The organism is Deinococcus carri, from assembly GCF_039545055.1.
GTDB classification, from domain to species: Bacteria; Deinococcota; Deinococci; order Deinococcales; family Deinococcaceae; genus Deinococcus; species Deinococcus carri.
On sequence record NZ_BAABRP010000001.1, the window covers coordinates 765,249 to 820,492 of the forward strand.

Genomic DNA, 55,244 nt, shown 5'->3' on the forward strand with positions numbered 1-55,244 from the left:
GCACGGTGTCTGTCCGGACATCCTGAAGTTTGTTCCACCCCTTGACGAGCTGAACATTCTCGAGGGTGATCTGAAAGGGAGACCAACCGCCATCCAAATCACAACTGTAGGTGCCGTTCAGGGTGCCGGGGCGGTCCGCATAGATCAGCAGGCCTGACTCTACGAACGCAGTTCCCTCGCTGAACTTGAGGCTGTCTCTGCGGGCGGGAATGATGATCCGGCTGTCGCCCTTTCCGGTTATCCCCAGCATGTCTATGATGAGAGTGCGTATCCTGGGATCAGAAGAGGTGACTGTGGTGGTGCAGCCTTCCCGATTGTAGTCTCGCGCATTGCCGGGATAGCTGTTGTTCAGGCCCACGAGTTCGCGTTCGCTGGCAAGTCTCAGGTCAAGCTGGCCCGCGCTGCTAATGCTGGCGGTCGCGGCCACATAGCTGTTGGGATCTACGGAGGACAGGAACTGCTGCCGAACCTGGGCAGAACCTGCCCCGCCCGTCCAGGCGGAAACGGTGCTGGTCGTGCGGTCATACTCGAAGACCGGTGCGGCCAGTGGGGTTTTCTCGGTCGAGGCATCGTCCTGCGCCACGGCCAGGACAACGTCCAGATTGTAGGGCTTGCTGGTAAAGCCAAAAGTTCTGATGCCTGCGCCTAGTTGCAGGATGGTGCTCTCGCCGGGGGCAAGCGTGCCGATATGCACCCAGCCAGCAGAGCCGACCTGGGCGGTCAGGCCTGTAGGAACAGAGGTCTGAAATCCTGGGGCCTGGAGGTTCTGCCGGTAGAGGGTCGCTGTATCGTCATCCACGACGGTGGGGCTGGTATAGGTCTGCGTGTCCAGCTTGCGTACCTGCCCCAGTTGGACGTAGGGTGCCTGCTCGCTGGCGTCACTGCCGTCGTAATACCGCAGATTCTTGAACGGCGTCGTCCCCACCGTTGGTGTGGATGTGGTTGGCGTGGCAGGATCGCTGTCCTCATCCGTATTCGTTGGCAGGAACGTCAGGTTACGCACTGGCTCGCTGCCGACATTCGTGATCCTGAACGTCGAATGTATATAGAAGGTGTTGGCATGGGCTGAATCGTCAAGGGTACTGACGGCGAGGCGCTCAAACTTCAGCGCCGGTTCCGGTCCCGTCAATGTCTGTGCACCAACGCGGGTTCCCGTTCCTGTCCCGCCCTGCAAATTCAATTCATAGAGGCCGAGCGTGGTTGGAGGAAGGGGGGTGACCGGTGCCGGGTGTTGAACGATAGGGCTATTGCCACAGGCGGTGATGAGCAGAGCACTCAGGAGGAGGCCACAGGGAAGACGTGAGAGCACGAAAACACTTTAGTACACCGTCCAGCAGGCCGAGAGGGAAGTCGGGAAGCCAAGAATCCCGGTTGCCGACTCGCCCCAGGGTGTGTGGCTGACTCTGCCTGATTGTATGTAGAGGTGGTTTCAGCTTCCGACAGGCGGTGTTGGCCTTCTTCCACCCCCTCACCCGTGCTATCCTGTAATCCCGGAGGCCGAGCGCCCCGGCTTTTCTTTTTGGCCCTATCAGCAGGGGTCAGGCGCTCGTGTTCAAGCATGAAATACATCTTCGTGACGGGCGGCGTGGTCAGCAGCCTCGGCAAGGGCGTGGCGAGTGCCAGCCTGGGGGCGCTGCTGCGGGCGCGCGGTTATAAGGTCACAGCAGTCAAGATCGACCCCTACATCAACATCGACGCGGGCACCATGCGGCCCTACGAACACGGCGAAGTTTTCGTGACCGCCTCGGGGGCGGAAACCGACCTCGACATCGGGAACTACGAACGCTTCCTCGACCTCGACATTCCGCCGGGCAGCAACATCACCACCGGGCAGGTATACCTGGAGGTCATCCGCAAGGAGCGGGCCGGGGATTATCTCTCGCAGACGGTGCAGGTCATCCCGCACGTCACCGACGAGATCAAGCGCCGGATTCGCGCGGCGGGCGAGAATGCCGGGGCGGAAATCGTGCTGATCGAGGTGGGCGGCACGGTGGGCGACATCGAATCGCTGCCCTTCCTGGAGGCGATCCGGCAGTTCAAGTTCGACGAGGGCGACGAGAACGTGCTGTACCTGCACCTCACGCTGGTGCCTTACCTGGGCACGAGCAACGAGTTCAAGACCAAGCCCACCCAGCACTCGGTCGCGGAACTCAGAAGCGTGGGCATCAGCCCCGACATCGTGATGGTCCGCTCCAAGGAGAAGCTGCCCCCCGACATCACCCGCAAGATCGCGCTGTTTACCAGTGTGCGCGAGAACCGCGTCTTCTCCTCCTACGATGTGGGGCACGTCTACGAGCTGCCGCTCGCGCTGGAGGAACAGGGCCTGGGTAAGGCGGTGGAGGACCTGCTGGGGCTGGAGCGCACGCACCCCAACCTCGGCGTGTGGCAGAACGCGGTACGCACCATCAAGCAGCCGAAAAACGAGGTCACCATCGCGCTCGCGGGCAAGTACACCGAGATGCCCGACGCCTACCTCAGCCTGCTCGAATCGCTGACGCATGCCGGCATCGCCAACGACGCCCGCGTGAACATCAAGTGGGTCAACGCCGAGGAGCTGACGGAAGGCGACCTGGAAGCGCAACTCGGGGACGCGGACGGCATCCTGGTGCCGGGCGGCTTCGGCATTCGCGGCATCGAGGGCAAGGTGCGCGCCGCCGAGTACGCCCGCACGCATGACGTGCCCTACCTAGGCATCTGCCTGGGGATGCAGATCGCCGTCATCGAGTACGCCCGGAACAAGGCGGGCCTCGCGGGGGCCAACTCCGCCGAGTTCGACCCCTACGCGCCGCACAAGGTAATCGACCTGATGCCCGAGCAACTGGAGGTCGAGGGGATGGGCGGCACCATGCGCCTGGGTGACTGGCCGATGGACCTGCGTGCTGGCACGAAGATTGCCGAGCTGTACGGCGTCCCGCAGGGCGGCACCGTCCGCGAGCGCCACCGCCACCGCTTCGAGGTGAACCCCGCCTATACCGGGCAGCTTCAGGACGCGGGTCTGGTCATCAGCGGCGTGACGCCCGGCGTGGAGGGTCGCGGCGCGGGTCTGGTCGAGAGCATCGAGATTCCCGGCCACCCCTTCTTCGTGGCGCTTCAGGCCCACCCCGAGTTCAAGAGCCGCCCGATGCGGCCCAGCCCGCCTTTTGCGGGGTTCGTGGCGGCGGCGCTTCAGGGCGGCCAGCGGCCAGCTTCCAGCGACCAGCCGGAGAGGGCGGAAGCGTAAGCCACAGCATGGGAGGGAGCCTCAGCTTTGGCTGGGGCTTTCTTCTTGCTGGCCGCTGACCGCTGGAAGCTGGATGCCCAGCCCCGCCAGCGCCGCGTCCACCTGCCGCTCCAGCCCCGCCAGGTCGCCGCTGTTGTCCAGCACGAAGGTCGCCCGCTTCCGCTTCTCCTCGGCGGGCATCTGCCGCACATCCCGCGCCAGCACCTCCTGCGCCGTGAGGCCGCTGCGGGCGGTCACGCGGGCCAGGCGCAGGTCCAGCGGTGCGTCCACGACCAGCACGGCGTCCATCTGCGCGTCGAGGCCGCCCTCGAACAGCAGGGGCACGTCCTGCACGATCCAGCGCTCGCCGCGCGTGGCGGCCGCCTGCTCCAGTGCCAGCATCCTGGCCCGCACGCGCGGGTGGGTGATGGCGTTCAGCCTTGCCAGCCGCGCGGGGTCCGCGAATGCCGCCTCAGCCAGCGCCGCGCGGTCGAGCACGCCGCCCCGCACCACCCCCGGAAAGGCCGCCTCGATCTCGGCCAGCGCCGCCGGGTCCTGCGTCACGGCGCGGGCCTCGGCGTCGGCGTCCAGGACGGTCAGGCCGCGCTCTCGCAGCAGGGCGGCCACCGTGCTTTTGCCCGCGCCGATGCTGCCGGTCAGGCCCAGGCGGCGGGGTGGGGGGGGGGCTGGGGGGGCAGACATCCTCCCCAGTCTAGAGGCCGCGCCGGGGGTTGGGGGCCGGGGTCAGACGGGCGTCAAGCGCGTCCCCTAGCCTGTTTTGCGGTGGTGGGGGAAGCGGCCCTGCTCTCACAGGGACTTCACCCCGCTTCCGGACGTGTTCTCTATCCTGTTCGCATGACCCGCCCTGCGCCGGAATCCGGCTTGCACCCCCTGTGGCGCGGTGTTAGCCTCACCCCGGAGGTTTCTGAGTGAAACGACGTACCCTCGGCCTGCTCCTCGCGGCAGCCACCCTGTCCGGCGCAGCCGCGCAGACGCAGCCGGCGGCTCCGGCCACCGCTCAGCCCGCGCCCGCGGCTCCCGGAGCGGCACCCGCCCCGGCGACCCCGGCCCGGACCACGCCTCCCGCCGCCAACTACGTGCTGGTCGGCAACTACTACTACGAGCAGGGCAAGTTCGATCAGGCCTACGCGGCCTTCCGCGCCGCTGCCGAGATTGACCCCGCCAATGCCGACGCCCTGCTGGGCCTGGGCCGCTCGCAGATGCGGCTGCGGCTCTTTGCGCCTGCCATCGAAACACTGCGCCGCCTGACCACGCTCAGCCCCCGCAACATCAGCGGCTATCTGGCGCTGTCGCAGGCGTACCAGCAGCAGTTCATCGGGGCCGCCGACCGCGCGAGTGTGGCGGGCAACCTCGCCGCGGCGCTGCGGACCCTCACCGATGCCGAGACGGTCGCGCAGAACCAGGGCGGCGACAAGAACCTCAACCTCAGCAAGGTCTGGAACGAGCGGGGCTATGTCTACAAGCTTCAGGGTGACCGGGCCAGGGCTGTCGACGCCTTCAAGCAGGCCAGCACCCTTAATCCCGACAACGGCGTGATCCTCTCCAACCTGGGCGAGATGTACTACCTGACTGGCAACCTGATGGCCGCGCTGGGCAGCCTCCAGCAGGCGGTAATTGCCGATCCGCGTGACGCCTACAGCCGCGCCTACTATGCCAAGCTCCTGGCCCTGAGCGGGAACACGGTCGCCGCCAAGCCCGAGGCCGCCCAGGCCGCGCGGCTAGCCCCCAGTAATGCCTACGCGGTGGGGCAGTACGGCGTGGTGAGCTACCTCAGCAAGGACAGCTCGACCGCCCGCTCGCAGCTCGACCAGGCCGTGAAGCTCGACCCGCTGCGTTACCCGGAGTTCTACTACTACCTGGGCCGCCTGGACCTCGACGGCGGCGACCTGCGCAGCGCCCGCGAGAACCTGACGCGCGCCGCCGCGCTGGGCAGCACGGTGGCCGAATTCATCTACTACCTGGGCCTCAGCTACGAGCGCGGGGCCGGTGCCGTCGCGCCCGACCGCATCAAGGCCCGCGAGAACTACGAGCGCGCCCTGAAGCTCGACCCCAACTTCACCCTGGCCCGCGAGGGCCTCGCCCGCCTGCGCTGAGCGGTTTTCCGCCCCCCGGCCCCTTCCGCCTCCCGGAGGGGGCTTTTTGCGCGGTGCCGGGCCTGCACACTGTTCTGAACGTTCCCTAAAGCCCCTTTTGCCGCTGCAGCCTCATCAGGCGCAGGTAAGATGAGTGCCAATGCCGCCCCCCGTCACCCTGGCGGGTGGACCACGGCCACGAAAGGAGCACCACCATGGCTTACCAACTGCCGCCGCTGCCCTACGCCTACGACGCCCTCGAACCCTACATCGACGCGCGGACGATGGAGATTCACCACACCAAGCACCACCAGACCTACATCGATAACGCGAACAAGGCGCTGGAAGGCACCGAGTTCGCGGACCTGCCGGTGGAAGTGCTGATCCAGCGTCTCGACCAGGTGCCCGCCGACAAGAAGAACGTGCTGCGCAACAACGCGGGCGGCCACGCCAACCACAGCCTCTTCTGGACCGTGATGGGTGGCGGCCAGGGTCAGGGCAATCAGCCCAGCGGCGAACTCGCGCAGGCCATCGACCAGGCCTTCGGTTCCTTCGACGCCTTCAAGGAGAAGTTCGAGGACGCCGCCAAGACCCGCTTCGGCTCCGGCTGGGCGTGGCTGGTCGTGCGGCCCGGTGGTGAGCTGGCCGTCGTGAGCACCGCCAACCAGGACAACCCCCTGATGGGCGAGGCGATCTCGGGCGCGAGCGGCACGCCGATCCTGGGCGTGGACGTGTGGGAGCACGCCTACTACCTCAACTACCAGAACAAGCGCCCCGACTACCTCAAGGCCTTCTGGAACGTCGTGAACTGGGACGAGGTTGCCCGCCGTTACCAGGAAGCGAAGTCGCAGGCGTAAGCCGCAGAGGAAAGCCCCCAGGCCGTGTGGCGCTGGGGGCTTTGGCTTTGGGCTATGAGCCGTGAGCTATGAACCTGCCGCTGAGGCTTGAGCCATCTTTTTCATAGCTCATCGCTCGGCGCTCATGGTCCCTTTGGCCGTCCTCGCTGCCCGCGCCCGCAGCACCGGCGGCAGAATCAGCGCCAGTACCACGATCAGCAGGATGCCCGCCGTGAGGGGTTGCCGGGCGAAGATGCTGAAGTCGCCGTTGCTCTGCTGGAGGGCGGTGCGGAACTGGCTCTCGGCGGTCGGCCCCAGAATCACGCCGATGATGGCGGGCGTGACCGGGAAGTCGAAGCGGCGCATGCCGTATCCCAGCACCCCGAACAGCGCCAGCAGGAACAGGTCGAACACACTGTTGTTCAGGCTGTACACGCCGACGGTCGAGAACACCAGAATCCCGGCGTACAGGAAGGGGCGCGGAATCAGCAGCAGCCTGGCCCAAATCGGGGCGAGCGGCAGGTTCAGCGCCAGCAGCATCACGTTGCCGATGTAGAGAGAAGCGATCAGGCCCCACACCAGGTCGCCGTTGGTCACGAACAGCAGCGGCCCCGGTTGCAGGCCGTACTGCTGGAAGGCGGCGAGCAGAATCGCGGCGGTCGCGCTGGTGGGCAGGCCCAGCGTCAGCAGCGGCACCAGCACGCCCGCGGCGCTGGCGTTGTTGGCCGCCTCCGGCCCGGCCACGCCCTCGATGGCCCCCTTGCCGAACTCCTCGGGGTGCCGGGTGAGCCGCTTTTCCAGCGTGTAGCTCAGGAAGGTCGGGATTTCCGCGCCGCCCGCCGGAATCGCGCCGAAGGGAAAGCCCAGAACGGTCCCGCGCAGCCAGGGCTTCCAGCTGCGCCGCCAGTCCTCGCGGTTCATGCTGGCCCCCCCCTCCAGCTTGATCACGCTGCCCTTGTCCCTCCGCAGGCGGCTGGCGACATACAGCGTCTCCCCGATGGCAAAGAGGCCGATGACCACCGTGATGAAGTCGATGCCGTCGAGCAGTTCGGGGCGGCCCAGCGTGAAGCGGGCCTGGCCGCTCTGGAGGTCGGTGCCGACCAGGCCGATGGCGAGGCCCAGGAACAGGCTGACCAGCCCCCGCAGCGGGCTGCCGCCGAAGGTCGCACTGATGGTCACGAAGGCCAGCATGATCAGGGCGAACTTGGCCGAGGGCGGAATCTGCACCGCGACTTCCGCGATGACGGGCGCGGCAAAGGTCAGCAGCGCCGTGCCGATGGTCCCCGCCACAAAGGACCCGATGGCAGCGGTGGCGAGCGCGGCGGCGGCGCGGCCCCGGCGGGCCATCTTGTTACCCTCCAGCGCGGTGATGATGGAACTCGACTCGCCGGGCGTGTTCAGCAGGATCGAGGTGGTGCTGCCCCCGAACATCCCACCGTAGTAGATACCCGCGAACATGATGAAGGCGCTGACGGGCGGCAGTTTGGCCGTCACCGGCAGCAGCAGCGCCACCGTCAGCGCCGGGCCGATGCCGGGCAGCACGCCCACCAGTGTGCCCAGCGTCACGCCGACCAGCGCCCACAGCAGGTTCAGAGGGGTGAGGGCCGTTTCAAAGCCCGCGAAGAGGGAATGCAGGGCGTCCATCTACAGCACCCCTTTCAGGACACCGGGCGGCAGACTCAGCCCCAGCCCATGCGTGAAGACGAGGTACGTGACCAGCGCCACGGCCAGCGAAACGAACACCATCAGCCCCCAGCGCCTCTCCCCGAAGGCGAGGGCCACACTGAAGTACATGATGGCGGTGCCCAGCACGAAGCCCAGCGTGGGCAGCAGCACTGCGCCCAGCAGAAAGCCGCCCAGGATGATGCCGGCGGCCCCCAGGTTCACGGGCGCGTCGGGGTCGGTGTCCTCCTCGGCGGCGGGTTCGGCCCGGCCGCCGCGCAGGACATTCACGGTGAGCAGCGCACCCAGGATGGTCATGCCGACGCTGACAATCAGGGGAAAGACACGCGGGCCGACCACCGCGTTGATGCCGAAGGGAATCTTGAGGCTGCCCGCGAGCAGCGCCAGCCCCAGCAGCGTGACCCCCAGCGCGACCAGCAGATCCGGCACGCTGATGCCGCGCCGGGCCGCTATGGGCGGGGGAGAGGGAATGTCTGACATGAAACCTCCTCACGGACAGGGTGCTTTCAGAGGGCCTGGCCTCCAGGGAGACGGGCCTTCAGAAAGGCGTCAGGAACACAGGAAAAAGGGGCGGGGCGGACGATCTTCTGCCCGCCCCGCCGCGCCGCGATCACTTCACCAGGCCGATGTCCTTGAGGATGTTCCGGGTGCGGTTGGCTTCCAGCTTCAGGTACACGTCGAACTTGCTGCCGCTGAGGTACAGGTCGGTCCAGTTGCGGGTCGCCAGCAGGTCCTTCCACTCCTTGCTGGCGTGCATCTTGTCGAGGGCGGCGACCAGTGCGGCCTTTTCGCTGGCGCTGATGCCGGGAGGGGCCACGATGCCGCGCCAGTTGGCGAGGTCTACGTTGAGGCCCTGCTCCTTGAAGGTGGGCACCGCAATCCCGGCCTGCCGCTTGGGCGCGCTGATACCGATGGCGCGCAGCTTGCCGGCCTTGATCTGCGCCTCGAACTCGCCGTACCCGGCCACGCCCGCCGCGACCTGGTTGCCCAGCACCGCCGCCAGCGTCTCGCCGCCGCCGCTGAAGGGCACGTAGTTCATCTTCCTGGGGTCCACGCCCGCTTCCTTGGCGAGCAGGCCGACCAGCATGTGGTCGGTGCCGCCCGCGCTGCCGCCCGCAAAGGCGACCGCGCCGGGGTTGGCCTTCCAGGCCGCCGCCAGGTCCTTCATGTTCTTGTAGGGGCTGGCGGCGGGCACCACGACGACCTCGTACTCGCCGGTCAGGCGGGCGATGGGCGTGACGCGGCTGAGGTCCACCTTGCTGTTGTTGGTCTGGATGGCCCCGACCATCACCAGGCCCATCGTCATCAGCAGGTTGCCGTCGCCCTTGGCGTTGTAGAGTTGCGCCAGGCCGATGGTGCCGCCCGCGCCGGGCACGTTGAACACCTGCACCGGCTTGACGATGTTCTCGTTTTGCAGCACGGTCTGGATCGCGCGGCTGGTCTGGTCCCAGCCGCCGCCGGGGCTGGCGGGAGCCATGATCCGCAGGTTACCGAGGCCCTGCGCGGCGGCAAGGGGCGTGAAGAGACTGAGCAGGGCCAGCGACAGCACTTTTTTCATGATTCCTCCGGGGCGGGCCGGGACACGGCCACGCGGCGTCTGACTGTGAGAGCAGATTCACCTTACTCCCCCACGACGTGGCACGCAAGGCATTTTTCCCGTGCTGCACGCACTTTTCTGTGAGCGTTATTTACAATCCTGAACGCAATGCACGCAAGTCGGACAGGTCCACGGGCTGTGCCTAGAATGGAAAGCCACCCATGTTGCCCCTCGCCCGTCCAGGATCGGGACGCCCCAGGTTGCGCAGAACAGGCTTGCAGGGCCGCCTCGTGCGCCTGCACCTGCTGGTCCTGTGTGCGATGACGGTGGTCCTGGCCGCCGTGCAGACCGTGTCCCTCTACGGGGAGGCCCGCGAGCGTCTGGGCGAGCGGGCCATCACCACCAGCCGCCTGGTGGCGCGGCTCCCCGTGGTGGTGCAGGGGGCGGCGGCGGGCGTGCAGAACCCGGCGCTGAATGCCCAGGTCAATGCCCTGCGTGACGAGGCCGAGGCGGACTTCATCGTGGTCGGCAACCGCCGGGGCATCCGGCTGGCCCACCCGGTGCCGGCTCGCCTGGGGCAGCCGATGGAGGGCGGCGACAACGTGGGGCCGCTGGCGGGCCGCGAGGTCGTGAGCGTGGCGCGCGGCAGCCTGGGCGTGAGCGTGCGCGGCAAGGTGCCCATCTGGCAGGGGGGCAAGGTGGTGGGCGTGGTCAGCACCGGCTACCTGATGCCGCAGGCCTGGCATCTGGTCATCACGGCGCTGCTGACCCTGGCCCCCTGGTTCCTGCTGGCGCTGGCGCTGGGAACACTGGGGGCGGTGTGGGCGGCACGGCGACTGCGCGCCGAGATTCTGAACCTCGAACCCGAGCAGATCACGGCGCTGGTGGGGCAGCACCGGGCGGTTCTCGCGGCGCTGCGCGAGGGGGTGATCGCCGTGGACGCGGGCGGCGTGGTGACGCTGGCAAGCGACCGCGCCGCCGAGATGCTGCCCCCCGTGGCCCTCCCGGCCCCGCTGGCCGCCGTCTGGCCCGAACTCGCCGCGCATCTGGCGGCCACCGGCCCCCTGCGGCAGCAGAACGTGGAACTCACCCTGCACGGCCAGCCGGTACTGGTCAACGTGGAGCCGCTGGAGGGCGGGTTCGTCGCCAGTTTCCGCGACCGGGCCGAGGCGCTGGCCCTGGCCGACGAACTCACCCACGCCCGCGGCTTCGTGGACGTGCTGCGCGCGCAGACCCACGAGTACCAGAACCGCCTGCACGTCCTTTCCGGGCTGCTGCAACTTGGCCGCCCCGAGGAGGCGCTGCGCGTGCTGGACGCCGAGATCGAGCAGGGCGCGCAGTTTCGCCAACTTCTGCGTGACGTGCAGGTGCCCCGGCTGGTGGCCCTGCTGGCGGGCAAGCGCGAGCGCGCGCAGGAACTGGGCATCGACTTTCAGGTCGCGCCGGAAAGCAGCCTCTCGCCCGCCTGGGAGCGGCACGCCGACACGCTGGTCACGGCGGTGGGCAACCTCACCGAGAACGCCTTCGAGGCGCTGGGGGGGCGGCCCGGCCGCGTCACCATCCTGATCGGGGAGGACCCCGAGGGCGCGCAGATCGAGGTCGAGGACAGTGGCCCCGGCGTGCCGCCGGAGGTGGCGGCCCGGCTCTTCACGCGGGGCGCGAGCAGCAAGGGCGAGGGGCGCGGCTACGGCCTGGCGGGTGTAGGCGACCGGGTGCGGGCGCTGGGCGGCGCGGTGCGCTATGTCCGGCGGGGGAGCCACACGGTCTTTCAGGTCAACCTGCCCCCACCGGTGGCCGCCGCCCCCCTGGAGAGCGCATGACCCGCGTGCGCGTGCTGCTGGTCGAGGACGATCTGCGGGTCGCCCGCGTGAACCGCGACCTGCTGGAGCGCGACCCCGACGTGCATGTGGTGGGGAGCGCGGCCACGCTCGCGCAGGCGGATGCCCTGGCGCAGGCGCTCGCGCCCGACCTGATCCTGCTCGACGTGTACCTGCCCGACGGGAGCGGGCTGGGTCTGCTGCGCCACTGGCGCGCCCAGGGCCGCACGACCGACGTGGCCCTGATCACCGCCGCCGACGACGAGGCCTCGGTGAGGACAGCCCTCGCGCAGGGGGCCTTCGACTACCTGATCAAGCCCTTCACGGGGGCCAGGCTCGCGGAGGTGATCGCCCGGCACCGCGCGCGCCGCACGCCCCGCGGCACCCTCGACCAGTCGCACCTCGACCGGCTGCTGGGGGTGGGCGGCGCTTCCCCCGAACCGCTCCCGCGCGGCATCGACCCCCATACCCTGGAACGGGTCGCGCAGGTGCTGGAGGGCACCGGGGACGCCCTGAGCGCCGAGGAGGTCGGCGACCGGACGCACCTGTCGCGGGTGACGGCCTGGCGCTACCTCGAACATCTGGTGCGGGTGGGCCGCGCCACCCTCGACCACCAGTACGGCCTGACCGGGCGGCCCGCCAAGCTGTACCGGGCACGCGCCGGGGAGGCTCCCGCGGGCGAGCGGCACGAGCCGGAGGACTGAGGCACAGGGCTACCGCAAAGTCCGATTTTGGGCCTGCTCGCCCCGATGAACCCCTCAGTCAGCTCCGTTGACAGCTCCCCTCAAGGGGAGCCAGGGACTCTATTTGCCCCACAGGACGCCAAATCTTTTGCCTCCCTTTAAGGGGAGGTAGCCCGAAGGGCCGGAGGGGTTGAGGGTTAAGGGGGGCTGTGCGCACTCGGCGACTTTGCGGTGGCCCTGACTGAGGCCAAGGGGCCTTCACCCCGCCTCACCTCCGCGCCCTACACTGTCTCCCCGATGCGTGTTCCGGTTCTGTCCGCCCTGCTGGCCGTTTCGCTGCTGGGGGCCTGCGCGCCCCGCGTCACGGTGCCCACGCATACGCCCGCGCTCGACTTCGGCGGGCCGGTGCCGGACGTGGTGATTTTCGCGGTGTCGGGCCGCTGCGGGACAGGCTGCGTCGCCCCACGCGACAACTGGGATTACCTCACCGCACGCGGAACGGTGGACCGAGTGGCGGACGTCATCGCGGCCGCCGGGTACCGCGTGGAGACGGCGGGATATGCGTCCAGCGCCAGCGAAGAGTTCGCGTCGCGCCTGACGCCCCTGGGTCAACGCGGGTACGTGGCACTGCTGGCCGACTATGGCCGCCTCCAGACTGCCTGGGAGGGCCAGCCGCGGCCCCGCGTGGTGCTGCTGGGGCACTCGCAGGGGGTGGCCTGGCTGCACCACCTCGCCCGCATCTTCCCCGAGCAGCCGGTCGCCCTGCAAATTGACCTCGACGGCATCTGCGCCGCCTGGCAGAGCGACCACGGGTCCGCCATCCGTGCCCTGAAGGCAGACCCGGCCCGGCCCTCGCCCGCCGAGGCCTGCAACCTCTTCCGGGTGGCGGGCCAGTCGCTGCGCGGCAAGGACCTCGTGTGGCCCAACGTCGCCCGCAATCTGGAGGTGCAGAGCAAACGCCTCCCGGCCCTGGTCAGCGACAGCGGCGGCTTTCTGTTCAACTATCTCTTCGAGGTCACGCCCAACCGCCGCACCGACGGCAGCCAGGCGGGCCTGGAGCGGTACGTGTCCACCCGCGAGGACCACGGGGCCGTGTCGTACCCGAACAGCGACGCCCTGCGCTGGGTGGTGGACCGGACCGCTCACATCGTGCAGGACTGGCAACGCGAGGACGCCGCCCGGCCCCGCCTGAACGAAGAGCGGCGCTAGCTTCCGGCCCTAGCTTTCGCCGGGCAGCGACGCTAGCCAGTCTTCCGCCGCCTGTGCGCCCTCCAGCCGCGCGCCGCGCTCCGGGGGGAACCACGCGAGCAGGGCCAGCAGGTCGCCCCCGTGATGCTCTTCCAGCGGGCCGAACACCACCTTGTGGTCGCCGTCGGCCAGGTGCAGCAGGCCCGCGGGGGTGGCCCGGACCCGTTCGCCCACGGGCCGCGGTTCTCCCAGCCACACGGCGTCCACCTCCGCGCCGTCTGCCGGATTCAGGATGCCGGGCAGGCACCCGTAGTTCACCGGGGCGGGCCAGGGTTCGGTGCGGTAGGGCACGACCTCGCCGCCGCGCCAGACAAAGCGCTCCAGCGTGCCGCGCGTCCACTCCACCACCCCTTCGCGTGGGCCTTCCCGCGGCGGCCGCTCTGCCAGCCTGGTCACGGCTGCACCTCGTACAGTTCGACCTGCCGCAGCACCGTGCCCCCGAACGAGAGAACCGCCCGGTACGCTCCCTTCTCCGGCGCGGTCAGCCGGAAGGTCGCGTCCCGCTGCGCCGCATCGAGGTACACGCTGTCGCGGCCCAGTTCGCGCGACCCGCCAAACCACGCCACGCTCAGATAGCCCGGCTCGAAGCGCCCCTCCACCCGCGCCCGCAGCACCAGCCCCTCGCCCTCGCGCGTCAGGGTGGCCGCCGTCACGCGGGCGGGGAGCGTCACCTCCACCTGCTGCGGCACCAGGGGAAAGTAGGCATAGCGGCAGGCTGTCAGCGCGGGCGCGAGCAGGCACGCCAGCAGCAGCAGGCGGATGGGGGAGGAGGCGCGGGGCATGGGGGCATTGTAGGGAGGAGCCATGAGCTATGAAAAAGATGGCGTCCGGGTGCCCTTTCACAGCTCATAGCTCAAAGCTCACCGCCTCCTACACCCCCGTCGCCACCAGCGCCCCCAGCAGCGCCAGCGGGGCCGTCTCCGCGCGCAGGATGCGGGGGCCGAGGGTCACGGCGACGGCTCCTCTGGCCGTCAGGGCGGCCACTTCCGCCTCCGCGAGGCCGCCCTCGGGGCCGGTCAGCACGGTCACGGGCGCGTCCCAGTTCAGGTGGTCGGTGAGGCGGGCCACGCTGCCGGGTTGCGCGACGAAGAGGGTGCCTTCCCAGGCGAACTCGGCCAGGGGCAGCGGCGGCAGCACCTCCGGCGTAACCGCGCGGCGCGACTGCTTGCTGGCCTCCTCGGCCACGCGGCGCAATCGCTGGAGCTTCTGCGCCCCGATTTCGCGGGCGTCGGCGTGGCGGGTGACGAGCAGCTGGACACGCGCCGCGCCCAGTTCGGTGGCCGCGCGCACCACGTCGGCCAGCTTGTCACCCTTGAGCAGCGCCACCGCCAGCGTGACCGGCTGGGGCGTCTCGGCGGCCCCGGCCAGACGTTCGCCCAGCGTCAGCACCGCCCGGCCCTCCTCCAGCAGCGTGAGGGTGGCCCCCGCCTCGGCCCCCTGGCCGTCGAACACGCGCACCGCGTCGCCGGGATTCAGGCGCAGCACGTGCAGGTGGCGGGTTTCGCGCGGGCCGAGGAGCATCTCGGGGGCCAGGGCCTCCACCCGGACGCGGTGGGGGGCCATCAGGACGACCTCACGCGAGCGGCGCGCGGGCCGTCACCAGCGCCCACTCGCCGTCCAGCGTTTCCCGCACGTCACCGAAGCCCTCGCGTTCCAGTGCCGCGCGTACCAGCGGCAGCTTGACGGTCAGGATGCCGGTCAGAACCAGCGGCCCGCCGGGCACCAGTTCCGCGAGGTACTCGCCCGCCAGCAGGTCGTGCAGCTCGGCGTAGAGGTTCGCCACGACCACGTCGTAGGCGTCCACGCCCTCCTCCGGAAAGGTGGCGGCCTCCTCGCCCAGCGTGCCCTCCGCGAAGCGCACGCGCCCCGGTGGCACCCCGTTCTCCCCGGCATTCTCCCGCGCAATCGGAATGGTGATCGGGTCGATGTCCACCCCGTAGGCGAAGCGTGCTCCCAGCAGCGCGGCGGCAATCGCCAGCACGCCGCTGCCGGTGCCCACGTCCAGCACACGCGCGCCCCTGCCATCCGGCCCCAGCGCCACGAGGTTCAGCCCCGAGAGGGCCTCCACCGCCAGGCGGGTGGTCGCGTGGTGGCCCGTGCCGAAGGCCATGCCCGGCTCAATCACCAGCGGCAGTTGCCCGGCCTCCACCTCCTCCCGCAGCCAGGGCGGCACGATGGTCACGCGGCCCGCGCGCACCGGGCGCAGCGTGCGTTTGAACTCCGCCAGCCAGTCCTGGTCGGCCTCCTCGCGCCACTCGCCGTCGGAGATGGGAACGGGCAGGTCGCTCCGGGCGTCGAAGTAGGCGCGGATGACGCCCGCACGTTCCTCCAGCCCCGTCGCGCCCGCCTCCCACAGCAGGTCGAGGTCGGCTTCACGGGTGTCGAGCGTGCCGGGCAGGTGGTACACGAGCATGGGGGAGAGTGTAGGGCGTATGGCCTGCCCCGGCCAGGGCTGCTTTGCCCGGGGCGGCGCTCCATTCGGCCTGGAGGCTGGCGAAGCTTTCTGGGCACCGCCCTAACCCCCCACCCCTAACGCCTCCCCCCTCCCCCCTATACTTCCCCCCATGAGACTCGCCATCGTCGGCGTCGGGAAACTCGGCCTTGCCCTGCTGGAGGGCGTCACCTCGCGCGGCGTGATGCCCGCGGGCGAGATTGGCCTCTTTGACGCGAATGCGGCCCGCGCGGCGGACCTGGCCGCCCGCACCGGGGCACGCCCGCTGGCCGCGGCGGACCTGCGCTACGCCGAGCGCATTCTGGTGAGCGTGCAGCCGCGCGTCTTTCCCGAAATCAGCGACTGGCTCGCGCAGGAAAACGCCGGGTACATCAGCACGATGGCCGGGGTCAGCACCGCGAGCCTGACCCGCCGACTGGGCACCAAGCGCGTCGTGCGGGCGATGCCCAACCTCGCCGCCACCATCGGCCTGAGCCAGACCGCCATCACCGCCCCCCGCGAGGCCGAGGCCGCGGGCGACCTGGAGTTTGCCCGGCAGCTCTTCGGCGCGGTGGGGGACGTGTACGACCTCCCCGAACACCTCTTCAACGCCTTTACCGGCATGAGCGCTTCCGGCCCCGCCTACGCCGCCGTGTTTGCCGAGGCGCTCGCGGACGGCGGCGTCCGCATGGGCCTGCCGCGCGCCCTCGCGCACGAACTGGCGGCCAAGCTCCTCGTTGCCAGCGGCGAACTCCTCCAGGGGCGCGCGCACCCCGGCCTGCTGAAAGACGAGGTCGCCAGCCCCGGCGGCACCACCATCGCCGGGCTGGAGGTGCTGGAGGCGGCGGGCGTACGCGGCGCGCTGATGCGGGCGGTCGTGGAGGCCACCCGGCGCGGGAGCGAACTGGGTAAGGATCAGGAGTAGGGGAGGCAGATGACAGAAGGCTATGCCCCTTATCCTGGCCCATGCGAAAGGTTCTTCCCCTGCTGGCTGCACTGCTGACCGCTTCCGCTCTGGCGGGGGGTGGCGGGCCACACCTCTCGCCGCTGGGCGTGCCGTACAGCGATACGGTCACGCTGCATTGCCGGAGCGGGCGTAGCGTCCTGTTCTTCGCGCCGAACACGCAGTCCGTCCGGCTGATGTACCGGGGGAAGGTGAGCGGCTGGATGGGCTACCTGTCTCTGCCTGCCACGTCAGGCCGCTACTCGAATGTCGGTCTGCTCGGGATGGGCGAGTTCGCTACGCCCCGTCTGGGCGCTGGCCTGGAGTGGCGCGACCTGCCGCCGACGGGCGCAGCGTTGCATCAGGGTGAACTGTACCGAGTCACGCAGCACCCCAACGGACAGCGAATCTACACGCTGCTCGAACGCTGCTCGGGCTGAGACGGTCCGGGCTGCTACATTCCGGGGCGTGCCCGGTCCCGAAGTTCTGCTGTACGGCCTCCCCCTCGCCTTTCTCGCCGGCTTCATCGACGCGGTGGCGGGGGGCGGCGGCACCATCACGCTGCCGACCCTGATTTTTATGGGGCTGCCCGCCGCGCAGGTAGTGGCGACGAACAAACTGCTCGCCATCTTCGGCTCGGCGAGTTCGACTTGGCAGTACTGGCGCAAGGGGCACGTGGAGCGGAGCCTGGTGCTGCGCTTGATTCCGCTGGCACTGCTGGGGAGCGCGCTGGGGGCCTACCTCGTTCATTTCGTGAACCCGGATGCCTTCCGCACGCTGGTCGGCGTGGTGATTCTGGGCGTGGGGGTGCTGGTGCTGGTCAACAAACGCTTCGGCCTGGAGGACCGCTATCCCGGCCTGACCCCCCGCACGCTGGCGCTGACCCTGCCCGGCGCACTGATCATCGGGATGTACGACGGCTTTCTCGGCCCCGGCACCGGCACCTTTCTGATGTTCCTGTTCGCGCTGGTCGGCTTCAATCTGGTGCGGTCCAGCGGCAACGCTCGGACCATCAACTTCGCCACTAACCTGGGGGCCTTCCTGTTCTTCCTGATCGGCGGGCAGATGGTCTGGTGGATCGGGTTGCCGATGGGCGTCGCCAATGCCCTCGGCGCGACCCTGGGTGCCCGGATGGCGATGCTGCGCGGCAGCGGCTTCGTGAAGGTGATGTACGGGGTGATCGTGGTGCTGGTGGCGGCGCGGTTGCTGATGCAGTAGGCGGTGCGCGGGACGCCGTACGCGGTTTTCCTGCGTCCCGCGCACCGCGTCCCGCTTCCCCCCTCCCAACCGTGCCTCCCTCCCCCTGCCCCCCGACCGGATGCGCCACAATCCGCTCATGACCTCAGCACAGACGGGCGGACAAATGCAGCAGGCCATCTTCGCGGGCGGGTGCTTCTGGTGTACCGAGGCCGTGATGAAGGACGTGCGCGGCGTGACGAAGGTGGAGAGCGGGTACATCGGCGGGCACGTGCCGAACCCCGATTACCGCAGCGTGTGCGGCGGCAATACCGGGCACGCCGAGGCCGTGCGCGTGACCTTCGACCCCACGCAGGTGAGCTACAAGGACCTGCTGGGCCTGTTCTTCGCCACCCACGACCCGACCACCCTCAACCGCCAGGGGGCCGACGTGGGCACGCAGTACCGCAGCGCCGTCTTCCCGCTGAATGCGGAGCAGGAGCGCGAGACGCGCGAGGTGATGGCCGACCTGGCTGCGCAGAACATCTTCGACCGGCCCCTCGTCACCACGATTGAACCCGCCACCGAGTTCTACGTGGCCGAGGACTACCACCAGGACTACTACGCCAACAACCCGCGCCAGCCCTACTGCATGGCCGTGATCGCCCCCAAGGTCGCCAAGTTCCGCAAGGCGTACAGCGACCGGCTGCGGGTGTGAGGAAGGCGGGACGCAGGAACAACCGCGCACCGCGTCCTGCGTCCTAACCCTGCGCCAGCAGTTCCTCGATGTTGCGCCGCAGCCGCACCGCCAGCGGGTAGGTCAGGTAGCGTTCCAGCGTCTCGCGTTCCGGCGTGGCCTGGTACCACAGGTCGAAGAGTTCGGCGATGGTGGGGGCACCGGCGGGGACAGCCTCGCGCGTGACCTCGTCGCCCCGACCCACCTCGCCGCCCTCCAGCACGCGGGTGTAGAAGCCGGGGCGGCGGGCACGGGCAAACCGTTTGACAAAGCCCGCGTCCTCCATCCGGGCACCGAGGGTGCCGCAGGGGATGCGCGGGGCCGTGACCTCCAGCAGCACGCTGCCCACCCGGAAGCGTTCGCCCACCTGCACGCCCGCCGACTCCAGCCCGCCCACCAGCAGGTTCTCCCCGAAGGTGCCGGGTTCCAGGGCCGCGCCCAGGCTCTCCGTCCAGTGGTCGTAGTCCTCGCGGGTGTAGATGTACACGGCCTGATCGGGGCCGCCGTGGTGTTTGCGGTTCAGCACCCGGTCGCCTTCCAGGCCCTGCGCCGTGACGCGGACATGCCCCGGCACCGGGTGCTTGCGGATGCCGGTCACGACGCTGCGGTTGCCGACCTGGATGGCGGTGGGCTGGCCCACGTTGACACTGATCACCTTCATGGGGGCAGGCTACCAGTCCTGGCCCCGCGCTGAGACTCGCTTGAACCGTGCCCCCGTTGGCCCGCGGGGGAGCCTGGCGCGGCATACTCTGGCAGAATGCGCGTGCCCCCTCGCCACCGCCTGACCGCCTGGGTGCTGACCCTGCTGGCGCTGCTGGCGGGACCCTGGCCGGACGCGCGGGCGCGGGGACCGGCCTTTGCGGCGGGGCTGGAGGTGGTCAGCGGCAGCCTGCCCCCGGTGAACCGGGCCGCGCTGGACGGCCTGGGGCTGAACACCTGCCCACCGCCCCAGGCCCCGCTGGACCGCCTGCTGTATGACCGCACGCGGGGACAGGGCGCGGCGCTGAGCTGCGGCAACCGGGTGGAGGGCCTGCTGCATTTCCCGAACGCCGACCCCGCCTACAGCACCCAGCCGCAGACCCCCCACGGCGGCTTCGACGAGCTGGAAGCCCAGCTCCGCCAGACCCGCCGTGAACTCCTGATCGCCAACATGATCTGGGACGACGGCCCGGGCGCACCGGGTGCCCAGGTCGCCCGCGCCATCGCGGCCCTGCGGCGGGACGTGGCCGAACACCCGGAGCGCCATCCGGGGGGCATGACCGTGCGGGTGATGCTGGGCAACTCGGTGCGCCTGGACGCCCTGCTCGACCCCACCGCGAGTGCCTACAGCGCCGCGCGGCATCTGTTGGAGGCGGGCGTGCCCCTGACGGGCGACACGGTGCCCGGCTGGCGGCTGGAACTCGCCAACTACGCCTACCTGGTGCCGCACAGCCACGTGAAGCTGGTGGTGCAGGACGGCGAGACGGTGCTGGCAGGCGGCTTCAACATCAGCTTTTTCCACGTGCCCGCGGGCGCGCCGGGCGGGCAGGGCCTGGACCTCACCGACCTGGGGCTGCGGGTGCGCGGACCGGTGGCGCGCCACGCGGTCGCCACCTTTCACGATGCCTGGGCGCTCAGCCGCCTGCTGACCTGCCAGAAAACGCCGACCCCCCTCACCCTGCGCCGCGACTGCACCTTCAGCCAGCCCGCCGCGCCGTCGCCCCTGGCCTGGGCCGCCCCCGCCCCCGCCACCGGTGAGGCCCGCGTCTACCCCCTCTACCGCCGCAACGGCTACACCGACGCGGACGACGCGGTCACGGCCCTGTTCGGCGCGGCGCGGGGCCGCATCGACGTGATGCAGTCGCAGGTGAGCGGCACGCTGGGCTGCACCGGCGACCTGTTCGCGGAAGAGGGCTGCCCCCCGGCCCTGCAACTCCCGGTGTGGCGGGCGGCCGTGCGTGCTGTCCGCGACCGGGGCGTCACGCTGCGGCTGCTGCTCGACTACGACCCGCTGCTCCAGGCCGAGACGCTCGCCCTGCTGCGTGGCCTGCACGCCGAACTCGCCCCGCTGGGCCTGGCCGACCACGTGCAGGCCCGCTGGTACGGCACCGCGGGCGGCCTGCACACCAAGGCGGCCCTGGTCGACGGCCAGATGCTGCTGGTCGGCAGCCAGAACCTGCACTACTCCTCCTTCGGGCGGCTGGGCCTGAGCGACTACAACCTCGCCACGAGTGACGCGGGGGCTGTGGACGAATACCGGCGCATGTTCGCCTTCGAGTGGGCGCGTTCGCAGGCCATCCAGCCGCCCTGGTGGCTGCCCGCCGGCGGTGGCAGAGACACCCGACCCCAGAGGCCGGGGCCGGAGGACCTGGGCGTCCCGGCAGGCGACCCTTGAGCCTTACGTCACGTCCGGTTCTACCTTGTCTGTCATCCGGCTTCCGTCCCAGCCGTTCTCCAAGTGGGAAAGCGCCGCTTCGGTCCCTCCTCGCTCCACAGGGCAGCCGGGGTCGGCCTATGCGGGCGAGGAGATGAAAGCCCGGAGCGACAGCAAGCGGCCCCGGAGCGCCCGCACAGGCTCCGGGGCCGCGTTGCGCTCTGCTCTCAGTCGCGCACGAGTTCGATGCCCGCCAGCTCGTCGACCGGCAGGCCCCACTGGTTCATCGCGGCGATAAAGGGATCGGGGTCGAACTCCTCGACGTTGTACACGCCGGGCTTCATCCACTCGCCCTGAAGCATCAGCATCGCGCCGATCATGGCGGGCACGCCGGTGGTGTAGCTGATGCCCTGCGCCTGCACTTCCCTGAACGTCTCGGCGTGATCGGTGACGTTGTACACGAAATGCACCCGCTCCTGGCCGTCCTTGCCGGTGCCCCGCGCCTGCACGCCGATGCAGGTCTGCCCGGTGTAGTCCGCCGCCAGGCTTTCGGGCGCGGGCAGCACGGCCTTGAGGAACTCGATCGGGGCGATCTTCTCGCCACGGAAGTTGATCGGCTCGATGCTGGTCATGCCGACCGCCTCCAGCACGCTGAGGTGCTTGATGTACTGCTCCCCGAAAGTCATCCAGAAGCGGGCGCGCTTGATGGTCGGGAAATTGACCACCAGCGATTCGAGTTCCTCGTGGTACAGCACGAAGCTCTTGCGCGTGGCGACGTTGGGGTAGTAGATGTCCTGGCTGATTTCCAGCGGTGCGGTCTCGACCCACTGCCCGTTTTCCCAGTAGCGCCCGTTTGCGGTGATCTCGCGGATGTTGATTTCGGGGTTGAAGTTGGTGGCAAAAGCCTTGCCGTGGCTGCCGTTGTTGCAGTCCACGATGTCGAGGTAGTGGATTTCAGAGAAGTGGTGCTTGGCGTGGTGCGCGGTAAAGACGTTGGTCGCGCCGGGGTCGAAGCCGCAGCCCAGCAGCGCCATCAGGCCCGCCTGCTCGAAGCGCTCGCGGTAGGCCCACTGCCAGGAGTACTCGAACTTCGCCACGTCACGCGGCTCGTAGTTGGCGGTGTCCAGGTAGTGCACGCCCGTCTCCAGGCAGGCGTCCATGATGGTGAGGTCCTGGTAGGGCAGCGCCACGTTGATCACCAGCTCCGGGGAAAAGTCGCGGATCATGGCCGCCAGCTCCGGCACGTTGTCGGCGTCCACCGCCGCCGTGGTGAACTTCGTGCGGCTCTGCGGCAGGTGTTCGCGGATTTCCTGCACGATCTTGTCGCACTTGCTCACGGTGCGGCTCGCGAGCAGCACCTCCGTGAACACCGCATCGTTTTGCGCGCACTTCTTCGCCACGACGTTGCCCACGCCGCCCGCTCCGATAATCATGACCTTGCTCATCGGGGGCCAGTGTACCCCGCCACCTGACCGGGCCGCGCCCCAGCCCTGGCCGGGAGACCCCTTGCTGGAAGCCGGTGCGCTAGCCTGCCGGGCGTATGCGGACTTACGGGCTGATCCTGCTGGCCTTTGTGGCGGGCGTCATGGTGCTGGTCGCCGCCTTTGCGTGGCAGGGCCGCTCGGCCCGCGAGTACGGGCGCGCGGCGGTGCAGGCCGCGCAGCAGGCGGGACTGACCGCCAGGACCCCTGACCGCCTCTGCGCCGACCTCCTGAAGCGGCCGCCGCCCGGCGGGGTCCAGAAGTGCGTGGTGAAGGCCGCGGGTGGGCAACTGGCCGCCGTCGTCACGCTGGAAGGGGAGCGGACGTTCCAGGTCGGTCCCTAGGGAGGGGCGTTACCAATGGTGCGGACAGTTTTGCATCCTCTCACGAGAGGTGTATTCGAAAATAGCGTGCAGGGCGCAAAAAGTCCCTCTCCCCTTGCGGGGGACTCGCAGAGCTGCTTGCAGAGGGGTTGGGGAGGGGGGTGGACGGCAACGCCGTCCCAGCGTGGGAAAGGCCCAGAAAGTTATGAATCTGTCCGCACCCTTGGTTACAGAGATTTCCCGGGAAGGCTGGCGAGCTGGGCTTTCACCCAGGGATGCAGGAGCGGACTCTCCTCCTTGTCTCGACCCTTCCGCCGCTCCCCCGCCAGCCCCGCGCTAGCCTCCCCCCATGACCGACGGCCTGCCCGAGCGTTTCGATGTCCTCGTTCACCCCGCTCAGGAGCTGCGGGGCGAGTTGCGCGCGCAGCCCAGCAAGAACTACACGACCCGATATCTCCTCGCGGCGGCGTTGGCCGAAGGGGAGACGCGCGTGGTGGGGGTCGCGACCAGCGAGGATGCGGAGGCACTGCTGGGATGCCTGCGGGACTGGGGCGCGGGCGTGGAGCGCGTGGGGGAAGACGTAGTGGTGCGCGGCTTCGGGGCGCATCCCCGCTCGGGGGTGACGCTGAATCCCGGCAACGCGGGAGCCGTCGCGCGCTTCCTGATGGGCGTGGCGGCCCTGACGACCGATACCACCTTCGTCACCGACTTTGCCGACTCGCTGGGCAGGCGGCCCCAGGGGGACCTGCTGGAGGCGCTGGAGCGGCTGGGCGCGCGCGTGAGCAGCGACGGCGGCAGGCTGCCGGTCATCATCAGTGGCCCGGTGCGGGGCGGACGGGTGGAGGTCAGCGCCGAGCGTTCCAGCCAGTACGCCTCGGCGCTCATGTTCCTGGGGCCGCTGCTGCCGGACGGCCTCGACCTGCACCTGACGGGCGACATCAAGAGCCACGCGCCCCTGCGGCAGACGCTGGGCACCCTCGCCGCGTTCGGCGTTCAGGCCACCGCAAGTGCCGACCTCACACGCATCACCATTCCGGGCGGGCAGGCGTACCGGGCGGGCCGGATGTCCGTGCCGGGGGACTATCCGGGCAGCGCCGCGCTGCTGGCCGCCGCCGCCCTCCTCCCCGGCGAGGTCACGGTGACGAACCTGCGCGAGAACGACCTCCAGGGCGAGCGCGAGGCCCTGGCCGTGCTGCGCGAGATGGGGGCCGACCTTGTGCGCGAGGGGGACCGGGTGACGGTGCGTGGCGGGCGGCCCCTCCACGCTGTGACCCGCGACGGCGACAGCTTCACCGACGCCGTGCAGGCCCTCACCGCCGCCGCCGCCTTCGCGCAGGGCACGACCACCTGGGAGAACGTGGCGACGTTGCGCCTCAAGGAATGCGACCGCATCAGCGACACCCGCCGCGAACTGGAGCGGCTGGGGCTAACGGCGGACGAGACGGAAGGCAGCCTGAGCGTGACGGGAACAGAACGCCTGGCCGGGGGCCTCACCGCCGACGGCCACGGCGACCACCGCATGATCATGCTGCTGACCCTGCTGGGGCTGAGGGCCGACGCCCCTCTCCGCATCACCGGCGCGCACCACATCCGCAAAAGCTACCCGCTGTTCTTCCGCCATCTGGAAGGGCTGGGGGCGCGGTTCGAGTATCTGGAAACGGACGCCCGCTGAGGCGCGTACCAGGGGCATGTTCCCGCCTTACGACGCGCCGCTCACCTCCGGGCAGCGGTTCATTCTGCTGGTGTTGACGCTGGTCTTCCCACCCCTGCTGTTCGTGTATGTCGTCGCCTTCTACTGGTTCCGGGACACGTACCCACAGCGAGCGCAGAGCATTGCGGGTGTCGGCTTCACCTTTATGCAGGGGGTTTTGCTGGTGGTCTTGCTGGTCGCCGTCTTTCAATTCCTGGCTTCCCTGGCGGCCCGGTTCTGAGCGCCTTCACCTCTCTCGCCCAGCCCTCTCACGCCCACATGGTTTCCTGCGTTCATGCTGAAAAGAATGCTGGTGGCGGGGGCGCTGGCCTTCGCAGGCGTTGCTGGCGCGCAGACCCCTGACTTCAAGGTGCCCGACGGCTTCAAGGTGACGCAGTTCGCGGAGGGCTTCCGGCAGCCGCGTTTCATGGCGGTCGCGCCCAATGGGGACGTGTTCGTGAGCGACCCCGGAGCCGGCACGGTCACGGTGCTGCCCGACCAGGACAAAAACGGCGTGGCCGACGGCAAGGCCGTCTTTGCCTCCGGGCTGAACCGCCCGCATGGGCTGGCCTTTCGCGGGGGCTTCCTGTACGTGGCGAATACCGACGGCGTGGTGCGCTTCGCCTATCAGAACGGGCAGACGAAGGCGAGCGGTGCGCCGCAGAAGCTCGTCAGCCTGCCCGCTGGAGGCGGACACTGGACGCGCACGGTGGAGTTCGGCCCCGACGGGAAGATGTACGTGGCGACCGGCTCGACCTGCAACGTCTGCGAGGAGGGCGACAACCGCCGCGCCTCGGTCTGGGTGTACGACGCGGACGGCTCGAACGGCAAACCCTACGCCACGGGCCTGCGCAATCCGGTCGGCATCGAGTGGTTCGACGGCACCCTCTACGCCACCAACAACGGGCGTGACATGCTGGGCGACAACATCCCGCCCGAGGGCTTCTACAAACTCAGGGCAGGCGGGTTCTACGGCTGGCCATATTGCTACACCACGCAGGCCGGGCAGGCCCAGGTGTGGGACAGGGACTTCGGGAAGAAGAGCGCGGCCACCTGCCAGGACGCCATCCCCGCCTTCGCCCTGACCACCGCCCACAGCGCGCCGCTGGGCCTGGCCTTTTACGACGGCAAGACCTTCCCCGCCGGGTACCGCGGCCAGATGTTCGCCGCGCTGCACGGCTCCTGGAACCGCAGCACCAAGAGCGGCTACAAGGTCGTGACCGTCAACCCCGAGACGGGCAAGGTGACGGACTTCCTGACCGGTTTCCTGAGCGGACAGCGGACCCTGGGCCGCCCGGTTGACCTCGTGGTGGCGCAGGATGGGGCGCTCCTGCTGACGGATGACGGCGAGGGGCGCATCTGGCGGATTCAGTACGTGGGGAGGGAGTAGGAATTAGGGGTTAGGCGTTAGGCGTTAGGAAGGGCTGTGCCTCAGCCCTAACGCCTAACCCCTTACACTGACCCATGACCACCACCGCCCCCTCCACCGCTGCGCCTGTCCCGCAGGTGGTTCGCCGCGCCACGCCCGCGCAGAACCTGGTTACCCTCGCGCTGGGGTGGTGGCTGACGGCGGGCATCTTCGTGGACGGGTGGGCGCACAACCGCTACGGCGAGAGCCTGGAGACGTTCTTCACGCCGTGGCACGCGCTGTTCTATTCGGGGTTTCTGGCGGTGGCGGCCTGGGTGCTGTGGCTGGGGGCGCGCGGATGGCGCACGGGGCGGCGCGGCTTCGCGGCCTTTCCGGAGGGCTATCACCTGGCCGCGCTGGGGGTGCCGATTTTTCTGGTGGGTGGGCTGGGCGACCTGACCTGGCACACGGTCTTTGGCATCGAGGTCGGCATCGAGGCGCTGCTGTCGCCCACGCACCTGCTGCTGTTCGCGGGGGCGATGTGCATTCTGTCCGCGCCGCTGGTAAGTGCCTGGCGTACGCCGACACCCCGCGCGGCCCCAGTGGGGGTGGTCTGGCCCGCCGTGCTGGCGGCCACGTCGCTGCTGAGTTTCACGGCCTTTATGCACATGTACCTGTGGGGGCTGCTGCTGGCCCCGCAGGGCCTGGGCTACGTGCAGACGCGCGGCGAGCTGGGCAGCATCCTGCTCACCGCCCTAATTCTGGCCGCGCCCGTGCTGCTGCTGTTGCGGCGGTTCCGCCTGCCTTTCGGGGCCGTCACGGTGATGTACGGCCTGAACACGGTCCTGATGACACTGATGCTGGTGCCGGGCGAGTGGCGGGTACCGCTGCTGATGGTGGCGGCCGGGCTGGTGGTGGACGCGCTGCTGCTGCTGCTGAATCCGTCCCCGGCGCGGCCCTGGGCGCTGCGGGCCTTTGCCTTCCTGCTGCCGCTGGCGGTGTGGGGGCCATACCTGGGCGGGCTGACGCTGCTGCACCTCAGCAACCTCAGCCTGGAACTGTGGCTGGGGGTGGCCGTGATGGCGGGGCTGGGGGGAGTGGCGCTGAGTGCGCTGGTGGTGCCGCCGCCCCTCCCGGCGGAGGCGGAAGGCTGAGCGGCGTATCCTGCCCCGCATGACTGCCCGTACCCCCCAGGAAGTCCGCGCCTCTTACGACGCGCACCGCACGGTCCGCCAGTACGTCACGCAGGCGGACGGCACACCGCTGCCTATGCCCGCCGACCATCTGGACGCCATCCTGTATGCCGCCCAGCGCGCCCCGACCGACGCGACCGCGCAGCTTTACTCGTTCATCCGCCTGGTCCGCCCCGAGGTCCGCGCTGGTGTGGCCGAACTCACCACGAACGCGCATATCGCTACCGCCTCGGAAGCGTTCGTGGTCTGCCTGGACGTGCGCCGGGTGGGCCGGGTGCTGGAGGCCGCGGGGCAGGAGGTCGGCCAGTGGCCCGCCATCGCCGTGCATTTCGGCATCGGGGACGCGGTGATGGCGGGTCAGAATCTGCTGACTGCCGCCGAGATGCTGGGCTACCAGGGCTGCTGGATTGGTGGCGTGCTGAACGGGCTGGAAGGCATTCTGGACCTGCTGGACCTCCCGGCCGGGGTGCTGCCCTTCGCGGCCCTCACCCTCGGCCTTCCCGCCGAGGAGCCGCCGCTGCGCCCGCGCGTGCCCCGGCCCCTGGTCGTCCATGAGGACCGCTACCGGGACGGCTCGGAGGAAGAATTGCGCCACGCGGTAGAGGTCATGAACCCGATTGCCGCCCGTGGCGATAAGCCCGGTGACTGGGTTCGGCTCTTGCGGGCCTACTGGGCACCGGGGGGCAGCATGGAGAAACGCGAGCCGCATCTGGTGGCGGCGTTAAAGCGGCAGGGGCTATGGGCGGGGGGAGAGTAACCCTCAGGCCCGGTCAGGTGGGGGCGGGCAACATGGGGCCGCGCGCCTGAGCGGCTCGCCCTTCCAGCCGTCCCGCAGGCGTTAGCCTGGGCAGGTGAACCTCCCCGACTACGACCTGACTACCCTCGCCGCCCGCGCCGGGGAGGAGGCCCGTCCGAATCCCAGCGTGCCGCTGGTCGAACCTATCTACCAGTCCACCGTGTACGCCTTCCCCGACCTCGACGCCCTGGAACGGTCCATGAGCGGTGAGGAGCCGAGCAGCTTCTACTACCGCAACGGCACGCCCAACGCGGCGACCCTGGAACGCGCCCTCGCCACGCTGGAAGGCACCGAGGCGGCGCTGGTGGCTGCGAGCGGCATGGCTGCCATCAGCGCCGCGCTGCTGGGGGTGCTGAAGTCTGGGGACCACATCGTGGCGGACGCCCGCGTGTACGGCGTGACCTACGCCCTGCTCGCGGAGGAGTTCCCGCGTCTGGGCATCACGACCACCTTCGTGGATGCCTGCGACCTGGGGGAAGTGGAGGCGGCCTTTCGCCCGGAAACGCGCGTGCTGCACGTCGAGAGCCTCACCAACCCGCTGATGACGGTACCGGACGTGCCCCGGCTGGCGGAGCTGGCCCACGCGCGGGGGGCGCTCCTGAGTGTGGACAACACCTTCGCCAGCCCCGCCATCTTCCGTCCGGCGCTGCACGGCGCGGACCTGGTGACGCATTCGGTCAGCAAGTATCTCAGCGGGCACAGCAATGCTTTCGGTGGAGTGGCCTGCGGGCGGGGGGACCTGATGGCCGCCGCCCGCACCCGCCTCACCCGCCTGGGCGGAACCATGAGCGCCTTCGACGCCTGGATGACCCTTCAGGGCCTCAAGACGCTGGGCCTGCGGATGCGCACCCACAGCGGCAACGCGCAGGCGGTGGCCGATGTGCTGGCGAACCATCCCCGCGTGCGGGCGGTGTACCATCCCGGCCTTGCCGACCACCCCCAGTTCGAGCGGGCGCAGGACCTCTTCCCGAACGGCTTCGGCGGCATGCTCAGCGCCGACATCAAGGATGCCCCAGCCTTCGTCCGCGCGCTTTCCGGCCGCATTCCCCTCGCGCCCAGCCTGGCGGACGTGGTCAGCACCCTCTCCTGGCCCTGGGGCACCAGCCACCGCGCCCTGCCCGAGGCCGAACGCCGCCGCCTGGGCATCACGCCGGGCCTGCTGCGCCTCAGCATCGGCATCGAGGATATCGGGGACCTGCTGGGGGACATCGAGGGGGCGCTGGAAGACGGCGGAAGGCCGACGGCATAAGGCTGAAGGCCACCCCCTCTTTGCCATCTGCCTTATGCCATCTGCCGTCCGCAAGTTCTCCCACGCCATCGGCTTTGACGATGCCCCCTTTGCCCGTGAACACCGTGGAGACGTGCGCGTGTTCGGCACCGTCTACGCGGGGCACACGCTGCACGGCGTGGTCAGTGGCCGGGTGCGGCGCGACGGGCGCAACAGCACGGCGGAAGTCGCCCGGCTGGTTGAACTGAGCGGCGCGCGGGAACACCTGCACCTGATTCTGCTTCAGGGGGTGGCGCTGGCGGGCTTCAACGTGGTGGATGCACCCGCGCTGGGCGCGCTGACCGGCCTGCCCGTCCTGCTCGTGGCCCGCCGTCCGCCGGACCTGGAACGTATCCGCCGGGCGCTCCTGACCCGCGTGCCGGGTGGGGCCAGGAAGTGGCGCTTGATCGAGGCGCTGGGGCCGATGGAACCCTGCCGGGGCGTCTGGGTGCAGTGCGTGGGCCTGGGGCTGGCGGAGGCCGAGGTAGCTCTCGCGGCCCTGACGGTCACGGGCCGGGTTCCCGAACCCCTGCGCGCCGCGCACCTGATCGCCGGGGGTGTGACGCGGGGAAGTAGCCGGGGTGGGCGGGTGTAGCTTACTTCTGGCTGCTGGCCGCTGGCCGCCCCCGCGCCTCAATCTCCCGCAGGTGCCGGATGCGCTGGGCGGTGCCGGGGTGCGTCTGGAGCAGGTCCTCGGTGCGGCTGCCCTCCTGCACGCTGTTCTCGTCGGCGTCGCGGTCCTCCTGTTCCAGGCGGGCGAGAATGTCGCGCAGCGGCCGGGTGGTCCCGTAGGTCCGCATCAGGTACTGCCCCGCGCCCTCGTCGGCCTGCGTCTCGGCGGCGCGGGAGTAGCCGTTGCGCAGCAGGGCGGCGGGCACGGCGGCGGCAAAGGTTCCGGCGCTGACGATGTCACCCGTCACCGCCACCGAGAGCAGCGTCAGCCCCAGCCCCTGGTACACCCCGGCCAGACCGTGCCGGTGCGTGACGTGCCCCGTCTCGTGGGCCAGCACCCCCAGCAGTTCGCGGTCGCTGTGCGCGAGGGCCACCAGCTGGTCGGTCATCACGACGGTGCCGCCCGGCAGGGCAAAGGCGTTCGCACCCAGCTCGAAGGGCGCGTCCTCCGGCTCACCGTCGCGCAGCAGCAGCCGGTAGGGATAGCCGCCCCCGGCCCAGGCCGTCACGCGCCGGAACCCGGCCTGAAGCTGGGCCTGACGCGCGGCGCTGAGCTGGCTGGGGCCGAGGTAGCCGCCGTCTTCCAGAAACTGGATGCTCTCGCGGTCGAAGGTCGCCAGCACGGGGCGGGGCGTGGCACTCGCGGCCCCGCGGGCCAGCGCGGGAATCCCGTAAGCCACGAACAGGCCCACCAGCACCAGCGTCGCGCCGAGCGCGCCCAGCGCCGTCCACCAGCGCGTTTCCAGGCGGCGCACCCGCTCCAGGCCCCGGTTGCGGCCCGTTCTGGCCTCCAGCCCCCGCACGGTCTGGTCATCGTCTGTTTCGAAGCGCGAGCCGTCGGGGAACTTCAGGACGCGCCGCACGCCGGGCACGGGCGGGTCGATGAGGAGCTGCGAGACGTTCCAGTGCGTTTCCAGCCCGCCCTCGGCCCGCAGCCGCACCTCGTCGCCGCTCAGGGCGAGCGACGCGGCCCGCTGGCGGCTGGTGCGCCCGTCAAAGAACACGCCGGAGAGCGGGGGGTGGGCAGCGTCGGGGGGTATCGTCACGGCTGACCTCGGTCGCGGCCTGGCTGGTGGGGGAGAGGCCCGGCCATCAGAAGCCCAGGTTGATGTCGAGCAGCTCGGTGGCGGCCTCGCCCAGCGCGCCCTCCTGTGGTGTCTGGGACGCGGCGAAGTCGTCCAGGCTGGCGATGGCGCGCACCTGCACCCCGGCGGCGATGTAGCGGGCGCGGCGGATGGTGGCCCAGGGGACAGCCAGGCCCAGCGTGAGGACCTGCGCGGCCGCGTTGGACACCCCGATCCAGGTCAGGCGCGCGGAGCTGAAGGTGGCCCCCGTCCTCACCACGCCGCCGACCTCCACGTGGTTGAGCACGTAGCGTAGGGTGGCCGCCCGCACGTACTGCCACGCGACGGCATACAGCAACAGGAACCCCAGGTAGGCCGCCCCCATCCCGAGGAGGACCGCCGGGGGGAGCGTGGAGGCCAGGTCCAGATCGGCCTGATCGCCCAGCAGCGCCATCAGCGCTATCAGGGGCACCGCCAGCAGCACCGCGCCGCCCACCGCCAGCGCCACGCCCGTCAGCGCGATCACGTAGAAGCCTCCCGCGTCCCCGCGAAAGGTCATCCGGGCATTGCCGTAGGCCGCGTTCTGCACCTGATAGCGCCGCTGCATGAACCAGGCCCAGGGCAGGGCCAGTCCCCCGGTCAGCACTGCGGCGAGGTTCGCCAGCCCGTAGGTCAGGTAGGCCCCGCCCGCCCGCCCGTGGTGGCGAAAGCGCAGGCCGCGGTACATGGTGCTGACCGCCAGAAAGCGCAGCGACTTCATCACCAGCCAGGGGTACAGCACGAAAAACAGCGCGGCGATACTCCCCGCCACCCAGCTCAGCCGCTCCAGATTGCCGGTGATCAGGTAGGCCAGAAAAAAGGCCCCCACGATCAGGTAGCCGCGCAGCAGCGCGACCGGATTGGCGGTGTACTCGAAGTTCTGGCCGTCCAACCAGGTGTGCCCGTACAGGTACTGCCGCTGCCTCACCCGCGCCCAGGGCAGATACAGCCCCAGCGTCACGACGCTCAGCGCCGTATTCACGATCCAGATGCGGAAGTATTCGCCCGCCTGCCCGCTGAACGTCACGGGGTAGACGGTAACTTTGGGCTGCTCCGCGACGGCGACGGGACCGCCCGCTTCCGCCAGGGCCAGCGCCGGGAGGGGCGGGTCATGTCGGCCTGGAGGCGCGGGGGCATCGGTCATAGCTGCATCCTACGGGTTGGCGGGGCCGGGCGGGGCGCATCTGCCTGACCTGCCAGCAGCAGGCAGATCGGCAGGCAATAAAAGGGGCGAGCACCACGCGGCACTCACCCCTGAACATTGTCTGAAGAAGTATCCCGGCTTACCAGCGGCTGCCGCCGCCACGGTTCCCGCCGCCCATGTTGCTGCCACCCATCGGGGCAGGCGCGGCGTTCGTGACGACCACGTTCTTGGCCTGGGGACCCTTGCTGCCCTGGCCGGGTTCGACCTCGAATTCGACCTCGTCACCCTCGTTCAGCTTGCGGAACCCGCCGCTCTGGATGGCGCTGTAGTGCACGAACACGTCAGGGTTGCCGGGATGCTCGATAAACCCGTAGCCCTTCTCGACGTTAAACCACTTTACCCGACCTTGAGCCATAACTCTCCTTGCATCCCGCGGTCCCGACCCGGCAGTCGGCCCTCTGAGCCGGTACCTCTTGAAGGGTGGAATGGGGACGAATGCAGTATCGCATGTCCTATGGGGGGGATGGTCACAAATCGGCAAATCGTGAAGGCGGCCCGGTCAGGGCACGTCTCCCCGCGGCACGTATACTCCGCGCATGGCTTCCCCTTCTTCTCCGGAACAGGCTTCTCCGGGCCAGGCTCCTTCCGAGGGGGCCTCCCCCGGCCCGGTTCCCGGTGCGGGCGGCGTCGTGCTGGACGCTGACGGGCGGGTGCTGCTGGTGCGCTACCGCAGCGGGGCCTGGGCCTTTCCCAAGGGCCACGTGGAACCGGGCGAGACGCTGGAGCAGACCGCCGTGCGCGAGGTCCACGAGGAAACGGGCATCCGCGCCTCCCCCCTGGCCCCCCTGCCTGACACCCGCTACACCAACGACCGGGGCGAGGCGCGGGTGATTCACTGGTTCGTGATGCGCGCCGCCCCCGACGTTTCCACCACCCTGGAGGACACTTTCCCGGAGGGCGGCTTCTTCGCGGCGGACGTGGCGGCGGCCATGTTAACCTACCCGGAAGACCAACACCTGCTGCGCGCTGCGCTGGCCCTCACGCGGGAGGAGTCCCGCCGGTGAGGGCCTCGCCCGGAGGCCCCATGCCGCTGTACGCCCTCGACGGAATTCGCCCCGACGTTCACCCCACCGCCTTTGTTGCCCCCAGCGCCGACCTGACCGGGCGCGTGTCGGTCGGGGAGCAGGCCAGCGTGTGGTTCGGGGTGGCCGCCCGCGGCGACATCGAGGCCATCACTATCGGCCCGCGCTGCAACGTGCAGGACGGCGCGGTGCTGCACACCGACCCCGGCTTTCCCTGCACTCTGGAGGAGGACGTGACGGTGGGCCACCGCGCCATCGTCCACGGGGCACACTGCGCGCCGGGCAGCCTGGTCGGGATGGGTGCCGTGATGCTCAACGGCTCGCGGCTGGGGCGGGGGGCCGTGCTGGCCGCCGGGGCGCTGCTGCGCGAGGGCCAGGAGGTGCCGGACGGGATGCTGGCGGTGGGCGTGCCCGCGCGGGTGGTCCGCGAGGTGGAGGCCCCCGGCAACGCCGCGCGCTACGTGGAGCAGGCGGCCCGCTACCGCCGAGGCCTCCGGGCCTTCGGGGAGTCGCAGCCGAACCCGGCCCCAGGGAGCAGCAACGAAGAACAGTCCGGCCTGACGCGGGAGGACGGCTGATGTCCGCCGACGAGGGCCAGCACGGCGACGGTGTGCGGCGGGAGGACCGGCGTCCGCCTCCCCCTGGCGAGGCCGAGACGGAGCTGATTCCCGAACTCGCCCCGATGTTCCCCGGCGCGGCCCCCTTCCTCGCCCGCTTCCTGCCGCACTCGCCGCCCACCCATACGGGCCTGAACGTGCAGTTCTGCGACCTGCACACCTTCCTGCGGTACTTGCATGAACAGGCCTGGTTCGGCTACCTGCATGTCCTGCTGGCTGATCAGCACGCGGTCGTGCTGGTGTTCGAGGGCCGGGCGGTCACCGCCGCCGCCCTGAACACGACGGGCGAGCAGGCGCTGGGCGAGCTGCTCAACCTCTACGAGCAGGGGGGCGTCCTCAGCGCCCATCCGCTGCCGCCCACCTATGCCCACGTGCTGAGCGGCGTGGGCAGCCGGGCCTGGAAGTTCAACCTCACCGAGGACTTTACCGGCCTGCACGCCTGTCCGACCGGCGCAATTTTCTATGCCGGGGGCGAGGTGGTCGCCACCATGCCCGCCGCGCTGCCCTACGAGGGGGCCTTTCCCGCCCCCCTGCGCCCGCAGACATTGATTTTGCCCCGCAGCCTGGCCGGGTGGGCACACCAGCAGTACACCCTGACGCTGCGGGGCCGCGACGCCCTGAATGCCATCACCGACATTCACCGCAGTTTCCGCTTGCAGCACGGTACGGGAGGCCTGGGTTTTCTGCGCGCGCTGTGGGAAAAGCTGACGCCCGCCGAGTACGCCATGCGCGGGGACCTCGCGCTGCATGACCTCGAACCGCTGCTGCGCGAGTTTCTGAAGACGGGGCTGGTGCGGGATGGGTAGGGACTGGGATGTTTTTTGGGGCAGGGCATCTTGTAGCGAGCTTCCCCCCGCCCCCCCAGCCCCCCTACCCCCCACCGGGGGGCAGGGGGGAGCGGCGCTGCGCTAGGCAAGGGGGTTCCTTATGCCGGAAGGGGGTCAGGCTTCGCCCCGGTTTCCCGCTGGTCGCCAGGCACAGCCCGCCGGGCGGCCCAAACGGCTCCTCTTCCAAGCCTGACCGCTTGGAGGGTGGGACCTGGGCGTCGGCTCCAAAGTTGAGGAGACAGGGGAAACGGGAGCTTTGGCGGGTGGGGGTGGAAAAAAGAACGTGGAGGCGGGCTTATGGCTTTTCCCCTTGGGGCTGAGTAAGGCAGAGAGGTTTCTTTCAAAAAGAAGACAACGTGTGGGACGATAAAAAAAGCCCTCCCCCTTGAGGGGGGAGGCTGGGTGGGGGTGAACAGACCTGGCATCGGGGACCACTTGGAAGGCTCCTCAGCCTCCTGAGGGGAGATTCACACAGGGGAAGTGGCAAGCAATGCTTACCCGCCTGCCCCGCCTCACCCAACACCTGCACACCTCCGCGCCTATTGCATCGTGCGGGGCAGCGTTTGCGTCGGCAGGATCTTTTTCGGCTCGCGGAACTCGATGTTTTCCCACTCGCCCTCCTCGATGACTTCCAGATTCGGATTCAGGCGGCGGAAGTAGGCGACCACGTTCTGCACCAGGTCGTCGGGGGTGCTGGCCGCGCTGGTGACGCCCAGCGAACGCACGCCGGTCAGGTCGAGGCCCACGAGGTCGGCGTCGGTTTCCAGGCGCTCGGCACGGCCGCACAGGTCGCGGGCGAGTTCCAGCAATCTCATGCCGTTGCTGGAATGGGTGCTGGTCAGGACCAGAAAGGCGTCCACCTGTGGGGCGATGGCCTTTACGGCGTCCTGGCGGTTCTTGGTGGCGTAGCACAGGTCCTCGCTGGGGGGCACCACCAGCGCCGGAAAACGGGCCTTCAGAATGTCCACCGTCCGCCGGGTGTCGTCCACGCTCAGGGTGGTCTGGGTCAGGACCACCACGCGCTCCGGGTCGGGCACCTCGACGGTGTGGGGGTCGTGCAGGCCCTCGCCCGTCTTGCCGAGCACGCCCACCACGATGGTCTGTTCGGGGGCCTCGCCGCGCGTGCCGATCACCTCCTGATGCCGGGCGCTGTCGCCAATCAGCAGGATGGTGTAGCCCTCGCGGGCGTACTTCTTGGCCTCGGTGTGGACCTTGGTGACGAGGGGGCAGGTCGCGTCGATGGTACTCAGCCCCAGCGCCCGCGCCCGCTCACGTACGGCGGGGCTGATGCCGTGCGCGCTGAAGACCACCGTTTCACTGCCTGCCGGGAGCGCCGTGAGGTCGTCCAGGCTCTCGACGAACTGCACGCCGCCCTGCTCCTCCAGCCGCTCCACGACCGTGTGGTTATGCACGATGGAGTGGTAGACCGTCACCGGCCTCTCCTCGTTCCGGGCGGCCTTTTCCACCGCCTGAATCGCCATGACCACGCCCGCGCAAAAGCCGCGCGGCTTGGCGAGATGAATGCGTTCAACCACCTGAGGCTCCCGTCACCCCCCCAGTGTAGGCGGGGAGGCGGGGCCAGAGGGTGCGGGAAGTCCCGGAAGAATCAGCGCGGGGGCGGCTCCACGTTCCGCATCCACCATTCCTGCGGAATCTCACGGCTGTGATGTGCCCACAGGTCCTCGAAGCTGGCGCGCTGTTCGGCCACCGCCCGGGGGTCAGTCGTCGCCAGTACGGCCTCGTTCAGCCCCAGGGGTCCCCAGGAGGAGAAGTGCAGGTTCATGCTGCCGACCACCACCATCCGGTCATCCACCGTCATGGCCTTGGTGTGCATGTTGAAGGTGACGTAGCGCGCCTCGAAGCGGTCCTCCAGGCCGCGCCGCCGTGCCTCCAGGCGCATCAGGGCCACACCGCTGCGGTTGGCGAACTGGTCGGTACCGTAGTCCACCATCAGCGCCCGGACCTTCACGCCCCGCTCCAGCGCGTCCAGAATGGCGCGGAAGTACGGCGGCCAGGCCGTCACCGGGCAGTCGTCGGGGTTCAGGTAGGCGAACCAGCAGTGCAGGCTGGGGCTGAACTCCACCTGCATCAGGTCGAGCGACTGCCGCGCCGCGCCGAACAGCGCCAACTGCGCGCGGTCGGCCTGGTCGAACCCGGGGCGGCGGTACAGCAGGAAGGCCCGCGCGTCCCCGGCAGGCACCAGCAACTGGGCGGGGGCCGGGTGGGTGGGGGCCTCGGGCGCGACCAGGGTGCAGGAGCGCAGCACCGCCTCTGCCGCCGTTGCGGGCGGGCAACTCACCTGGCGGGAGTGTCGCCACAAGTCGTCGAACACAGTCACGCCGTCCTGCGCGACCGGCCCGCGCATCCGCAGGCCCAGGTCGTGCAGGCCCCAGCCGCCCGGCACCGTGTCGGGGAGGTGAACGTCGGTGTAGTTGTACCCCGACACCGTCAGGTCCACGCCGTCAATCACGTCCAGCTTGGCGTGGCTGTGCGGAAAGTAATCGTAGTTGGCGACGGCCAGGTGCCAGCCTGCCGCCGCGTCGTTCAGCGGCACGCCCAGCCGCGTGAGGTCACGCACCAGTTCCAGCGCCTGCGTGCCGCCCTGCGGACGTTGCAGATCCGGGTAGCCTCCCAGCGACACGCGCACCGTCATGCCCGCCGGATAGGCTGCCGGGTTCGCCCTGACCTTGCCGTACAGGTCGCGCACCGCCTGCGCGAAGGTCCACCCCGGATGCCCCTCACCCGCCTGCCACTGCATGTTGGCGAGCAGGACCTCGCTGCGGGCCTGGCGCACCTGTTCTGCCATCCGGTCAAAAGCGTCCGGCTGCCCCGGCGTACTGGGCGTCCGCAGGTAGTTCAGGAAAGCGTTGGCGCAGGAGTGGTCGGGCTGGCCGCCCTCCGTGGTCACGTTCCACAGTGCCCGTTCCAGCGGGTCGGTGGGCGCGGGGCAGGTCAGGGCCGCCTCGTTCAGTGGACGCGCAGGCACCACCGGTCCCAGCCCCACCGGGAACTCTGTCGCGGCTGCCTGTCCCCCGAGGGTCAGGCCTGCCAGCAGCAGCGGGCGGAGGGGAAGAGGAAAGCGCAGGCCCATCGCCCGGCAAGATACGCCCTCTGTCCAGGTGGCGAGGATGAGTCTTTCTGACGCGGCGTGAAGGCTTGGCGGGGCAGCTCGTAAATAGAGCCTTCGGCCCTTTCCCGAAGACTCACGGCGTGGCCGGAAACTGTCTCAATCCACCACCGTGAAGCCCAGCTCCTCCGCCTGCTCCACGAAGAAATTGATGTTCTCCGTCAGCGTCTGCGGCCCCAGGCTCTTGCGGTCGTGTTCGCCCGTCGCGGCGATGATCAGCGTCTCCGCGAGGCAGGCGGGCACCGCGCCCTCCCCGAATTGCAGGTCGATGTTGCTGGTCATGCCGCCGGGGGGGCGCACCACGCCGCCGGGAATGATGCGCGCGCCGGGGACCTCGCGCACGCTCTCGTCCACGTCGGCGGGGCGGCCCTCGTCGAAAAGCCAGGCCCCGGGCTTGACGTGCTGCGGAAAGATGACGGGGTTCGGGTCGGAGGTGGCGCTGAAGATCAGGTCGGCCTCCTTGAGGGTGCTGTAGTCCGTGGTGGTGACGATTTCGGTGTCCTTTGCCGCGCGGCGCAGGGTGTTCGCGCTGCGGTTCAGCCGCTCCATGTCGCGCCCGACCATGATGATCTTGCCCACCTGCGGCGCGATGGTGCGCGCGATGCCGAACGCCACCACGCCGTTCGCGCCCACGATGCCCGCTGTCGCCTGCTTCAGGTCGCGGCCCGTCTGCTGGAAGTGTTCCAGGATGCCGGGAATGGCGGCCTTGATGGTGCCGCTGGTGTAGGCCCCGCCGTTGGTGACCGTGATCTCGGGCACGGCGGCCTGCACGTCCACGCCCTTGTTGCCCACCACGCTCCAGAAGGCCCCCAGGCCGAACACCTCCGCCCCCAGCTCGTGCGCGAGGCGGGCACCCTCGATGGCGCGGCGGGTGGCGAGTTCGGGCTGGTCGCGGAACACGTCGGGGAGGAGGGGGCTGCTCAGCAGGTAGCAGCGGATTTCCTTGCCCTCCACCGTCTTGATGCCGTGCAGTTCGCCCACCTTCATGGGGCGCAGGTTCTGCGCCATCTGCCGCACGCTCGCCTCGCTGATGACGCCGCGCTCGACCAGCGGTTTCATCCACGCGAAGCGCGAGGACTGCCAGAAGTTCTCCAGCGTCATGGGGTGAATCATGAAGGCCGTCACCACCTGGTCGGGGCGTTTCCCGGCCATCGGCACGTCCTCCCCGAAGCGCGGCTCGGTGCGGTCGAGGATGCGCCCCAGGTTTTCCTTGAAGCGCCAGGTGGCGGCCACCAGCAGCCCCAGCGCCCCCAGCTTGGCGGGAATGCCCAGCGGCGACAGCGCCACCAGCCCCGCGAAGGTCAGCAGCCCCGCAACTGTCGCCGTGCTCACGTACCCCCAGAAACCCACGGCGGTGGCGTACACGACCACCGGCAGCACCGTCAGCCACAGGCTCAGGCCGCCCGCCACCGACAGCCCCGCCAGCACGCCCAGCAGTACCAGGTTGCCGCGCCCGCGCGGGGGCATGTCGCCGTACAGGAAGCGCGGCGGGTTGAGGTGCCCCAGGTACGCCGCGAGGGCCGCCAGCACGCACAGTTCCGGCGAGTGGAGGCTGGAGGCCATCAGCACGGCCACGAACCCCTTGGCGAAGTCCAGCGCCGCGCTCGTCAGCGCCGGTCCCGGCCCCACCCGCCGCAGCACGTTCTCGACCCCCAGGTTGTAGGCGCTGTGGGTGCGCGTGTTCACCCCCAGGCGGGCAAGCAGCCAGTGCCCCAGCGGCAGGCTCCCCACCACGAACGCGACACCCAGGAGCAGGACGGACAGAAAGGCCATGGGCGGCATTCTAGCCGGGCGGGGCAGGCAGCGGGTCCTTCAGCCCAGGGCGCGCAGCAGCGGCGGCCCCAGCACGGCCAGCCCCACCAGTAGCGCGCCCACGCTGGCGACCAGTACGGCCCCCGCCGCCGCGTCCTTCGCCACCTTCGCGAGGGGGTGCAGCTCCGGACTGACGAGGTCCACCACCGCCTCCAGCGCCGTGTTGACCAGTTCCAGACCCAGCACCAGCGCGCAGGCCAGCAGGATGGGAGCGAGGGGCGCGCGCAGCAGCAGCGCCAGCGCCACGGCCAGGACCCCCGCCCACACCTCAATGCGGAAGTTCGCCTGGGTGCGGTAGGCCTGCGAGACGCCCGCCCACGCGAAGCCCGCCGAGCGCACCCAGCGGCGGAGCGAGAGGGCTGAGCCGTCCGACCTCATGTGCCTTCTGGGAGGGCCGCGCGTGCCGCCGCCCAGGCGTCGTGGAAGACCTGCCATTCCGGCCCGGTCGCGCCCTCCTCGAAGCCCAGGCCCTCCGCGTGCGGGTGGTCGTGCCCCACCAGGTGCGTGAGGCCGTGGCTGGCGAGCAGCGCCACCTCGCGCGTGAGGCTGTGCCCGCGCGCCTGCGCCTGCCGCCCCGCCGTGTCCAGGCTGATGATGATGTCGCCCAGGTGCGGCGGCATGAAGGGGTCGCCGGGTTCCCAGGTGGGAAAACTCAGCACGTCGGTGGCGGCGTCCTCGCCCCAGTGCTCCTGCTTGAGCGCGCGGATGGCCCGGTCGCCCACCAGCACCACCGTCACCTCACGGTCCTCCACGCCGAAATGCCGCATGGCTGCCGCGAGGCTGGCGCGCAGGGCGGGGCGCAGGCCGGCGGGCGGGGTCTTGCGGGCGATCAGGTCAATCACGGGGAAAGGGTAATGCAGAAGGTGGGCGGCAGATGGCAGGTGGCCGAAGGCAGATGGCAAAAAGAAGGCCGGGGGCCACTGCTGGAGCGCCCCCGGCCTTCTGCCTTTAGCCTTCTGCCTTCAGCCTTCAGCGTCCCCTTCTGCCTCCGGGATGCTGGCGAACTCGCCCCGGCGGGCGGCCCGCTTGTCCTGCTCGGCGTCCTCGGCCTGCTCGTAGGCCCGGATGATCTTGCCGACCAGGGGGTGACGCACCACGTCCACGTCGGTGAACTCGTGCCAGGCGATGCCCTCGATGCGGCTCAGCACGCGCTTGGCGACCGCGAGGCCGCTGGTCACGTGGCGCGGCAGGTCGATCTGGGTCACGTCGCCGGTTACGACCACCTTGCTGGAAAAGCCCATGCGGGTCAGGAACATCTTCATCTGCTCGCCGGTGGTGTTCTGCGCCTCGTCGAGGATGACGAAGGCGTCGTTCAGGGTATTGTGCGTCACGATATGGTGTTCGGTGACGTACAGGGCGTCCGCCGCCGCCACCCGGATGCACTGCATGGGCGCACGGCCCACCCGCTCGATGCTCGTGATGAAGCGCATCGGCCGCCCGCCGCCGTGCGCCGCGTACCGCTCGGCCTTGCGTGTCAGGCGGAAGGGGGCGATGCCCGCAGGTAGGCGGATGTCCAGCACGTGCGCGTCATGGCGGTAAGCAACCGGGCGGCCGTGCGCGTGGCCCGACGTCCGGCCTTCAGCGGCCCGCACGCGGCGGTGGGCCACCCCGCCCAGCGACTGCACCAGTTCGGTCACGTCGTCCGCGAGCCGCGCCGAGGTGGTCGTGTACTGGATGCGGCAGGTGCGGCCTTCCTGCGTGACCGGCCCGCCGTCCGTATCCAGCAGCCCTTGCAGCACAGCGAGGCGCACCGCGGGCGCGTTCTGCTTGTAGGCCTGGGGCACGAACTTCTGCGAGGAGGTCTTGCCGGAAAGCCCCAGCTCGCGCAGCGCGGTCGTGATTGGGTTCGCCACGCGCAGGCCGCCGCGTCCCCCCGCCGTGTGGCGCAGAGTGTAGTCGTAAGCCCCACGGTGCGTGAGGGCCAAGACGGGTTCGGCCTCCACCGGGTTCAGCGCGGCTTCCAGCGCCGTCACCAGTTCGGGGTCGGCGGTCGAGAAGCTGGGCGTGGTGGTGCAGGTCGTGCAGCCGTCGCCCAGCAGCAGGCCCAGCGCGTAGGGGTCGAGCGGCACAGGTTGCTCGGGCAGCTCGGCGGGGGCACTCAGCATCGGAATCTCATAGCGGTACTGGTGCGCCGCCTTCAGGTTCCCCATCATCTCGCGCGTTTCCAGCACCCGTCCCGGCTGGCCGCGCCGCTTGTCGGAAGCGGTGTACACCGTCCAGAGGTGCTCCTCGCAGCACTCCACGCTGGAGCCGTCGCTGAAGGTGACGCGGTAGCTGTCCTTTTCGCCCTGCGGATACACGCCCAGCACGCGCGTCGGACGGCCATCCGAGCCGATGACGTGGTCCCCGACTTCCAGGCTGCCCATCTCGCGCCAGCCCAGGGGCGTCAACACCTGGCTGGTCAGCGGTTGCGCGCGCCCGCGCATGAATGCCAGCGGGGCCACCTCGATCACGCCACTCGTCAGGTACGACTCGAACTTCTCCTGGTCGAGCATGTCGTACAGCGCGTCGTACAGGGGGCGCAGGTAGGGGTCGATCTTGGCCTGGAGGTCGCCGGGCAGGAAGCCCAGCCGCTCGCCCGCCTCGACCGCCGGGCGGGTCAGGATGATGCGCTTGACCTTCTTGGCCTTGAGGGCCTGCACGGCCATCGCCACGGCCAGGTAGGTCTTGCCCGTCCCGGCGGGGCCGACGCCGAAGGTGATGTCGGCGTTCTCGATCTTTTCGAGGTAGGTTTTCTGGCCGGGTGTCTTGGGCTTGAGGCCGCGCGGCAGGCTCAGGCCGCTGACCTGCGTCTCGGCGGCCAGGCTGCGGCCCTCGCCACTCAGGCGGGCGCTGCGCAGCAGGCTCTCGGGGGTGAGTTCGCCGCCTGTGCGCACCACGTCGAGCGCGTCGCGCACCATGCGTTCGGCGGCCTGCACGTCGGCGCTGTCGCCGGTGATGGTGACGGTCTCGCCGCGCGCGATGATCTTGGCGGGCGTCAGCTCGCGCATCCGGCGCAGGTTGGCGTCGCCCGCGCCGAGCAGCGCAAAGGCCTCGCGCTGGTTGGCGAGGTGCAGGGTCGCGGTGGTGCCGCCGCTCTGGGCCTCGGTCTTGGCCGAGGGAACGGGGGCGGGCTGGCCGGGGGTACGTTCTGTCAACTTGGCTCCTGTCGGTGGGGCGCGGGTGCGGCAAAGCGCACTCTCCCCCCAGGGGTTGGCTGGCGGGAGTCGGGGATGGAAAGGGTCATTCGGACGCCCTCATTCTCTGGCGTCTGTGACAGGGGAGACGTGGGGAGGGGCACAATCTCCGGCCCCCGGCGTCACCCTCAAAGAAAGGCTAAAGCCGCAGCCTGGCGGGGGGTGGGGCACGCGGGCCGCGACCCGGACAGTACACTGAGGCGCGTGACCTACGGCGTGCCCTCTCCTGGCGGTTCGGCTTCCGGCCTGCTGCGTGCCTTCCTGTACGCCGACCCCGCGGCCCACTCGCTGTCTCCGGCCATGCACCGCGCCGCCTTTGCCGCAGCCGGTCTGCAAGGTGAGTATCAGGCGCTGCGGGTTCCGGTGGCGGAGCTTCCGGCGGCGCTGGAGCAGCTCCGCCTGCCCGGCGTGCTGGGCGCGAATCTGAGCCTGCCGCATAAGGAGGCGGCGCTCGCGCATCTCGACGACCTCTCGGAGGCGGCGCGGGCCATCGGGGCCGTGAACACGGTGATTCACCGGGAGGGAAGGCTGACCGGGGAGAACACTGACGCGCCGGGGCTGCTGGCCGCACTGGCGGAGGCCGGGGCGGCGGGCGGGGGCCAGGCGGTGGTGCTGGGAGCCGGCGGGGCGGCGCGGGCCGCCGTGTGGGCGCTGCGCTCGCAGGGCCGGGCCGTCTGGGTGCTGAACCGCACCCGTCAGAAGGCCGAGGCCCTGACCCGTGACCTGGGCGGGCAGGCAGCCTCCCCCGGCGGGGTGCCCTGGGGGGCGGTGACGCTGCTGGTGAATGCCTCCAGCGCGGGCCTCTCCGACCCGACCTCAACGCCCCTCCCCGGCTTCGACTTCACGGCCCTCGCGCCGGGGGCGCTGGTGTACGACATGGTCTATCAGCCCCGCGAGACGCGCCTGTTGCGGGAGGCCCGCGCGGCCGGGGTGCGTGCGGAGAACGGGCTGGGGATGCTGGCGCACCAGGCCCGGCTGGCCTTTCTGGCCTGGACGGGCGTGCCGGTGCCGGTGGGCGTCTTTCTGGGGGCGCTGGAGGCGCGGCCTTGAGGGGGGCGCTGTCCCGCCAGCGGCGCATTCCCCTGGCGGTGCTGGTGCTGGTGCTGCTGCTGAGCGTCTTCACGGCGCTGCTGCTCAACCACTTCGTGGTGGGGCAGCAGGACGCACGCTTCGGGCGCGAGGTGAGCGCCTACACCGCCAGCCTGCGTAACCGCCTGAGCGACTACGACAACCTGCTGCGGGCGGCCCGGTCCTTCTGGCAGGTGCAGGGTGGCCCGGATCAGGCGACCTTCTCGGCCTACGTGGATCAGCTCGACCTGGAGCAGCGTTATCCCGGCGTGCTGGCGGTCGGGTTCGTCCGCTGGGTGCAGGGGCCGAACGGCGCTGCACATGCACCTATCGGGCGAATCGCCCCCCTGACCGCCGTGAACCGCACGGCGCTGGGCTTCGACATGATGTCCGAACCGTGCCGCCGCGCGGCCATCTTGCGCGCGCGCGACCGGGGAGACCTCCAGAGCAGCTGTCCGGTGAAGCTGGTGCAGCGTGGCCCGGATGGCGAGCAGCTCGACGGGCTGCTGCTGCTCCTGCCGGTGCGTGAGGGCGGCGACCTGCGGGGACTGATGTACCTCGCGCTGCGCACCGACCACTTCCTGGCGGGGCTGACGCCGCCGGACGCCATGCCGGGCGTGGCCGTGCGGACCCTGCTGAACGGCGAGGTTCTGGGCGCGCCGGACGCCGAGGAGCACGTCAGCTTTCGCGGCCGCACCTCTCTGAAGGCGGCGGGGGGCGACTGGGAACTGGCCTTCAGCGCGCCGGGCAGCTTCGGGCGGGACGCGGTGGCGGAAGTGCCGGTCGTGGTGCTGGTGGCGGGGCTGCTGGTGGCGGGCCTGGCCTTTTTGCTGACCCAGGCGCAGGTGCGGGCGCGCGAGCGGGCCGAGGAGGCCAGCCGGACCCTGGCGGAGTCGCGGGTCCGGCTGGAGCAGTCGCGGGCCGAGTTCGAGGCGATTTTCCAGTCGATTCAGGACGCGGCGGCCTTCGCGGACGCGGAGGGCCGGGTGCGGCTGGTCAACCGCGCCCTGACCGAGCAGTTCGGCTACACGCCGGGGGCGCTGGTGGGCGAGGTGCTGGGGCGGCTGCACCTCGACCGCCGCCTGGAGGGCCGCTCGACCTTTCAGGCGCTCACCACGCCCTACCGCCGGGAGGACGGCAGCGTGTTTTCCGGCGAGGCGCAGCGCAGCGAGGTGGTGGGCCAGCAGGGTGAGGTGCTGGGGCTGCTGGAGGTCGTGCGCGACGTGACCGACCGGGTGGAGGCCGAGCGGGCCGTGCAGGCCGAGGAACGCCGCTCGCGCGCGGTGCTGGACGCCATCCCCCACATGCTGTGGGTGAGTGACCCGCAGGGGAACGTGACCTACGTGAACGCGCAGCACCGTGAGCGTCTGGGCGGCGAGCAGGTACGCGAGCGGGTCCATCCCGAGGACCGCGCCACCTACGACGGCCTGTGGGCCGAGGCCGCCGCCACCCACGCGCGCGCCCAGTGCGAGGTGCGGCTCGCGGTGGGGCCGGGCCACACCTACCGCTGGTTCGTGCTGCGCGTGGCCCCCATCTCTGCCGGGGTCGGTGAGGACCCCTCGCCGGACACCCACGGCAGCGTGACCGAGTGGGTGGCGAGCGCGACCGACATCCACGACCGCCTGGTGGCCGAGCGCCTGGCCCAACGCAGCGAGGAACGTTACCGGGGGGTGCTGGAGGGGATGCCGCAGATCGTCTGGCTCACCGACCCGCACGGCCAGCCCACCTACTTCAACCGCCGCTGGGAGGAGTACGTGGGGCCGGAACGGTCCGGCTCCGGCTTCCTGAACCTGATTCACCCGGAAGACCGCGGCGAGTACCAGATGCGCTGGGCCGCCGCCGTCCGCCACCAGCGGCCCTTCGAGGCCGAACACCGTCTGCTGGGCGCGGAGGACCGTTACCGCACCTTCGTGACGCGCGGCCTGCCGGTCCGTGACGCGCAGGGGCAGGTGCTGGAGTGGGTGGGCACCAGCACCGACGTGGACGATCAGGTCTACGCCGAGGCTGCCTCGCGCCTGCTGGCCGACGTGTCCGAGCAGCTTTCGGCGCGTGCGGAGGACCCGCTGGCCTCGCGCGGCGGGCATTACCACGTGGCGCTGGAACTGATCACGCAGCGGCTGGCCGAGAGTGCGGCACTGTGGGGGATGCCGCCCGAACTGCCGCTGCTGGCGACCTCCCGCCTCGATCTGCGCCAGATCTCGCCCCCCGCGCAGGAGGCGGCCCGGCAGGCCCTGGCGCAGGTCGCGGCGAGCGACGACCCGCTGTTTGTCCACGACGCCCAGTACCCGATGCTGCACGAGGTCAACGCGACGGGCGCGGTCCTGTATCCCCTGGTGGGCCGCGACGGATCGGTGCGCGGCGTGCTGGGTCTGGCCTACCGGCAGGCCGCCACCGACCGCGACCACGACCTCGCCCACGAACTCGCCAAGCGCTTTGCCACGGCGCTCGACAACGACGCGCTGCGGCTGGAAGCGGAGGAGGCCCAGGCCGACCTCCAGCTGCTCAACCAGTCGCTGGAAGAACGGGTGCAGCAGCGCACGCTGGAGCTTCAGGACGCCAACCGCGAGCTGGAAGCCTTCAGCTACAGCGTGTCTCACGACCTGCGGACGCCGCTGCGCCATATCGTGGGTTTCGGGGACCTGCTGCGCAAGGAAGTCGCCGGGGGCATGTCGCCCAAGAGCGAGCGGTACCTGGGCGTCATCACCGACGCGGCGGGGCGCATGAGCCAGCTGATCGACGACCTGCTGGAGTTCTCGCGCATGGGCCGCCAGGAACTGCGGCGCGGCCCGGTGGACCTGAACGCCGCGGTGCGCGAGGTCTGGCAGACGCTGGAACCCGACCGCGTGGGCCGCGACATCGTGGCCGAGTTCGGACCGCTGCCCACCGTGCAGGGCGACTCGGCGCTGCTGACCCAGGTGCTGACCAACCTGCTGTCCAACGCCATCAAGTACACCCGCACCCGCGAGCAGGCCCGCATCAGCGTGACTGCGCAGGCCAGCGCCCAGGAGGTGACCGTGATCGTGCGGGACAACGGCGTGGGCTTCGACCCCAAGTACACGGATAAACTGTTTGGTGTGTTTCAACGCCTGCACCGCGCCGAGGAGTTCGAGGGGACCGGCATCGGCCTCGCCAACGTCCGCCGCATCGTGACCCGCCACGGGGGCCGGGTGCATGCCGAGGCCCTGCCGGGCGAGGGTGCCGCCTTTTTCGTCACCCTGCCCCTGACGCCCCCCACTGGAGATGCCGCATGACCGCCCCCGATCCCGCCCCCGACCACGCGCTTCCCGAGGCCGGACAGCCCCTGCGGATTCTGCATCTGGAAGACAACGAACTCGACCATGAACTTATTGCGATGAGCCTGGACGGCGAGCTGCCCTGGCCGGTCGAGATCGAGCGCGTGGAGGCCGAGGCCGAGTTCCTGCACGCCCTGGACACGCACCGCCCGCACCTGGTTCTGAGCGACTACGCGCTGCCCAGCTACGACGGCCTGAGCGCCTTCAAGGCCGCGCACGCCCGCGCCCCGCACCTCCCCTTCATCATCGTGACCGGGGCAATGGGTGAGGAGGTGGCGGTGGACACCCTGCGTCAGGGCGTGACCGACTACATCCTCAAGCAGCGGCTGGAGCGCCTGCCCCCCAGCGTCAAGCGTGCCATCGCGGAGGCCGATGCCCGCGACCGCCGCGAACGCGCCGAGCAGGAGGTGCGCGAGCTGAACCTCTCGCTGCGTGCCCGCCTGGAGGAGGTCGAGCGGCTGCGCGGCATCGCGGAGGGCCAGCGCCAGCGCCTGGAAGACCAGGCCCGGCAACTCGAAGAAGCCCTCAACCTCCAGAAGACCTTCCTGGCCGAGACCAGCCACGAACTCCGCACGCCGCTGACGGCCCTGCTGGGGTACCTGCGCCGCGCCGAACGCGAGGTGGGCGGTTCCCAGACCTTGCAGGACGCGCAGCGCGTGGCCGAGAACATGACCCGTCTGGTCAACGATCTGCTGCAACTCTCGCGCGGCGAACTGGTGCAGGGCATCGAGATGCACTTCGTGAACCTGGGCAACCTGGTGCGGCAGGTGGGGCGCGACTACGGCGTCAAGGCCACCACGGCCCCCGACCTGGAAATCGTGGGTGATCCGGGCCGCCTGACGCAGGTGTTCGTGAATCTGGTCAGCAACGCCATTCGCGTGTGCGGTTCGCCCGATCTGGTCAATCTGGAGGTGTGGCAGGAGGGGCGGCAGGCCTGCTCCGCCGTGATCGACCACGGCCCCGGCATCCCCGACCACATCAAGCCGCGCGTGTTCGACAAGTTCTACCGGGGCAAGGAAGCCGGGTCCACCGGCCTGGGCCTCACCATCGCCCAGCAGGTCGTGACCACCCACGGCGGCACCATCGAGGTCACGGACACGCCCGGCGGCGGGGCCACCTTCCGCGTCTGCCTCCCCACCCCCGACGAGGACGAGGAAGACCTCGACCTGGGTCTGGACCTGCACGGCGTGGCCGACGACCGCCTGCTCTGAACCGCTGGGACGCCTGCCCCTTGCCCTGCGGTGAGGGGTTCTTTTTACGTCAAATGCTCTAGGCTGCACCCATGACGGTTTCCAACAAGAAGACCCTGCATGTCACGTGGTTGGGCGAGCAACGGTATGTCGGCGTCAGCGAGAGCGGCCACCAGCTTCTGATCGACAATAGTCCCGTCAAGGTCGGCGTCTCCCCGATGGAGGCGCTGCTGGGTGCCCTGGCGACCTGCACCGCCTACGACATCGTGGAGATCATGAAAAAGCGCCGCACGCCCCTCACTAGCTACCGCATCGAGGTGGAGGGCGAGCGCGCCGATACTGCCCCCAAGCGCTACACCACCATCACCGTGCGGCACATCGCCAGCGGCGAGGGCCTGACCCAGGAGGCCCTGGAAAAGGCCGCCCACCTCAGCCACGAGAAGTACTGCTCGGTGGCGGCGAGCCTGAACAGCGAGATTGTGTTGGAAACGCGGGTCGAGTAGGGAGGCGGTGCGCAGGACGCGGTGCGCGGTACCTGGTTTTTACTGCGTCCCGCGCACCGCGTCCCGCCTCCCCCTACTCCCCCCACACCCCCACGCCCGCCCCCCGCAGCAGCCGGATCACCAGCGCCAGCGGAAAGCCGACTACGTTCGAGTAGTCGCCGTCGATGCGGGCCACCAGCGCCATCCCCACACCCTGGATGCCGTACCCGCCCGCCTTGTCCAGCCCCTCGCCGGTGGCGGCGTAGTGGGCGACCTCCGCGTCCGACAGGGGGCGGAAGGCCACGTCGGTGCGCTCCACGCCGCTGCTTTCCGTGCCGGGGGTGAGGACGGTGACGCCCGTGTACACCTGATGCGTCTGCCCGGCGAGCCGCCGCAGGAAGGTGCGGTTCTCGGCCTCGTCTCCGGGCTTGCCCAGCAGGTCGGGTCCGGCGGCGACCACCGTGTCGGCCGCGATAACGACGGACTCCGGGTGCAGCCGGGCCACCGCCCGCGCCTTGAGCGCCGCCAGTTCGCCCGCCAGCCGCGCGGGGTCTGCTTCGGGGCTGTCCTCGGCCTCACCGCTGACGACCACGCGAAACGGCACGCCCAGGTTGGTCAGCAGCTCGCGCCGCCGGGGACTGCCCGAGGCCAGGATGACCTCGCGTCCGGCCACCGAATCAGTACCCGGCACCGTTCCCCTCGCCGCCCACCAGCGCCACGCCGCCCGAGGTGCCCAGCCGGGTCGCGCCCGCCTCGATCATCGCGGCGGCGTCGGCGGGGGTGCGGACGCCCCCCGCGGCCTTGATCTGCGCGCGGCCCGCGAGCACGTCACGCATCAGCCGCACGTCCTCCACGGTCGCGCCGCCCGTGCCGAAGCCGGTGCTGGTCTTCACGAAGTCGGCCCCGCCACGCACCGCCGCTTCGGTCGCGCCCCGTTTCTGCTCGTCGTTCAGGTAGGAGGTTTCGATGATGACCTTCAGCACCGTGTCGGGAATGGCCCGGCGCACCGCCCGCACGTCGGCCTCCACCGCGTCCCAGTCGCCCGCGAGCGCCGCGCCGATGTGAATCACCATGTCCACCTCGTCCGCGCCCGCCTCCACGCTCAGGCGGGCCTCGACAGCCTTCTGCTCCGGCAGGATGGCCCCGAGCGGAAAGCCGCAGACCGTGGCGACCTTCACGCCCGACCCCGCGAGTTCGGCGGCGGCCAGCGGGACATACACCGGATTCACGCATACGGCATAGAACGAATGCTCGCGGGCCTCGGCGCAGAGCTGGCGGATGTCGGCGGCGGTGGCCGTAGCCTTGAGCAGGGTGTGGTCGATGTAGGGGGCGAGGTTCATAAGCCCCAGGATAAGGGAGCGGTGTGCGGGACGCCGGACGCGGCGAAAAGCTCTGCCTGCCTGCCGCGCCCTCTATCCTTCCCCCGCCACAGGTCACGCCCATCCGCTACCCTCTGCCTATGACAGACGCTGCCCCCCGCCTCCAGCCCGGTGAGCCTTTTCCTGACTTCGCCCTGCCCGACGCGGGCGGCCAGACCCACCACCTTGCCGACTACGCGGGCCGCTACGTGGTGCTGTACGCCTACCCCAAGGACGACACGCCCGGCTGCACCAAGGAAGCCTGCAACTTCCGCGACAGCGCCCTGCTGCGGGAACACGGCGCGGCCATCCTGGGCGTGAGCCGCGACGACGCCGCGAGCCACCAGGCGTTCGCCGAGAAGTACAGCCTGCCCTTTCCGCTGCTGACCGACCCGGACGCCGGGTTTCTGAAGAGCATCGGGGCCTACGGTCCCAAGAACCTGTACGGCAAGGTCACGGAGGGCGTCAAGCGCCAGACCTTCCTGATTGGCCCGGACGGCAAACTCGTCAAGAGCTGGCTGGCCGTTTCCGTGGACGGGCACGCCGACGCAGTGGCCGCCGCCATCGACGCCGACCGGCAGGCTCGTGCCCATGCCTGAGAACCCTATGCCTGAGAACACGGTGCCTGACCTGGAGGCCCTGAAGAAGGAAGCCGCCCTGCGTGCCGTCGCCCTGGTGCAGAGCGGAATGCGCGTGGGCCTGGGCACCGGCAGCACGGCCAGGTACGCCATCGAGGCCATCGGGGAGCGCCTCGCGTCCGGTGAGCTGCAAGGCGTGGTGGGCGTGGCGACGAGTGACGCTTCCGAGACGCTGGCCCGGCAGGTCGGGATTCCGGTCGAGCCGCTCGACCCCCGGCCCCTCGACCTCGCCATCGACGGCGCGGACGAGATTGACCCGCAGCTCAACCTCATCAAGGGCCTGGGCGGTGCGCTGCTGCGCGAGAAGCTGACCGAGGTGCAGGCGCGGCGGCTGGTGATTATCGCGGACCACACCAAACTGGTCACGCGCCTGGGTGAGAAGGCCCCGTTGCCCATTGAAATTGCCCGCTTCGGCTTCCTGTCCACCATCGAGCGGCTGCGGGAGCTGGTGCCCGGCGGCCGTCTGCGCCAGCCCGGCGCGCAGCCCTACGTGACCGACAACGGCAACTACATCTACGACGCGCAGCTCCCGCAGGACCTCGACGCTACCGCGCTGGAGCGCCAGCTCAAGGGCACGCTGGGCGTGGTCGAGACGGGCTTTTTCCTGGGCATGGCGGACCTGGCCTTCGTGGCCGCGCCGGAGGGGGTGCGGGAGCTGAAGAGATGAGGGATGAGGAACGAGGGATGAGTGGAAGCGCCCCCTCCTCAACACTCATCGCTCATCCCTTTCCAGCCTTGCCAGTTGCCCCGCCAGCACCTCCGGCTCCCGCGTAGGCAGGTCGCAGGCGCGGCCCACGCACACGTAGGCGGTGCCGCCCCCCGGCCTGCCCTCCAGCACCGGCAGGTCGCCCCCCTCCTCGGCGGGCGCGAGGGCCGCGAAGGGGAGGGGGAAGCGGGCCACCACCCGTTCCAGCGGGGCGCGTTCGGGCGGCTTGCCGATAACGGCGACCTCCACGTGCGGTGCGGACAGGAAGGCGGCCGCCTGCCACAGGCCCCCGAAGCCGCCCGCCGCGGCCAGCATGTCGGTCTGGTAGGTGCGGACGGCGGCGCGGGCCAGGCGTTCGCCCTCCTCCTCCCCGAAGTAACGGCTTATCCACAGACCCAGCAATGCGGCGGCGGCGTTGTCGCTCAGGACGGCGGAATCGAAGCCCTGGGCCTGGCGGGTCAGCAGCGTCTCGGCGCGGCCCCCGGTCGAGCGGAAGAGGCCCGCCTCCTCGTCCCAGAAGTCGCGGCGCACCACCTCCCAGAGTTCGCGCGCCCATTCCAGGTGGGTCAGGTCGCCGCCCGCCTGGTACAGCGCAATCAGGCCCAGGCCGTACAGCGCGTGGTCCTCCAGCAGCCCCTCCACCCGCGCTGCGCCGTCCTTGAAGGTATGGCGCAGGGTGCCGTCGGGGAGGCGCAGGTGCTCGCGCACGAAGTCGGCATTGCGCCGGGCGATGTCCAGCCAATGCCCTTCGCCCAGAATCCGCCCCGCGTCCGCGAAAGCCGCCAGCGCCAGCCCGTTCCACGAGGTCAGCACCTTGTCGTCGGTGCCGGGCTGGGGCCTCTGCTGCCGCGTGGTGAGCAGCCGGGCGCGGGCCGCGTCCAGCTGTGCGGTCAGCGCCTCCACGCTCTCGCCCAGGTCGCGTGCGAGGTCGGCGGGCGGTGTGGGGACGTGCAGCACGTTGCGCCGCCCCGCGTCCGGTCGGTGGGGGTCCTCGAAGTTGCCCCCCTCGGTCACGCCGTACACCCGCAGCACCAGGTCGGCGTCGGGGCCGTCGCCCAGCACCTCCCGAATCTCGGCGGGGGTCCAGGTGAAGGTGAGGCCCTCCACGCCCTGCGTGTCGGCGTCCTGCGCGCTGTAAAAGCCTCCCTGCGGCGAGAGCATCTCGCGCTCCAGGTAGCTCAGCGTCTCGCGGGCCAGGCGGGTGAAGGTGTCGTCCCCGGTGTACTGGTAGGCCCGCAGCAGCGTGCGCGTGAGTTGTGCGTTGTCGTAGAGCATCTTCTCGAAGTGCGGCACCAGCCAGCGTTCGTCCACCGAGTAGCGGTGAAAGCCGCCGCCGAGCTGGTCGTAGAGGCCGCCCCGGCCCATCATCCGCAGGGTGTGCAGGGCCATGTCGCGGCCGCCGGGCTGCGTCAGCAGGAAGTCCAGCGTGGTGGGCGCGGGAAACTTGGGGGCGCGCCCGAAGCCGCCCAGGTCGGCGTCGTACACGCGGCGCAGGTTCTCCACGCCCCGGCGCAGGAAGTCTTCCGGCAGGTCACCCGCCGCCGGGCGCGGCCGACTCGCCTCGCGCACGTGGTCGCTGAGGGCCTGGGCGTTGCCGGTCAACTTGTCGCGGTCCTGTTCCCAGGCGTGCGCCACACTTGCCAGCAGGCGGCGGAAGCCCGGCATGCCGTAGCGGTCTTCCGGCGGAAAGTAGGTGCCCGCATAGAAGGGCTGGCCCTCCGGCGTCAGGAACACCGTCATCGGCCAGCCGCCCTGCCCGGTCATCAGCTGGGTGGCCGTCATGTAGATGCCGTCCACGTCGGGGCGTTCCTCGCGGTCCACCTTGATATTTACGAAGTTCGCGTTCATCAGCGCGGCCGTGTCCGGGTCCTCGAAGCTCTCGTGGGCCATCACGTGGCACCAGTGGCAGGTCGAGTACCCGATGCTCAGCAGCACCGGAACGTCCCGCCGCCGCGCCTCGGCAAAGGCCGCCTCGCCCCAGGGCCACCAGTCCACCGGATTGTGCGCGTGCTGAAGGAGGTAGGGGCTGGACTCCTGCGCGAGCCTGTTGGTGGGAGGGGTCATGCGGCGAGCGTACCGCCCGGCAGAGAGGCGGGCATGAAGGGGCGGGGGGAGAAGCTTCACGAGGGGAGCTTCCAGCGGCCAGCTTCCAGCGGTGCAGTGACATGTGACCGGAAAGGCGAGGTCCCTGCAACCGAAAACCCGTGGTGCGCAGGCAGGCTGTTCGCCTGATGGCACACCACGGGTCATTTGTTGCTGGAAGCTGGCCGCTCCCCCCTCACACCTCCAGCGGAACATCCACCCCCAGTTCGGCCAGCACGGTGCGAAGGGCGGGGGCGTCGATGCCTGCGCGGGCGTGGACGCTCTCGACTGTGGCGTGGTCCTGGAACTCGTCGGGGATGCCCAACACGCGCACTGGCGTGGGCAGCCCCATTGCGCTGAGGGCCTCCAGCACGGCACTCCCGAAGCCGCCCACCACCGTGTTGTCCTCCACCGTCACCAGGGCGCGAGCCTTGGTCGCCACCTCGCGCAGCATCGCCTCGTCGAGGGGTTTGACGAAGCGGGCATTGACCACGCCCACGCCGGGCAGGTCCCGCGCGGCCTTCAGCGCGTACTCCAGCGCCTTGCCACCCGCCAGAATCACCACGTCGTCGCCGTCTTGCAGGCGTTCCCAGGTGCCCCACCGCAGCTCAGGCCAGGTGCCCTCCGGCACGCGCTCCGTGTTGCCGCGCGGATACCGGATGGCAAAGGGGCCGGGGTTTTCCTGCGCCGCCCGCAGCATTCCGCGCAGTTCGGCAGCGTCTTTCGGCAGGCCGATGCCGACATTCGGAATCGAGCGCAGGTAGCTCAGGTCGAAGACGCCGTTGTGGGTGGCCCCGTCCGCCCCCACGATGCCGCCGCGGTCGATGGCGAAGGTGACGTTCAGGTTTTCGAGGGCCACGTCGTGCAGCACCTGATCGTAGGCGCGTTGCAGGAAGGTCGAGTAGATCGCCACGATGGGCCGCAGCCCCTGGAGGGCCATGCCCGCGGCGGTGGTCACGGCCACGTCCTCCGCGATGCCCACGTCCAGATAGCGGTGGGGGTGGACCTGGCTGTACCGCACCAGGCCGCTGCCCTCGCGCATGGCGGGCGTGACCACGAAGGTGCGGGGGTCCATCCGCGCCAGCTCGGTCACGGCGTCGCCAAAGGCGCTGCTCCACGAGTAGGCGCTGCTGGACGCCGATTCCCCGGTTGCCGGATCGAACTTGCCGGGACCGTGCCACTTGATCGGGTCGGCCTCGGCGTAGCTCAGGCCCTTGCCCTTCTTGGTGACGACGTGGAGGATGGTCGGGCCGTCGAGGTCCACCAGTCTCTCGATCAGCCACACCAGCTCCTGCACGTTGTGGCCGTCCACCGGCCCCACGTAGCGCACGCCCATCGCGGCGAAGGGGTTCACGCTGGCCGGGTCGAAGAAGTGCCGCGTGCTGCTCTTGGCGCGGCTCATGAAGTTGGCAAGGGGCCGGCTGACGGCCTGCACGGCCTTTTTCCCGGCCTCCTCGCCCTCCTGAAACCACTTCTGTACCTGGAGGCCGCGCATGAACTTGTTCAGCGCCCCCACGTTCTCGCTGATGCTCATCTCGTTGTCGTTGAGCACGATCAGCATCCGGCGATTCATGTCCCCGATGGTATTCAGCGCGGCCAGGGCCATGCCGCCCGTTAGCGAGCCGTCGCCGATCACGGCGGCGACCTTGTGATCCTGCCCCAGCGCGTCGCGCGCCAGCGCCATGCCCAGCGCGTTGGCGAGCGAGGTGCTGGCATGGCCCACCGTGATCGCGTCGTGCTCGGACTCGCTGACCTTGGTGAAGCCCGACAGGCCGCCCTCCTTCTTGACCGTATGCATCTGGCCGCGGCGGCCCGTCAGCATCTTGTGCGCGTAGGCCTGGTGCCCCACGTCGAAGAGGATGCGGTCGCGCGGCGAGTTCAGCACGTAGTGCAGCGCCACGATCAGGTCGGTCGCGCCCAGGGAGCTGGCGAGGTGCAGGCCACCCACCGAGCAGACCCGCACAATTTCTTCCCGCAGTTCCGCCGCAAGCTGCGGGAGCTGGTCGCGGGAGAGCTTTTTCAGGTCTTCGGGGC

52 protein-coding genes and 2 pseudogenes (2 of these 54 cut by a window edge) are annotated in these 55,244 nt (G+C 70.0%); 28 read left to right on the forward strand and 26 right to left on the reverse strand.

The window, feature by feature from the left end; translation table 11 throughout:
• Window positions 1-1,309, reverse strand: the 5' portion of a protein-coding gene (locus ABEA67_RS03825) for a hypothetical protein (protein WP_345461106.1). The gene continues 86 nt to the left of window position 1, outside the view; the window shows 1,309 of its 1,395 coding nt (coding positions 1-1,309); its start codon is at window positions 1,307-1,309; its stop codon lies beyond the left edge, outside the window.
• A gap of 249 nt (window positions 1,310-1,558) precedes the next feature.
• Between ABEA67_RS03825 and pyrG the strand changes: the two genes are divergently transcribed.
• Entirely contained in the window at window positions 1,559-3,220 is a 1,662-nt protein-coding gene (pyrG, locus tag ABEA67_RS03830) for a CTP synthase (protein WP_345461109.1), read from the forward strand.
• A 21-nt stretch (window positions 3,221-3,241) separates the two neighbouring features.
• On the opposite strand, the gene coaE is transcribed toward pyrG, so the two are convergent.
• The gene (gene coaE, locus ABEA67_RS03835; protein ID WP_345461112.1) at window positions 3,242-3,901 is read right to left on the reverse strand and encodes a dephospho-CoA kinase; all 660 of its coding nucleotides are present in this window, start codon (window positions 3,899-3,901) and stop codon (window positions 3,242-3,244) included.
• 227 nt (window positions 3,902-4,128) lie between these two features.
• Here coaE and ABEA67_RS03840 point away from each other — a divergent pair, with 227 nt between their 5' ends.
• Both ABEA67_RS03840 and sodA read left to right on the forward strand, forming a co-directional pair.
• Window positions 4,129-5,313: a tetratricopeptide repeat protein gene (locus ABEA67_RS03840; RefSeq protein ID WP_345461115.1), complete on the forward strand. Its 1,185-nt coding sequence runs from the start codon at window positions 4,129-4,131 to the stop codon at window positions 5,311-5,313.
• Between the two features lie 194 nt (window positions 5,314-5,507).
• Window positions 5,508-6,149: a superoxide dismutase [Mn] gene (gene sodA / locus ABEA67_RS03845; protein WP_345461118.1), complete on the forward strand. Its 642-nt coding sequence runs from the start codon at window positions 5,508-5,510 to the stop codon at window positions 6,147-6,149.
• 108 nt (window positions 6,150-6,257) lie between these two features.
• Here the strand turns inward: sodA and ABEA67_RS03850 are convergent, their stop codons facing one another.
• The 3 genes from ABEA67_RS03850 to ABEA67_RS03860 form a co-directional block, all read right to left on the reverse strand.
• Entirely contained in the window at window positions 6,258-7,772 is a 1,515-nt protein-coding gene (locus ABEA67_RS03850; RefSeq protein ID WP_345461121.1) for a tripartite tricarboxylate transporter permease, read from the reverse strand.
• Complete coding sequence (locus ABEA67_RS03855; protein ID WP_345461124.1) at window positions 7,773-8,291, reverse strand: tripartite tricarboxylate transporter TctB family protein; 519 nt, start codon at window positions 8,289-8,291, stop codon at window positions 7,773-7,775. It lies immediately after the preceding gene.
• Between the two features lie 130 nt (window positions 8,292-8,421).
• Window positions 8,422-9,369: a Bug family tripartite tricarboxylate transporter substrate binding protein gene (locus ABEA67_RS03860; RefSeq protein WP_345461127.1), complete on the reverse strand. Its 948-nt coding sequence runs from the start codon at window positions 9,367-9,369 to the stop codon at window positions 8,422-8,424.
• Between the two features lie 254 nt (window positions 9,370-9,623).
• Between ABEA67_RS03860 and ABEA67_RS03865 the strand changes: the two genes are divergently transcribed.
• From ABEA67_RS03865 to ABEA67_RS03875, 3 genes are all read left to right on the forward strand, one after another.
• Entirely contained in the window at window positions 9,624-11,168 is a 1,545-nt protein-coding gene (locus tag ABEA67_RS03865; RefSeq protein WP_425557148.1) for an ATP-binding protein, read from the forward strand.
• Window positions 11,165-11,869 (forward strand): response regulator, encoded by a 705-nt coding sequence (locus ABEA67_RS03870; protein WP_345461133.1) that lies wholly within the window; start codon window positions 11,165-11,167, stop codon window positions 11,867-11,869. Before ABEA67_RS03865 ends, ABEA67_RS03870 begins: the two co-directional genes overlap by 4 nt.
• A gap of 276 nt (window positions 11,870-12,145) precedes the next feature.
• On the forward strand, window positions 12,146-13,057 hold the full coding sequence (locus ABEA67_RS03875) for a hypothetical protein (protein ID WP_345461136.1): 912 nt from the start codon (window positions 12,146-12,148) through the stop codon (window positions 13,055-13,057).
• 9 nt (window positions 13,058-13,066) lie between these two features.
• Here the strand turns inward: ABEA67_RS03875 and ABEA67_RS03880 are convergent, their stop codons facing one another.
• The 4 genes from ABEA67_RS03880 to ABEA67_RS03895 all read right to left on the reverse strand — a co-directional run bounded on the left by ABEA67_RS03880 (window position 13,067) and on the right by ABEA67_RS03895 (window position 15,509).
• Entirely contained in the window at window positions 13,067-13,492 is a 426-nt protein-coding gene (locus ABEA67_RS03880; protein WP_345461139.1) for an inorganic pyrophosphatase, read from the reverse strand.
• Window positions 13,489-13,878 (reverse strand): hypothetical protein, encoded by a 390-nt coding sequence (locus tag ABEA67_RS03885; protein WP_345461142.1) that lies wholly within the window; start codon window positions 13,876-13,878, stop codon window positions 13,489-13,491. Before ABEA67_RS03885 ends, ABEA67_RS03880 begins: the two co-directional genes overlap by 4 nt.
• An 88-nt stretch (window positions 13,879-13,966) precedes the next feature.
• Window positions 13,967-14,659, reverse strand: a complete 693-nt coding sequence (locus tag ABEA67_RS03890) for a 16S rRNA (uracil(1498)-N(3))-methyltransferase (protein ID WP_345461145.1) — start codon at window positions 14,657-14,659, stop codon at window positions 13,967-13,969.
• A gap of 10 nt (window positions 14,660-14,669) precedes the next feature.
• Window positions 14,670-15,509 (reverse strand): 50S ribosomal protein L11 methyltransferase, encoded by an 840-nt coding sequence (locus tag ABEA67_RS03895; RefSeq protein ID WP_345461148.1) that lies wholly within the window; start codon window positions 15,507-15,509, stop codon window positions 14,670-14,672.
• Between the two features lie 151 nt (window positions 15,510-15,660).
• Between ABEA67_RS03895 and proC the strand changes: the two genes are divergently transcribed.
• From proC to msrA, 4 genes are all read left to right on the forward strand, one after another.
• Entirely contained in the window at window positions 15,661-16,452 is a 792-nt protein-coding gene (gene proC / locus ABEA67_RS03900; RefSeq protein ID WP_345461151.1) for a pyrroline-5-carboxylate reductase, read from the forward strand.
• Between the two features lie 41 nt (window positions 16,453-16,493).
• Window positions 16,494-16,910: a hypothetical protein gene (locus ABEA67_RS03905; RefSeq protein WP_345461154.1), complete on the forward strand. Its 417-nt coding sequence runs from the start codon at window positions 16,494-16,496 to the stop codon at window positions 16,908-16,910.
• A 28-nt stretch (window positions 16,911-16,938) separates the two neighbouring features.
• Window positions 16,939-17,688: a TSUP family transporter gene (locus ABEA67_RS03910; protein WP_345461157.1), complete on the forward strand. Its 750-nt coding sequence runs from the start codon at window positions 16,939-16,941 to the stop codon at window positions 17,686-17,688.
• Between the two features lie 118 nt (window positions 17,689-17,806).
• Complete coding sequence (msrA, locus tag ABEA67_RS03915) at window positions 17,807-18,364, forward strand: peptide-methionine (S)-S-oxide reductase MsrA (protein ID WP_345461160.1); 558 nt, start codon at window positions 17,807-17,809, stop codon at window positions 18,362-18,364.
• Between the two features lie 43 nt (window positions 18,365-18,407).
• On the opposite strand, the gene ABEA67_RS03920 is transcribed toward msrA, so the two are convergent.
• The gene (locus ABEA67_RS03920) at window positions 18,408-19,043 is read right to left on the reverse strand and encodes an MOSC domain-containing protein (protein ID WP_345461163.1); all 636 of its coding nucleotides are present in this window, start codon (window positions 19,041-19,043) and stop codon (window positions 18,408-18,410) included.
• Window positions 19,044-19,139: 96 nt separating this feature from the next.
• On the opposite strand from ABEA67_RS03920, the gene ABEA67_RS03925 reads away from it, so the two are divergent.
• A complete protein-coding gene (locus ABEA67_RS03925) occupies window positions 19,140-20,756 on the forward strand; it encodes a phospholipase D-like domain-containing protein (RefSeq protein WP_345461166.1) in 1,617 nt (538 codons plus the stop codon).
• Window positions 20,757-20,962: 206 nt separating this feature from the next.
• On the opposite strand, the gene ABEA67_RS03930 is transcribed toward ABEA67_RS03925, so the two are convergent.
• Window positions 20,963-22,180, reverse strand: a complete 1,218-nt coding sequence (locus ABEA67_RS03930; protein ID WP_345461169.1) for a saccharopine dehydrogenase family protein — start codon at window positions 22,178-22,180, stop codon at window positions 20,963-20,965.
• Window positions 22,181-22,275: 95 nt separating this feature from the next.
• On the opposite strand from ABEA67_RS03930, the gene ABEA67_RS03935 reads away from it, so the two are divergent.
• From ABEA67_RS03935 to ABEA67_RS03970, 8 genes are all read left to right on the forward strand, one after another.
• Window positions 22,276-22,560, forward strand: coding sequence for a hypothetical protein (locus ABEA67_RS03935; RefSeq protein ID WP_345461172.1), 285 nt, complete (start codon window positions 22,276-22,278; stop codon window positions 22,558-22,560).
• Window positions 22,561-22,888: 328 nt separating this feature from the next.
• Window positions 22,889-24,211, forward strand: a complete 1,323-nt coding sequence (gene aroA, locus ABEA67_RS03940) for a 3-phosphoshikimate 1-carboxyvinyltransferase (protein ID WP_345461175.1) — start codon at window positions 22,889-22,891, stop codon at window positions 24,209-24,211.
• A 16-nt stretch (window positions 24,212-24,227) separates the two neighbouring features.
• Complete coding sequence (locus ABEA67_RS03945; RefSeq protein ID WP_345461177.1) at window positions 24,228-24,470, forward strand: hypothetical protein; 243 nt, start codon at window positions 24,228-24,230, stop codon at window positions 24,468-24,470.
• A gap of 54 nt (window positions 24,471-24,524) precedes the next feature.
• Window positions 24,525-25,619, forward strand: coding sequence for a PQQ-dependent sugar dehydrogenase (locus ABEA67_RS03950; protein ID WP_345461180.1), 1,095 nt, complete (start codon window positions 24,525-24,527; stop codon window positions 25,617-25,619).
• Between the two features lie 74 nt (window positions 25,620-25,693).
• Window positions 25,694-26,731, forward strand: a complete 1,038-nt coding sequence (locus ABEA67_RS03955; protein ID WP_345461183.1) for a hypothetical protein — start codon at window positions 25,694-25,696, stop codon at window positions 26,729-26,731.
• Between the two features lie 19 nt (window positions 26,732-26,750).
• Window positions 26,751-27,527: a nitroreductase family protein gene (locus ABEA67_RS03960; protein WP_345461188.1), complete on the forward strand. Its 777-nt coding sequence runs from the start codon at window positions 26,751-26,753 to the stop codon at window positions 27,525-27,527.
• A 94-nt stretch (window positions 27,528-27,621) separates the two neighbouring features.
• Complete coding sequence (locus ABEA67_RS03965; RefSeq protein WP_345461191.1) at window positions 27,622-28,815, forward strand: trans-sulfuration enzyme family protein; 1,194 nt, start codon at window positions 27,622-27,624, stop codon at window positions 28,813-28,815.
• Window positions 28,816-28,849: 34 nt separating this feature from the next.
• Entirely contained in the window at window positions 28,850-29,428 is a 579-nt protein-coding gene (locus ABEA67_RS03970) for an endonuclease dU (RefSeq protein WP_345461194.1), read from the forward strand.
• A gap of 1 nt (window position 29,429) precedes the next feature.
• Here ABEA67_RS03970 and ABEA67_RS03975 read toward each other — a convergent pair whose 3' ends face one another.
• The 3 genes from ABEA67_RS03975 to ABEA67_RS03985 all read right to left on the reverse strand — a co-directional run bounded on the left by ABEA67_RS03975 (window position 29,430) and on the right by ABEA67_RS03985 (window position 32,167).
• Complete coding sequence (locus ABEA67_RS03975) at window positions 29,430-30,551, reverse strand: M48 family metallopeptidase (RefSeq protein WP_345461197.1); 1,122 nt, start codon at window positions 30,549-30,551, stop codon at window positions 29,430-29,432.
• 46 nt (window positions 30,552-30,597) lie between these two features.
• Complete coding sequence (locus ABEA67_RS03980) at window positions 30,598-31,752, reverse strand: YjgN family protein (RefSeq protein ID WP_345461200.1); 1,155 nt, start codon at window positions 31,750-31,752, stop codon at window positions 30,598-30,600.
• Between the two features lie 139 nt (window positions 31,753-31,891).
• Window positions 31,892-32,167: a cold-shock protein gene (locus tag ABEA67_RS03985; protein ID WP_345461203.1), complete on the reverse strand. Its 276-nt coding sequence runs from the start codon at window positions 32,165-32,167 to the stop codon at window positions 31,892-31,894.
• Between the two features lie 181 nt (window positions 32,168-32,348).
• Here ABEA67_RS03985 and ABEA67_RS03990 point away from each other — a divergent pair, with 181 nt between their 5' ends.
• From ABEA67_RS03990 to ABEA67_RS04000, 3 genes are read left to right on the forward strand one after another with little or no spacing between them, the layout of a single operon-like run.
• Window positions 32,349-32,816: an NUDIX hydrolase gene (locus ABEA67_RS03990; RefSeq protein WP_345461206.1), complete on the forward strand. Its 468-nt coding sequence runs from the start codon at window positions 32,349-32,351 to the stop codon at window positions 32,814-32,816.
• A gap of 20 nt (window positions 32,817-32,836) precedes the next feature.
• Complete coding sequence (locus ABEA67_RS03995) at window positions 32,837-33,412, forward strand: gamma carbonic anhydrase family protein (protein ID WP_345461209.1); 576 nt, start codon at window positions 32,837-32,839, stop codon at window positions 33,410-33,412.
• A complete protein-coding gene (locus ABEA67_RS04000; protein ID WP_345461212.1) occupies window positions 33,412-34,257 on the forward strand; it encodes a hypothetical protein in 846 nt (281 codons plus the stop codon). The genes ABEA67_RS03995 and ABEA67_RS04000 overlap by 1 nt, the downstream gene beginning before the upstream one ends.
• A gap of 560 nt (window positions 34,258-34,817) precedes the next feature.
• On the opposite strand, the gene ispH is transcribed toward ABEA67_RS04000, so the two are convergent.
• The 8 genes and pseudogenes from ispH to ABEA67_RS04040 all read right to left on the reverse strand — a co-directional run.
• Entirely contained in the window at window positions 34,818-35,813 is a 996-nt protein-coding gene (gene ispH, locus ABEA67_RS04005) for a 4-hydroxy-3-methylbut-2-enyl diphosphate reductase (RefSeq protein ID WP_345461215.1), read from the reverse strand.
• A 71-nt stretch (window positions 35,814-35,884) separates the two neighbouring features.
• Complete coding sequence (locus tag ABEA67_RS04010; RefSeq protein WP_345461218.1) at window positions 35,885-37,369, reverse strand: phospholipase D-like domain-containing protein; 1,485 nt, start codon at window positions 37,367-37,369, stop codon at window positions 35,885-35,887.
• Window positions 37,370-37,504: 135 nt separating this feature from the next.
• Window positions 37,505-39,178 carry a glycerol-3-phosphate acyltransferase gene (locus tag ABEA67_RS04015; RefSeq protein ID WP_345461220.1) on the reverse strand — a complete coding sequence of 558 codons (1,674 nt, stop codon included), beginning with the start codon at window positions 39,176-39,178 and terminating at the stop codon, window positions 37,505-37,507.
• Between the two features lie 39 nt (window positions 39,179-39,217).
• Entirely contained in the window at window positions 39,218-39,595 is a 378-nt protein-coding gene (locus ABEA67_RS04020; RefSeq protein ID WP_345461223.1) for a diacylglycerol kinase, read from the reverse strand.
• Entirely contained in the window at window positions 39,592-40,059 is a 468-nt protein-coding gene (gene ybeY / locus ABEA67_RS04025; protein WP_345461226.1) for an rRNA maturation RNase YbeY, read from the reverse strand. Before ybeY ends, ABEA67_RS04020 begins: the two co-directional genes overlap by 4 nt.
• Window positions 40,060-40,179: 120 nt before the next feature.
• The gene (locus ABEA67_RS04030; protein WP_345461806.1) at window positions 40,180-40,647 is read right to left on the reverse strand and encodes a PhoH family protein; all 468 of its coding nucleotides are present in this window, start codon (window positions 40,645-40,647) and stop codon (window positions 40,180-40,182) included.
• 153 nt (window positions 40,648-40,800) lie between these two features.
• Window positions 40,801-41,643, reverse strand: a pseudogene (locus ABEA67_RS04035) (LAGLIDADG family homing endonuclease); the annotation flags it as partial.
• Window positions 41,632-42,354, reverse strand: a pseudogene (locus ABEA67_RS04040) (PhoH family protein); the annotation flags it as partial. The pseudogenes ABEA67_RS04040 and ABEA67_RS04035, both read right to left, overlap by 12 nt.
• 243 nt (window positions 42,355-42,597) lie before the next feature.
• On the opposite strand from ABEA67_RS04040, the gene aroE reads away from it, so the two are divergent.
• The 4 genes from aroE to ABEA67_RS04060 all read left to right on the forward strand — a co-directional run bounded on the left by aroE (window position 42,598) and on the right by ABEA67_RS04060 (window position 48,447).
• Window positions 42,598-43,443, forward strand: coding sequence for a shikimate dehydrogenase (aroE, locus tag ABEA67_RS04045; protein WP_345461229.1), 846 nt, complete (start codon window positions 42,598-42,600; stop codon window positions 43,441-43,443).
• Window positions 43,440-46,712 (forward strand): PAS domain S-box protein, encoded by a 3,273-nt coding sequence (locus ABEA67_RS04050; RefSeq protein ID WP_345461232.1) that lies wholly within the window; start codon window positions 43,440-43,442, stop codon window positions 46,710-46,712. Before aroE ends, ABEA67_RS04050 begins: the two co-directional genes overlap by 4 nt.
• Complete coding sequence (locus tag ABEA67_RS04055) at window positions 46,709-47,965, forward strand: hybrid sensor histidine kinase/response regulator (protein WP_345461235.1); 1,257 nt, start codon at window positions 46,709-46,711, stop codon at window positions 47,963-47,965. The genes ABEA67_RS04050 and ABEA67_RS04055 overlap by 4 nt, the downstream gene beginning before the upstream one ends.
• 71 nt (window positions 47,966-48,036) lie before the next feature.
• Window positions 48,037-48,447 (forward strand): OsmC family protein, encoded by a 411-nt coding sequence (locus ABEA67_RS04060; protein ID WP_345461238.1) that lies wholly within the window; start codon window positions 48,037-48,039, stop codon window positions 48,445-48,447.
• 73 nt (window positions 48,448-48,520) lie between these two features.
• Here the strand turns inward: ABEA67_RS04060 and ABEA67_RS04065 are convergent, their stop codons facing one another.
• Together ABEA67_RS04065 and deoC are read right to left on the reverse strand one after the other, a co-directional pair.
• The gene (locus ABEA67_RS04065) at window positions 48,521-49,117 is read right to left on the reverse strand and encodes a Maf family nucleotide pyrophosphatase (protein WP_345461241.1); all 597 of its coding nucleotides are present in this window, start codon (window positions 49,115-49,117) and stop codon (window positions 48,521-48,523) included.
• Entirely contained in the window at window positions 49,104-49,766 is a 663-nt protein-coding gene (deoC, locus tag ABEA67_RS04070) for a deoxyribose-phosphate aldolase (protein WP_345461244.1), read from the reverse strand. Before deoC ends, ABEA67_RS04065 begins: the two co-directional genes overlap by 14 nt.
• Before the next feature lie 119 nt (window positions 49,767-49,885).
• Here deoC and prxQ point away from each other — a divergent pair, with 119 nt between their 5' ends.
• On the forward strand, window positions 49,886-50,383 hold the full coding sequence (gene prxQ, locus ABEA67_RS04075; protein ID WP_345461247.1) for a thioredoxin-dependent peroxiredoxin PrxQ: 498 nt from the start codon (window positions 49,886-49,888) through the stop codon (window positions 50,381-50,383).
• Window positions 50,376-51,089, forward strand: a complete 714-nt coding sequence (gene rpiA, locus ABEA67_RS04080; RefSeq protein ID WP_345461250.1) for a ribose 5-phosphate isomerase A — start codon at window positions 50,376-50,378, stop codon at window positions 51,087-51,089. Before prxQ ends, rpiA begins: the two co-directional genes overlap by 8 nt.
• A 45-nt stretch (window positions 51,090-51,134) precedes the next feature.
• Here rpiA and ABEA67_RS04085 read toward each other — a convergent pair whose 3' ends face one another.
• On the reverse strand, window positions 51,135-53,192 hold the full coding sequence (locus tag ABEA67_RS04085; RefSeq protein WP_345461253.1) for a thioredoxin domain-containing protein: 2,058 nt from the start codon (window positions 53,190-53,192) through the stop codon (window positions 51,135-51,137).
• A 214-nt stretch (window positions 53,193-53,406) separates the two neighbouring features.
• Window positions 53,407-55,244: the 3' portion of a 1-deoxy-D-xylulose-5-phosphate synthase gene (gene dxs, locus ABEA67_RS04090; RefSeq protein ID WP_345461256.1), read on the reverse strand. It continues 64 nt past the right edge of the window; the window shows 1,838 of its 1,902 coding nt (coding positions 65-1,902); its start codon lies beyond the right edge, outside the window; the stop codon is at window positions 53,407-53,409.

Excerpts from the sequence above, each read along its gene's own strand:
- pyrG (WP_345461109.1), top strand. The coding sequence starts at position 1,559 with ATGAAATACATCTTCGTGACGGGCGGCGTGGTCAGCAGCCTCGGCAAG.
- coaE (WP_345461112.1), bottom strand. The coding sequence starts at position 3,901 with ATGTCTGCCCCCCCAGCCCCCCCCCCACCCCGCCGCCTGGGCCTGACC.
- sodA (WP_345461118.1), top strand. The coding sequence starts at position 5,508 with ATGGCTTACCAACTGCCGCCGCTGCCCTACGCCTACGACGCCCTCGAA.
- ABEA67_RS03850 (WP_345461121.1), bottom strand. The coding sequence starts at position 7,772 with ATGGACGCCCTGCATTCCCTCTTCGCGGGCTTTGAAACGGCCCTCACC.
- ABEA67_RS03855 (WP_345461124.1), bottom strand. The coding sequence starts at position 8,291 with ATGTCAGACATTCCCTCTCCCCCGCCCATAGCGGCCCGGCGCGGCATC.
- ABEA67_RS03860 (WP_345461127.1), bottom strand. The coding sequence starts at position 9,369 with ATGAAAAAAGTGCTGTCGCTGGCCCTGCTCAGTCTCTTCACGCCCCTT.
- ABEA67_RS03870 (WP_345461133.1), top strand. The coding sequence starts at position 11,165 with ATGACCCGCGTGCGCGTGCTGCTGGTCGAGGACGATCTGCGGGTCGCC.
- ABEA67_RS03875 (WP_345461136.1), top strand. The coding sequence starts at position 12,146 with ATGCGTGTTCCGGTTCTGTCCGCCCTGCTGGCCGTTTCGCTGCTGGGG.
- ABEA67_RS03885 (WP_345461142.1), bottom strand. The coding sequence starts at position 13,878 with ATGCCCCGCGCCTCCTCCCCCATCCGCCTGCTGCTGCTGGCGTGCCTG.
- ABEA67_RS03890 (WP_345461145.1), bottom strand. The coding sequence starts at position 14,659 with ATGGCCCCCCACCGCGTCCGGGTGGAGGCCCTGGCCCCCGAGATGCTC.
- ABEA67_RS03895 (WP_345461148.1), bottom strand. The coding sequence starts at position 15,509 with ATGCTCGTGTACCACCTGCCCGGCACGCTCGACACCCGTGAAGCCGAC.
- proC (WP_345461151.1), top strand. The coding sequence starts at position 15,661 with ATGAGACTCGCCATCGTCGGCGTCGGGAAACTCGGCCTTGCCCTGCTG.
- ABEA67_RS03905 (WP_345461154.1), top strand. The coding sequence starts at position 16,494 with ATGCGAAAGGTTCTTCCCCTGCTGGCTGCACTGCTGACCGCTTCCGCT.
- msrA (WP_345461160.1), top strand. The coding sequence starts at position 17,807 with ATGACCTCAGCACAGACGGGCGGACAAATGCAGCAGGCCATCTTCGCG.
- ABEA67_RS03920 (WP_345461163.1), bottom strand. The coding sequence starts at position 19,043 with ATGAAGGTGATCAGTGTCAACGTGGGCCAGCCCACCGCCATCCAGGTC.
- ABEA67_RS03925 (WP_345461166.1), top strand. The coding sequence starts at position 19,140 with ATGCGCGTGCCCCCTCGCCACCGCCTGACCGCCTGGGTGCTGACCCTG.
- ABEA67_RS03930 (WP_345461169.1), bottom strand. The coding sequence starts at position 22,180 with ATGAGCAAGGTCATGATTATCGGAGCGGGCGGCGTGGGCAACGTCGTG.
- ABEA67_RS03935 (WP_345461172.1), top strand. The coding sequence starts at position 22,276 with ATGCGGACTTACGGGCTGATCCTGCTGGCCTTTGTGGCGGGCGTCATG.
- aroA (WP_345461175.1), top strand. The coding sequence starts at position 22,889 with ATGACCGACGGCCTGCCCGAGCGTTTCGATGTCCTCGTTCACCCCGCT.
- ABEA67_RS03945 (WP_345461177.1), top strand. The coding sequence starts at position 24,228 with ATGTTCCCGCCTTACGACGCGCCGCTCACCTCCGGGCAGCGGTTCATT.
- ABEA67_RS03950 (WP_345461180.1), top strand. The coding sequence starts at position 24,525 with ATGCTGAAAAGAATGCTGGTGGCGGGGGCGCTGGCCTTCGCAGGCGTT.
- ABEA67_RS03955 (WP_345461183.1), top strand. The coding sequence starts at position 25,694 with ATGACCACCACCGCCCCCTCCACCGCTGCGCCTGTCCCGCAGGTGGTT.
- ABEA67_RS03960 (WP_345461188.1), top strand. The coding sequence starts at position 26,751 with ATGACTGCCCGTACCCCCCAGGAAGTCCGCGCCTCTTACGACGCGCAC.
- ABEA67_RS03970 (WP_345461194.1), top strand. The coding sequence starts at position 28,850 with ATGCCATCTGCCGTCCGCAAGTTCTCCCACGCCATCGGCTTTGACGAT.
- ABEA67_RS03980 (WP_345461200.1), bottom strand. The coding sequence starts at position 31,752 with ATGACCGATGCCCCCGCGCCTCCAGGCCGACATGACCCGCCCCTCCCG.
- ABEA67_RS03985 (WP_345461203.1), bottom strand. The coding sequence starts at position 32,167 with ATGGCTCAAGGTCGGGTAAAGTGGTTTAACGTCGAGAAGGGCTACGGG.
- ABEA67_RS03990 (WP_345461206.1), top strand. The coding sequence starts at position 32,349 with ATGGCTTCCCCTTCTTCTCCGGAACAGGCTTCTCCGGGCCAGGCTCCT.
- ABEA67_RS03995 (WP_345461209.1), top strand. The coding sequence starts at position 32,837 with ATGCCGCTGTACGCCCTCGACGGAATTCGCCCCGACGTTCACCCCACC.
- ABEA67_RS04000 (WP_345461212.1), top strand. The coding sequence starts at position 33,412 with ATGTCCGCCGACGAGGGCCAGCACGGCGACGGTGTGCGGCGGGAGGAC.
- ABEA67_RS04010 (WP_345461218.1), bottom strand. The coding sequence starts at position 37,369 with ATGGGCCTGCGCTTTCCTCTTCCCCTCCGCCCGCTGCTGCTGGCAGGC.
- ABEA67_RS04015 (WP_345461220.1), bottom strand. The coding sequence starts at position 39,178 with ATGGCCTTTCTGTCCGTCCTGCTCCTGGGTGTCGCGTTCGTGGTGGGG.
- ABEA67_RS04020 (WP_345461223.1), bottom strand. The coding sequence starts at position 39,595 with ATGAGGTCGGACGGCTCAGCCCTCTCGCTCCGCCGCTGGGTGCGCTCG.
- ABEA67_RS04030 (WP_345461806.1), bottom strand. The coding sequence starts at position 40,647 with ATGCGCTTCATCACGAGCATCGAGCGGGTGGGCCGTGCGCCCATGCAG.
- ABEA67_RS04055 (WP_345461235.1), top strand. The coding sequence starts at position 46,709 with ATGACCGCCCCCGATCCCGCCCCCGACCACGCGCTTCCCGAGGCCGGA.
- ABEA67_RS04060 (WP_345461238.1), top strand. The coding sequence starts at position 48,037 with ATGACGGTTTCCAACAAGAAGACCCTGCATGTCACGTGGTTGGGCGAG.
- deoC (WP_345461244.1), bottom strand. The coding sequence starts at position 49,766 with ATGAACCTCGCCCCCTACATCGACCACACCCTGCTCAAGGCTACGGCC.
- prxQ (WP_345461247.1), top strand. The coding sequence starts at position 49,886 with ATGACAGACGCTGCCCCCCGCCTCCAGCCCGGTGAGCCTTTTCCTGAC.
- rpiA (WP_345461250.1), top strand. The coding sequence starts at position 50,376 with ATGCCTGAGAACCCTATGCCTGAGAACACGGTGCCTGACCTGGAGGCC.
- ABEA67_RS04085 (WP_345461253.1), bottom strand. The coding sequence starts at position 53,192 with ATGACCCCTCCCACCAACAGGCTCGCGCAGGAGTCCAGCCCCTACCTC.